Here is a 57,671-nt window from a genome sequence, read left to right as displayed (position 1 = left end):
TCCGACGCATCGTCGGCATGGCGAAGGTCGCGGAGATCACCACGATCAAGGATGAAGCGGTGCGCGCAAGCGTGGAAGTGCGCTGCCTGCGCCTGGCCGAAGCACTTCTCGTGCAGCGGGGCGAACTGGCTTCGATCGAAGCGGTTACCGCGCTGGCCGCTCAGGTGCTCGCGCAGACGGTGGACGTCTGAGCGCGCCCGCGTAACTGAAACAATCCGCCGCCCGCGCGGCATGGTCTGATTTAGCGGTATCGACGGAGATCCTATGGCTTTGCAGCCACTCATTTCGAATTTACCGCCCACCATCGAGTGGCGCGACGACACGCTTTATCTGCTCGACCAGACGCGTCTGCCGCAGGCGTGCGTCGTCGAGGCGGTCGACAGTGTCGAAGCGGTGTGGCGAGCGATACATGAGTTGCGCGTGCGGGGCGCGCCTGCAATCGGCGTCGCGGCGGCGTACGGTCTGTGCGTGGCGATGCGGCAGGAGCGGCAGGCATCGCGCGATGCGTTCCTCGAGCGGCTCGAACATCACGCCGCCTATCTGGACAGCGCGCGGCCGACGGCCGTGAATTTGCGCTGGGCGCTCGATCGGATGCGCGCGCACGCGCGTGGCGTTGCGGCCCAGACGGGCGCGGAGGTCTACGCCGCGCTCGTTGCCGAGGCGATGCGCATTCATCGCGAGGACATCGAACTGTGCGCGCGGATCGGCGAACAGGGGCGCGCGCTGATTGCAAGCGGCAGCGGGGTACTCACGCATTGCAATGCCGGTGCGCTCGCGACGACGGGTATCGGCACCGCGACCGCGCCGCTATATTGCGCGCATCGCGATGGTGAATCCTTTCGCGTCTACGCGGACGAGACGCGCCCGCTGCTGCAAGGCGCGCGGCTCACCGCGTACGAACTGCAGCAGGCGGGGCTCGACGTCACGCTGATCACCGATAACATGGCGCCCACGCTGATGGCGCAGGGACTGATCGATCTCGTGATCGTCGGGACCGACCGCGTCGCCGCGAACGGCGACGTCGCCAACAAGATCGGCACGCTCGGCGTGGCGATCGCGGCGAAGCACTTCGGCATTCCGTTCTACGTGGCGTGTCCTTCGTCCACGCTGGATCTTCGCACTGCATCCGGTGCGGACATCGTGATCGAAGAGCGCGGCGCCGACGAAGTGGCGCAACTCGCGGGCCGGCGTATCGCCCCCGAGGGCATCCAGGTGCGCAATCCGGCGTTCGACGTGACACCGCATGCGCTCGTCACGGGCATCGTGACGGAGCAGGGCATCGTGCGCGCGCCGTTCGACGTCAATCTGGCGGCGCTCTTCGCGAACGGAGAGGGCGCATGAGCGACACGAACGAGGGAGCCAGCCAGCATCGTGCGGGCGAAGCGGCGGCGCGTGCACGCGACGCGCGGGCCGAAGCCGAATTGCGTCAGCAGATCGTCGATACCGTTCGCGAGATGGAGCGCCTCGGCATCAATCAGGGGACCTCGGGCAACGTCAGTGCGCGCTGGCGTGACGGCCTCCTGATCACGCCGAGCGGTGTGCCGTGTGCGGCGCTCACGCGTGAGCGTATCGTCTGGATGGCGCTCGATGTGCGCGAAGACGATCCGCTCTTCGAAGCGCACGGCCCGTCTTCGGAGTGGCGCTTTCATCGGGACATCCTGCGCGCGCGGCCCGATGTAAGCGCGGTCGTCCATACGCATTCGAATGCGGCGACGGCGCTGGCCATCCACGGTCGCGGCATTGCTGCGCATCACTACATGGTGGCCGCGGCGGGCGGTAATTCGATTCGCTGCGCGCCATATGCGACCTTCGGCAGCCAGGCGCTCTCCGATCATGTGCTCGTTGCGCTGCGCGACCGGCTCGCGTGCCTGCTCGCGCATCACGGTGTGATTGCACTGGGGCGCGATCTTGCACGGGCCCTGTGGCTCGCGAACGAAGTCGAGGTGCTGGCGAAGCAATACCTGCTCGCGTGCCAGCTTGGCGAGCCACCGCTGCTCTCGGACGCGCAGATGGACGAGGTCGTTGAGAAGTTCAAGGGCTACGGTCTGCGCAAATGAAGCATCGGCCTGGATCGACGAGATGCTGAACCTCGCAGTGCGCAGCGGCATGCGCGAACTCTCCGTGCGCTCGCTTCTTCACCGTGCCGCGCTCGGCGACGAGGCGAGTGGCGCTGCGGCACGGCTGATCGCCTGCGAAATCGACCATCCCGCATTGCCGACGCTACGCGTGACCGCTTGCCCCGTCAGCTCACGTGTTCGATAGCGGCCAAGGCTCGCGCCTCCGAACCCTCAAACGCGCGTAGGGGCGATCACGGTACGCGGCCGCAGCGTCGCCATGATCAGGTACATGCCGCCGCCGATCACTACGCCGAAGAACCAGCCATAGGTATTCCACCAGGCCGGCAGCAGGTTGGTGAAGTTGGGCAGGAAGGTCGAAAACACGCTGCCGACCGCCGCCGCGGCCAGCGCGTTGACGTTCCAGCCGCCTTCGTAGCGATACTCGCCGTGCTCCTGGTAGAGCGCCGCGACGTTGATGCTGCCCTTGGCCACCAGATAGTAGTCCACGAGGATAATCCCCAGCAGCGGACCCATCGTGGCGCCGATGGCGTTGACGAAGTGCGCGGCGTTGCCTTCCCACGGCGCAAACGGGTAAAGCACCAGCGCGATGGCTGCAGCGATGAAACCGCCCTTCTTGAAGCTGATCTGCCTGGGGAACGTGTTGGAGATGTCGAACGCCGCCGAGACGAAATTGGCCACCACGTTGATGCCTAGCGTGGCGACTGCGAAGGTCGCCGCCGCGATGAGTGCCAGTATCCAGCTGTCGAACTTGGCTGAGATCTGCTCGGGGTGCAGCAGCACTTCGCCGTACACCTTGAAGGCCGCGATGGTGGTGACGCCGGCGACCAGCGAGAACGCAATCAGGTTGACCGGCAGGCCCCAAAGATTTCCTTTCCTGACTGCGTCGCGGTTCTTCGCGTAGCGCGAGAAGTCGCAAAAGTTCAGGTACAGCGCGGCGAAGTAGGTGATCCAGGTCGCGCCGACGGCCATCAGCGCCCAGAACGAGCCGGGCTCGCCGCTGACGCCGGCGTCCCGGGTCTTCTCGAGCAGCACGTCCCTCGGAATGCCATGCTCGAACGTGAAGCCGCCGGCCTTGACGCACAGGCCGACCGCCAGGATCAGCATCGCAATCCACACCGCCGGACCGGCCAGATCCTGGAATTTGCGCACCGTGTCCATGCCCTTCTGAATGATGAGCAGTTGCAGCGCCCAGACGATGAAGTAGCAGATCACCTCCAACGCCGAGTGGCCGAGAAAGTGCGTGCCCTTGTGGAACTCCATCAGGCCGTTGCTGCGGATCAACAGCGCGACTATCGCGCTCGAAGCCGCTGCCGTCTGCGCGCCATACCAGAAGCAGGCCACCACGGCGCGCACCAGCGCCGCCAGGTTGGCGCCCCACACGCCGAAAGAGGCGCGCGCCAGCACCGGGTATGGCACCCCGGTCTTCTCGCCGGCGTAGCCGATCAGATTCATCAGCGCGAAGATCACCAGTGAGCCGAGCCCGATCGCCAGCACGAAGTTGGTAAAGCTGCCGCACAGCAGGAACAGGCTGGCGGCGAGGTAGTAGCCCCAGAGGCTGTGCACGTCCGAGGTCCAGACGTTGAAAATGCTAAAGGCACCCCAGTTGCGCACCCTGGCGGGTGCGAGATCTTCGTTGTAGAGACCGGGGGAAGGGTTGCGGATTTCCATCTGTCATCTCCTTTGAGTTCCTGGAACTGAGGAAACACCGCCAGACGACCTTGGGCGGCGATGCCCGCGTCTGAAGCAAGCTCGCATGCAAGAACTGTATGTACTTTGCGGCACAGTTTTGAATGGGTTAACCCTGGTCGAGATGCCTGCCAGCGCAAGCCAACCTCCAGATGCTCCTTCATCGGCTGATATTTCATCAAAGCGTGATGGGAAGTCAGGGACTGGTTGAAGGAATAAATCCGACCTGTCAGCCGTTTATAACGTCGTACTCAGTACAAGCGGAGAGACGTGAAGGGGGGATCTGAACAAACCAGACGATACGAGGGACGGTCAGGCACGGGTCCCGAGCGACCCGGCCGGCAGGCAGCAAGGCGGGGCATACATCATGATCGGGCACAGGCTTTGCAAGATTGCCTTGGCACTAATAGCAGTGGCGGCGATGGCTGCCGACGGTCCGGCACTGGCCGGCGGTCGTGGTGGCGGTGGGGGCATGCACGGCGGCTTTCACGGTCAGGATGGCTTCTTCCACCATGACGGTTTTCACGATGGGCACGGGCATGGGCATGGGCACGTGACCTTCGTGGTAGGCGGCGGCTGGCCTGGCTGGTGGGGATATCCATACTACGGCTGGCCATACCCGGATTTCTACCCCGGCTACTACGCGCCCGTGGTGCAATACATCGAGCAAGGCGACGGGTTGGACAGTGCGGATGCGAACGCGTGGTGGTACCGCTGCGACGAGCCCAGCGGCTATTACCCGTACATCAAGGACTGTCCGGGCGGCTGGCAAACGGTGCTGGCCCAGCCGTCGTCGTAACGCGGAGGTACTGATGCCGCGTTCTGTTCCCCTCCTGATGGTTGCCGCGCTCGTCGTGGGCGCCTGTACGGCGATACCATCGGGCCCCGGCGTGATGGTGCTCCCGGGCAGTCACAAAACGTTCGACCAGTTTCTCGGTGATGACCACGACTGCCGCCAGTTTGCGCTCGGCCAGGTCGGCGGGGTGAGCTCGCAGCAAACCTCCAACACGGCGGCGGTGAGCAGTTCGGCGGTCGGACCCAGTCATCCGAACGGCTCAGGATACGGCGCACAGTACCAATACGACGCCGCCTACATTCAGTGCATGTACGCGCGCGGACACCGCGTCCCGGTGTATGGCCAGATGCTTGCGGCGCCGCCCGCGACGCCACCTGCCAACTACAATCCCTACTTCCCGCCGCCGGCACCGCAAGGGCACACCCCCTGAGCGTTCTGGCGAATCTCCAAAGCGATTGACGCAAGGGACCGTTGCAAGATCCTGAGTGGAACCAAGGCCCGCATGTCCGAGCGACGGTGCGTGCGAACGACGCATCATGGCCGCACTCCGACCCGTGGATTGATTCTTTGCACCCGCTCAGTGCGCTTCGAGGTGGACAGTCGGTCGAGCAGCACCGCGTGCGATCCGGCTGTCAGGACGACTGCGCCAGCGGCTGCACCCGTCCCGCGGCGCGGCCACACAGTACACGAGCGCTCGCACCACGGTCATTCGAGGAACACGTACTGCGCGAGATAGGGGCTGCGCCCTTCCTCTCCCTCGTGCACGCAGGCTTGCGCGGGGGCCGCGCCGCCGTGCGTGGCAAGCCGTTGGACGTAGCGCACCGTGTTCAGGAGGCCCGGACCGCCCGCGCTGGTGGCCGAGAGGAGCAGCATCGGGATCGCCGCGGCATCGTCGGGATTGGCGGCGTGCTGCAGCAGCTTGCCAGTGATCCGGCTGCCGTCCGGCGCTTCCCACGACGGTCCTGCACCGTGCCTGACGACGAGCTGGCCGGAGGCGTCGTAGAGTTCGGCTTGCGGCGCCTGGAAGGTCCACGCCAGTTGATTGGCGGCGTCGCGCTTGCAGACGTAGATCTGCACGCCCGATGCCTCGAGCGAGGCCACCACGTGGGTCGCGCCGGCAGGATGCAGCACGTCCGGCGCCGGCGCCTGGGCTTGGGCTTGGGCTTGGGCAGAGGAAAGCACCACGATACTGGCCAGCGCCGTCGCGATCGCGATGGCGCACCGCGTCGCCAGGCCGACGCGGCGGCCGCCTCTGCGGATCGATTGGGTCATGCGCGTCATCCCCCGATGAAGGTGTCAGCTTGCCAGTTGATCATACCGGGAAACCGCGGCGAGACTCGGGCGCCGCCGCGCCGTCACTTCGGTTCGTGCACAACAGGTCCGAGGAGCGCAACCCGTACATGCGCCGCACCGTGAGCTTGGATACGCCGCTCGAGGCCACGCAACGGGCCCGACTCGCGGAGATCTGCGAAAAGACGCCCGTCACGCTCTTCATCAAGCGGGACACGCGCATTGACACCACTATGATAGAGCGGTGAAGTCGTCCGCCTGGGCCTCACGACTGCTCGTATTCCTGGAAAAGTAGTCGGGCACATCGGGGCCCCGAAAGTACACCGAGTGCTCAAGGGCGCAGACATGCGATAACCCGCCACAGTCCGCGGCGATCTGGAGACGAAGATGTTCGAGAGATACGAGCAACTGACAAAACAACTGGGTGTTGAGCATCCGGTGCTGCTGGCGCCGATGGATCTGGTGGCAGGCGGCCGGCTCGCCGCGGCTGTCACGAAGGCAGGCGGCTTCGGTATTATCGGCGGCGGCTACGGCAATGAGGCATGGTTGCGGGAGCAGTTCGCCGCGGCACAGGGTACGCGCGTCGGCGTGGGCTTCATCACATGGAGCCTGTCGCGGCAGCCGCATCTGATCGACGTGTGTCTCGAGTACTCGCCGGCAGCGATCATGTTCTCGTTTGGAGATGCAAGCGGGCATGTCGCCAAGACCAAGGAGGCTGGCGTTCTCGCAATCTGTCAGGTTCAAACCGCCGCGATGGCCCGTGAGGCGGTGGATTACGGCGCCGACATCATCGTTGCGCAGGGCGCTGAAGCGGGAGGCCACGGCATAGCGTGCGGGACGATCTCGCTCGTTCCGACTATCGTCGATGCGGTCGCGGGCAAGGTTCCGGTCGTTGCGGCGGGCGGCATCGCGGACGGCCGGGGCTTTGCCGCCGCTCTCGCGCTCGGTGCATCCGGCATCGAAATGGGGACTCGCTTCTATGCGAGCGAGGAAGCGATCGGCGCTGACGACGCCAAGCGGCGCATCGTCAATTGCAATGGCGGTGAGGAAACGATACGCGGCATCCTCTTCGACATGGCCCGCAACAACGTATGGCCGGCGCCCTATACCGGCCGTGTGCTGCGCAATGCGTTTTCGGATAAATGGTTCGGGCGCGAGCGCGAGCTACTGCAGCAATTGCATGTCGAGCAAGTCCGTTACCAGGAAGCGCGCGCCAACCACGACTATGACACGGCGGCCGTGATCGCGGGCGAAGCTGCCGGCCTGATCCACGACGTGCTGCCGGCCAGGACGATCGTCATGAATGTCGTCAGGGAAATGGAGGAGATACTGGGCTATTGCCCGTACAAGCCGGCTTCTGCGTCCATGCCTTGACGCTTCAATCTTGCCACGCACCTAAAGTTATTGCCCTTGCCCGTCACGCGCAGCCCGTGGCCATCGCGCGCATCGGTCCGGCGACAGGGTTCATTCTCTGCATTCTCGTGCGGTAGAGGTGGGCGATTTTGCTTTCGTTGGTTAGCCGTGTCACACCGAATCGCCGCCATAGGAATAGAATTATTTATCAGCGTCTGTTCTGTTCGCCATTGCTGTTGGCCTTGGTCGCTTCAGACGTCGGTACGCTGGTATAACGACCGCCTCGGAGGCGCCGTGTTTCGCCGGACCTTGACTCGCACGTTGCTCCATGCTGCCGTGGTAGCTGGACTTCTGGGTGGCTGTCCGTGCCTCCCGCCTGCTGCGATCGCCGCCGATGCCGCGCAACCCAAGCCCGTCGAGGGGAGGTCGGTTGCGCCGGCCAATGCCACGACGCCAATTGATTCCCCCACCATGGTCGAGCGATACGGGCCGGCTGTCGTCCATATCCGCGCAACGGCGCCAGAGAAGCAAACATCGGCACCCCCCCCCGAGGATATCGGCCCCCACGACCCGATTGCCGGGTTTTTCAGCGGCGTTGCGCCGCCATCGCCGGAGCCGCAACGCAATAATCCACGCGTGACAACGGGCACCGGCTCCGGTTTCATCATCAGCCCGGACGGCCTCATTCTGACCACGGCTCATGTGGTGGATCAGGCGGATGAAGTCACGGTCAGCCTGACCGACCGGCGGGAGTTCAAAGGCAAGGTGCTCGTCGTCGACACTGACAGTGACGTTGCGGTTCTTCAGATCGATGCTGCGAAGCTGCCGACCGTCAAGCTTGGTGACTCGTCGCGCGTGCGTGTCGGTGAACCGGTGTTGACGATCGGCTCACCCGACCGTTTCCAGAACACCGTTACTACCGGCATTGTTAGCGCCACTTCCCGAGCGTTGCCGGACGGCAGCAATTTTCCCTTTTTCGAGACCGAGGTCGCCGCCAACCCAGACAATTCGGGCGGCCCTCTGTTCAACCGGGCGGGCGAGGTGATCGGCATTGACGTGCAGGTGTATCCGGACGTAGGGCGGTACCCAAGCCTCACGTTTGCAATTCCGATCAAGCTGGCGAACAAGGTGCGAGCGCAGTTGCAAACCCAGAGCAATGGCCCGGGGGGCATTCCTGGCGTAGACGTCCAGGACGTCGGACCTGGGTTGGCGGTGGCGATTGGGCTGCCGCGACCGGCTGGGGCGCTAGTCAACGCCGTCGCGCCCGGTACGCCGGCCGCCGCGAGTGGCCTGAAGCCTGGCGACGTGATCACGAAGATTGGCGACAGGACCATCGATCGATCGGCCGAACTGACCCAGTATGCCGCCGGCCTGCAACCCGGAACGAAGACGACGCTCACGCTGATCCGCAGTCGAAAGCCGATGACGACTGAGATCATCGTAGGCTCGGCCGGCGAACCCCAAAGCGCCGTGCAAACCCCTGCCGCAGCGTCGAATCCCGGCCCGGCCCAGAGTGCAAGCACGGCGTCGGATCGCCTTGGCTTGACGATGCATCCGCTGACCGACGACGAGAAGCGGGCGAGTGATCTTCCGGAAGGGATGATGGTGGACGCGGTGACTGGACCCGCGGCGAGTGCAGGCATTCACACTGGCGATATCGTCCTGTCGCTCGATGGCGAGCTGATCGAATCCGGGGAGCAGGCGGGCGCGGTGGAAGCAAAGGCGAAGAAAGGGATTTCGGTGCTGATCCAGCGCCAGAATGCTCGCCGGTTCGTCTCCGTCCCGCTGAAGTGAGCGTCGCTGCGTGATGTACATGGTGAGGACCCGGTTAGCATGCGACGACGGTCAGAAGCACGTGCTTGCGCCAGCCGCGCGCACGCCTCGCCGCCTGCAGGCGAACGCTATCCTGGAGGTCGTTCGGCCCTCGATTGCCGTCGCGACGTGGCCTCGACCTGACATCTCTCCAGATTCTTATTGCTTGTTCGCAGTCTAGGGTTCGCTCCGCGCATGCCACAAGAAATCCAGGCACCTCATCTCGTCACGTAGATAGCGGTATTGCGACCGTCCGTGGGCGAAGTGCGGCCACTTCGATCCCTGCGGGGGGTTCGGTTGTACGCAGACCGAATCTGGCCGCGTGTCCGACGCTGACACGGCTCTATTTGACAAGGAATGGATATGAAAAACTCGGGCGTAGAGAATCTGGCGTCAGGTTCGCCGCGTCTGAGCGCGCACGAGATGGCGGCATTGATGCGGCTCGGCCATGCGCCGGTCAAGATCGAGGTGGAAGTGGAGGCTCTTGACATGACTGCGCTTCACGACGCGGGACTCGCGCAACGGATCGAGCACGAACCGGGCTGGCAGGAGTTTTCGATTGCGAATGAGGGCAGGGATGTAGTGCGGGTGCTGGTGTATCGACCGCTCCTGTCGCCCCACATTGACATCATGATGTCAATACCATTATATGGTGACGGATGCGCAAGACCAGACGAACCCCTGCGGGCGAGACCCTGACCAGTTTCCTCACTGACCTGTTCAGGTTGAACAGTTTGCTTTTGACTTCGGGCGACCGGCTGGTTGCGCCACTCGGTCTGACGAGCGCGCGCCGGCAAATCCTCGGCGCAATCCTTAGCGCCGAACGCCCACAGCCGGTTGCGTGGCTCGCGAGAGACCTGGGCGGTAACCGCCAAAACGTGCAATGAATCGTCAACGACCTTGAAAAGGACGGGCTAGTCGCATTTGAGGCCAACCCGCATCACCGCCGCGCGCAGCTTGTCGTTTTAACCGACAGCGGAAGGCAGACGTTCGACGCGGCCATGAGGCTGCAAGCGCCCTGGGTCGACAGCCTTTCGGACGGCATCCAGCTAATGGACCTGGAGGCGACCCGCCGCGTCGTGACGGCGCTGCGAAACAAACTGCAGGGACATGACGAACCTGGACCGCGAGCTTGACGGTAGAAGACCGTGCAGCAAGGGTTGACGACGGCCCTCGCGATCGATCGTGCTGATCCCCGGCAAAAGAAGCGGCGCATAATGCACACATCCCTTTGTCAGGGCGATGGAGGTAGACGTGACAACTTTTGCTATCGACGCCGTTCGCATCAACCCGACGAATGACCGATTTACCCATGTCCGTTGGGCGCCCGTCGATCCGTCGACGCGTGAATGGCTGTCTCCCCCTGCGATTGTGGAGGTGGTCGAAGTCGTCTCCGCAATCCGTCGCGGAGATGTTGTTTGGTCCCTTTTTACGCTTGGTGGCACCCGGTATCTCGGGCCAAAAATTGTGTCTGTATCTCACACCGACGGACACGCCGGGATCGATACGGATGTCCCTGGCGATCATGTCGAAAAATGCATTGACGATTTGCCGCGCCTTTGACCTCGGCAAGCGGAAATTCCCGGGGGGCGTGAAAGGTATGGATCGGGTCGGTAAGACTCTTCGATGAACAGGGAGAGCTGACATTCGCCGACGCGAGTTTGTAAAAGTCAGCGAAGCGATGCGCAACAGCCGCACCACTTTGATCGGTAAGCGTCGGCTCAGGCCGACGCTCCACCGGTAGCCTTTCCCCTGACGAAAGTCCGGTTCACTCTTCAAAGCGCCATTGATGCTTCGATATGCCGGAAGTCGGCTCTGGGGCGAGTGCTGCAGCGGCAACCCGCGATCCCGGTGACGCTTACTTCTCGTTCGCGGCTTTTTGCGGACTGTCAGTTGCCCCCGATGCGCCAATCGGCGGCAAAGCATCGTTGATCGATGACAGGGGCTGTGGCTCGGCTGGCGCCGCAGCCATAGTCGTGGCCGTAGCCGTAGCCGTAGCCGTAAAGGCAGTCGTCGCCTCAGCCGGACGCGCAGCCGCAGCCGGAGGCGTGGCTACGGCAGGGTCCGGTTGGACCGCGTTCGCTTTAAGGTAATGTTCGACGAGCGCGAAGTAACGCTGATAGAAGACCCCGGCTGGAATCGTCTCACTCGCGACCTTGACCATCGAGTCATCACTCGAACCGATCGGAAGCGACAAGGATCCGAACACGCTCAGGCCGACGCTCGCCGAAGTATTGCTCTTTTTCAGCGCGTAGCGATCCTGCACCGCATTCACATATGCGGTGCTGTGGACGCTCTTCGGGTCGTCAGCGGTGCAGACGACGTGGACTTCAATCACCGCATGCGAGTCGTTGTTGGGCTGGAAATTCTTCGATCCGTCGACCGAATCCGACTTCGATGAACTGGCGATATACCCTTGGCTCAACAACGCGCGGCGGGCGGCTTCGCAGGTGGAATCCGCCGTTGCCTCGAACCGTTGCATATAAGGGCTGTCGGCCGAGTCGAACTGCTCCTGCTGGTAAAGCGGTTTCGGCGTCGAGCACGCAGACAGTGCGCCCGCAAGTGCAAGAACGACAGCCGCGGGGATAAGGCGAGACTGGGTATGCATGATGAACGAGTGGACCAGCGCGAGAAGAGATAGGGTCGGATAAAAACTCAGGACACCGATTCTCTCGCATAGCATGAGGGACACATCATGCCACCGGTCAGAAAGTGAATAGGCCGCGCCATTATAGTTTTCTTTCCCTACAGGAACCTTCGACCTCGTCGCCGGCCGTATCGATGTACCCGATCCGTGACGTCCACTGCGTGTCGCGAGGCGAGCCCGACCGAGGCTTCTCATGCGGTGCGCCGATCTTGCCTACCCGCCACGAAAGCCCTGACCATGTTCCCCGTCGGTCTCGTTTGATCTCCAGTCGCGATGCCCAGCGTGCCTCGCGGCGGCCACCGACTTTTGGCCAATTTGCACTGCATTTTTGTCGACACGCGGAAAAGTAACCTCGTTGCTCACGGTCGTGGCCGATGATTCCTGTCAGTCGAAACGTGAGTGACGAGGACCTATGAAGACCAAAGCGTTGCACGTTTCCTGTCCAGTAGCCCTGCCGAAGCGAGAAAGAATGCTCCCGAGCCCTCGAGCGCCTTGAAGCCATCGTAGATAGCGATAACGACAGTCAGCAGCACGCTTTTCATCCTTCGCGAACCCGCATAACACCTCCGAGCAAACAATCACACATCCGCATCCCCCGTTGAAGGCCTATCCAAGCAGACGTGCGGCAGTTCGGACGACCTCCTCGACGAACACATTGATCGCAGGATGGTTCCGTTCGCCGCGCCGAAACGCGACATAGATCTTTCGGCGCACTTCCGGCTTCAGCTTGACCCAGGCGACGCCGGCTGGCGGACGCACCAGTCTGAGACCGGGGACGATCGACACGGAACAACCCGACGCCACCATCGCGCCGACCATTTCAAAGCCGCGACACTTGGCGTTGATCTGCGGTTCGTATCCGGCGCGCCGGCACAGGTTGGTGATGAAGTCGCCAAACACGCTCGACGTCGAATCGATCGCCCAGGCTTCATGCCTCAGCTCGGCCACGCTCAGCGACGGCTTGCCGGCCAGCGGATGAGCGCTCGAGAGCGCCACCGACAGCACATCTTCGGCGAGCGGTACGACACCGACGCTCTCCTGCTTACTGCCGACGACGATCGACAGGTCGTCGATCAGGGCAATGTCCGCTCGCCAGGAACGCAGCGCCGCGAGTCCATCCACCGGCTCCAGCTCTTCCAGGATGATGTCGAGGCGCGGGAAGACCCGCCGCAATGCCTTGACCGTGTCCGGCAGCACCGCCGAGGCGACCGACGGAAACGCGGCGACCCGCAATTCGCCCGCGATTTCGCGGCGCAGCACGGCCAGCTCGGAACGCGCTTCGTCGAGCACGACCATCACCCGTTCCGCGTAGCCCACCAGCGCCTGCCCCGCGGCAGTGAGCCGGACACCGCGTCCGACCCGCTCCGTCAGCTTGACGCCTGCCTCCTCCTCGAGCTGGGCGATCTGCTGCGAGACGGCCGATGGCGTCAGGAACATCGCCTGCGCGGCAGCCGCGATCGTGCCACACCTCGACAGTTCGAGCAGCGCCCGCAGGCGACCCACTTCCATGGTGCTTACCCTCCGTTCGACGGCGCTCAATTCGACAGAATAGCTAATGTAATACGCAAAAAAAGATAAATATACGTGAATAAATTCAGGTCCTACGATGGGTTCCATTGCAGAGCACGTGAGCACTAAAGCGCAACCACGGTACACGCGTACGCTCGCGCTGCTGCCGCAAGAACCGGGCAGTCGCACCGCCGCCCACACAGACCTGTCGATAAGGAAGTCATCATGCTGGAAGCTCGCCCCTGGGTTCCGCGCGATCCCGAGAACTACATTCAAGCGCTGGTGAAACGCTTTGCTTCCCAGAATCCCGAGCAGAACGAAAGGGATCTGCTCGCATTCGTCGAAGAGAATCGCGTGATCCACGAGCGCGACTGCTTCAACCTCAATCCGGCGACGAATGCCATCAACCCGAAAGCGGAAGCGTTGCTGGCGGCCGGCGTTGGTTCGCGCCCGTCGTTGGGGTATCCGGGCGACAAATACGAAATGGGTCTGGAGGGTGTCGAAAAGATCGAAGTGCTCGCCGCCGAACTCGTGGCCCAGGTATTTGGCGCGCGCTTTGCGGAGATCCGCGTTGCATCCGGCGCGTTTGCGAATCTCTACACCTACGTTGCGGCGGCGAAACCGGGCGATACCGTGTTCGTGCCGCCGGCCACGGTTGGCGGGCACTTCAGTCACCACGCCAACGGGGCTGCCGGCATGTACGGCGTCAAGCCATACCTGATGGCATTCGACGCGAAGCGTTATACGGTCGATCTCAATGCACTGCGTGAGGACGCGCTGAGGCTGCGGCCCAAGGTCATCACGCTGGGTCAGAGCCTCAACCTCTTTCCTCATCCGGTCGAGGAGGTGCGCGCGATTGCGGATGAGGTCGGGGCGGTGCTGCTCTACGATGCGGCGCACCTGTGCGGTCTGATCGCGGGTCACGCGTGGCAGCAGCCGCTCACGCAGGGTGCGCATGTGATGACCATGAGCACGTACAAGAGCCTCGCGGGCGCGGCCGGCGGATTGATCGTGACCAACGACGCGGAGATGGCGCGCAAGCTCGACGCCATTGCCTATCCCGGCATGACAGCCAATTTCGACGCAGGCAAGTCGGCGTCGATCGCGATGACCATGCTCGACTGGCAAGCGTTCGGTCGTCCGTATGCTGCCGGGATGGTGAAGGCGGCCAAGGCCCTCGCGACCGCGCTGATGGAAGAAGGTTTGCCCGTGTTTGCCCGTGACCGGGGCATGACGACGTCGCACCAGTTCGCGATCGAGGCGCACGAGTTCGGCGGAGGCCAGACGATGGCGAAGCTTCTGAGGCGAGCCAACGTTCTCGCGTGTGGCATCGGTCTGCCGCTGCCGGAAGTTGACGGTGACGTCAACGGGCTGCGCATGGGCACGCCGGAACTGGTTCGCTGGGGAATGGTTGCCGACCACATGCCGCGGCTCGCCGGCTTCATCGCCGATGTTCTGCTGCGCCGAAAGTCGCCGGAAGAGGTGGCACCCGCTGTGAGCGAGTATCGCCGGCAGTTCTCGCAACTGCACTATCTGCGCTGAAACGGAGACCTGAAATGGCATTCGCTCCGGCATCCGCGTCACACCCATGATTCCGATGCCGATAAGTATCTTGCGAGACATCAATCGAAGCTTGGAGGAACTGCAATGAAACTCTTGAAATCGGTCATCGTGGTGGGCGGCGCGGTCGCCGCGCTCGCATCGGAAGTCGCCCATGCACAGGATGACACCGTGAAACTGGGCTTTGCCGGTCCGCTGACAGGCCAGAATGCAAACCTGGGCAAGGACGTCGAACGAGGCGCGCGCATGGCGGTGGACGATCTGAATGCGAATCCGCCCGTTATCGCAGGCAGGAAGGTCAAGATCGAACTGCAGGTCGAAGATGACGCCGGAGACCCCCGGCAGGCCACCCAGGTGGCGCAGCGTCTTGTCGACGGCGGCGTGAGGGGCGTCGTGGGTCACTTCAATTCGGGGGCGACGATCCCCGCGTCGAAAATCTACTTCGACAACCACATTCCCGAAATCTCCCAGTCGTCCACCAACCCCAAGTACACCCAGCAAGGCTTCGATACCGCATTCCGTCTGGTCGCCAACGACGGTCAGTTAGGCGCGGTGCTCGGCAAATATGCCGTCCAGAAATGGAACGCGAAGACGGTCGCGGTGATCGATGACCGTACTGCGTATGGCGAGGGTATCGCGGACGAATTCCTGAAGTCGGCTCAGGCGTCCGGTGCGAAGCTCGTCTCCCGTCAGTACACGACTGACAAGGCCACGGACTTCCGCGGTGTGCTGACGGCGGTCAAGGGAGAAAATCCGGACGTGGTGTTCTATGGCGGGATGGACGCGCAAGGCGGCCCGATGATCAAGCAGATGCAGCAGCTCGGCATGCAGTCGAAGTTCATGGGCGGTGACGGCATCTGTACCGGCGAATTACCGAGCCTGGCGGGTGCCGCGTTGCAGGGGCGGCAGGTCATCTGTGCAGAGGCGGGCGGGATCACGCCGGAATACTCCGCAGGCATGGACGACTTCAAGAAACGGTTCAAGGCGAAATACGGTCAGGACGTCGTCATCTATGCACCGTACGCGTATGACGCAGTCATGATCCTCGTGGACGCGATGAAGCGGGCGGGTTCGTCCGATCCGGCAAAGTATCTGCCCTATCTGAAGAAGACGGACTACAAGGGCGTCATCGGCGAGACCCGTTTTGATTCCAGGGGCGACCTGCAGAACGCGACACTCACGCTCTATACGTTCAACGACGGCAAACGCGAAAGTCTCGGCGTGCAACACTGAGCCGTGACTGCCGCATCGCATGCCATGCTGTGCCGCCCGACGCCGTATACTCGATCATTGGGACGTTCAGTTCGCCATCCAGAGTCCATTCTGAAAATTGGATTCATGGCGCCGTCCCTGCTCGATGAACGATCTGGATGCCATAGCCGACATGCGAAACGCGTCATACCTCAAAAGCCGCCTGCTGATCGTCGCAATGTTCGCGTTGCCCGCGTTCGTGTTCACTAGCGGCTGCAAGTCGACGACGACACCGGCACGGACACCTACACCTACACCGACACCGTCCGTGACCGCACCGGCGGCCGTCGTCCCCACTGACGACGCTACGCTCGCCGGCCGGGTGAAGCAGGCGCTGGTCGCGGACCCGGCGCTCCGAACGTTGCCGGTGAGTGTGGCAACGTATCGGGGCGTCGTGCAGCTGACGGGAGACGTGGACTCAGAGGCACAGATTCTGAAAGCGCTTGCGGTGGTCCACGGTGTGCCCGGGGTGCGCTCAGTGAACAACGATCTGCACGTCAGGTCGCAATGACGCGCGTTCGGAAGCCGCAAGGCTGACGAGGCTAACCGGACAAGGTCTGGAATGGGCTCAAAACTTGTGGCGTAACCCGATGCGCACAACCGCCTGTTTGTCGTCCGACGATGCCGAGGGCCCGTTGATTGCCGCCACCGCCGGCTTGCCTGTCGAGTCCGTACCGCTCGCCTTCTGATAGACGCCGATCAGATAGACGTCCGTGCGTTTGGACAACAGGTAGTCGACGCCCGTGCCGAACTGATGATAGGCCGCGCCCGTTTTCCCTTCGATCGAACTGCCTTTCGTGTAGTTGTAGGCCAAGCCCCACAGCAGCGCCGGAGTGAACTGATAACGAAAGTTCAGCTCGCCGTTGTTGAAGCTTTTCGACCCGCTCAATCCTAGCGGGTTCGGCCCGGAGGACAGATCGCCCAGATCGTCGAAGCGCGTGTTCGAATACACCGCGCCGACGGTTGCCGAACCGATCGTATAGGCGGCCGCCGCGCCGACTACGCTCATCGAGCGGGCCGAAGCATAGCCGGAATAGACGGGCGACAGCATGTTGTTGCCGGGCACGCCGTTGACGGTCGGCGCCGGACTGCCGGGGCTGCCGAAGAACGAGGTGTTCGGATTCTCGACCGACAGATAGCCCGCGCCCAGCGACACGGCGCCCGTCACGTAGCCCGCCGAAACCGACCAGATCCGGTTGCGCGCGAAGTTGCCAGCAATGCCGCCAAGGCTGAACATGCCCGCCACGGTCAGGCCGCCATAGCTGTTGCTGGTGAACTTGATGGCGTTGTTGGTGGAATTCGTGTTGTTGAAATTGTCGAGATCGCCGGGGTGTGCGGCCATATAGCCGCCCCATTGACCGCCCGCGATCATCGGCCCGAGGATGTCGACGTTGGTGTCGTATTGCCGGCCGAGCGTCACCGTGCCGAACGGCGTCGACATGCCGACGAACGCCTTCTTGCCGAACAGCAAGCCGCCCTGGGCCGCCTTGCCCGTACTGGCATCGAAACCGTTTTCCAGCACGAAGATCGTCTTCATGCCACCCCCCAGATCTTCGGAACCACGCAGGCCCCAGCGGCTTTGCTGCATCACGCCACTGAGCAGGCGCACGGCGCTGTGTCCCGAGACGGTGCCGTTCGCCGCCGTCGTGGCGGCATTGCTGAAATAGCTGATGCCCTCGTCGACGATGCCGTACAGCGTAACCGAGCTTTGTGCGTGAACACACGCGGGCATGGCGGCCGCGACGCAAACCGCGAAAAACGCTTTATTCATGTTGTTTGACGTTCAGGTTGAGGTTGCAGTTGCAGTGACATGGGGGCGCGCCGCGTCTCGCGAGCACGCACAGGGGCCGGCGGCCCGCGCTGGGCCACCGGAAAACACGGCAGGGGAACGGGGGGCGCCTAGCTGAGCGCGTCGATCACTGGAGGGCGGGGCAGGCTGTGCGCCGCCGCCTGCTCATAGGCATGACCGAGTTGCAGCACGCCCCAGTCGTCGCGATAGCGGCCCGCGATCTGCAGACCGATGGGCAACCCCGACGCACTGATGCCGCATGGCACGGCGAGCACGGGTGACTCGGTGGAGGACAGGTACCAACAGATGCGCATCCAGTCGATATACGACGTATAGGCTTGCCCCATGAACGACGCCGGCCAGCGCAAGTCGGCGTCGAATGGAAGCATCTGCGTGGCGGGCAGCACATAGAACGGATGCTCGTTCATGAAGTTGCGCATCCGCTGGAACAGCGCGGTCTTGCGCACGAACATCTGGCCGAGATCCGCGGCGCTGAGCGAGCGGTGCAGTCGGCATTCGTCCTCGATCTCGGGCTTCAGGAGTGCTTGAGCGTCGACGTCGAGTTGCTGGACCAGCGTGCCGATCATCCACGCGCGTTCCATCCGGAACACCTCTTCCGCATCGGAGAGATCGGGGTCGGCGAAAACGACTTCGCAGCCGAGTGACTCGAACATGTGAGCCTGCGCCTGTACGGTGCGCTGGATTTCCGGATCGACGGGCAAGCCTGCCAGTCCAGTCGAAAACGCGATCCGCGTGCCGCGAAAATCGCGCTGCAGCGGACGAGCGAACAGCGCGCCCGGTTCGCTGAGTTCGGTGGCGACCTCACCGCCTGGACCGGCGATCGCGCTCAGCAACAGCGCGGTGTCCGCAACGTTGCGGGCCATCGGGCCATCGACGCCGAGCGTGCCCCAGCCGTTGATATCGGGCGCGCGCGGCACCCGGCCCGGCGAAGGACGCAACCCGACCACGGCATTCCACGCAGCCGGATTGCGCAGCGAGCCGCCCATGTCGCTGCCGCACGCGAGCGGGTTCATGCCGCAGGCAACCGACGCCGCCGCGCCACCGCTGCTGCCGCCCGCGGATTTGTCGAGATTCCACGGGTTGCGCGTCACGCCGAACACTTCATTGAAGGTGTGCGAACCGGCGCCGAACTCCGGTGTGTTCGACTTGCCGATCATCAGCGCGCCCGCCGCATCGCAGCGCCGCACGATCAGTGCGTCCTGGGTCGGTACGTGATGCTCGAAGACTTTCGAGCCGAAGGTGGTGCGCACGCCGCGCGTCGCCGTCAGGTCCTTCTGCGACACCGGCAGACCGTGCAGGGGGCCTTGCCATTCGCCGCGCGCCCAGCGCTCGTCGAGGTGTCGGGCGCGTTGCCTGAGCACGTCGGCGTCGCCGATCGTCACGAGTGCGTTCACGCGCGGATTGACCGCTTCGATGCGTGCAAGGTGCGCGTCGAGTATTTCCGTCGCGCTGACTTCGCGTTTGCGTTGCAGGTCGAGCAGCGTCAGCGCGGACGCGTCGCACAGCGAGTCGGTGACGGCGGGATTCGTATCGAGTTGCAATGGGTCGGACATGATAGGGCTCTTCGGTTGATTCGTTGGTCCATTGATTCAGGCAGCGCGTGAAGGCTGTACTGCGTGCCGCTAGATTTCCTCACGGGTGCGATCGGTGATGAACGCAAGCGCGATCAGAGAGACCACGCCGCACACGATCACGTACCAGGCGGGGACGGACGCATTGCCCGTCGCGCCGATCAGCCACGTGACGACGAACTGCGCGAAGCCGCCGAAGATCGATACACCTGCCGCGTAAGAAATCGACAGTCCCGTGGCACGCGTGCTGCGAGGGAACATTTCCGGAAGAAGCGGGCCGGTTGCGCCGGCATTGATCGAGTGCAACGCGGCGAGCGCGCAGCCGACGAGGTACAGCGTGCCGACCGACGGCACGTGAGCGATCGCGTAGAAGCCCGGCAAAATCAGCAGCGTCAACAGCAGCCGCGAGATGAACATGACGCGTTTGCGTCCGAAGCGGTCGGACCATAACCCTCCGATCGGCGAGACGACGAGCATCACCGCGCCGGAGAGAATGCCGCACCACATCGCCGCATCCATCGGCAGATGGAGCACCTTGATCGCATACGTCGACATGTAGTACAGCACGATGAAATGCGCGGACGTGCCGCCGATCACGAGCATGAACGCGAGCAGCAACAGCTTGCCGTCGCGTGCGAAGACGGTTTTCAGAACGCCGCCTGCCGGCTGCGCCGCGCCGTGCGAGGGGTGCCCGTCGTCGTCGATGCGCGCTCGCAGATACAGACCGAGCGGCGCAATCAGCACGCCCGCAAGAAACGGCACGCGCCAGCCCCAGCTTTCGAGCGACGCGGTATCGAGAAAGTGCGACAGCAGAAACCCCACCAGCGAACCGACGAGTGCCGCCGCGCCCTGGCTCGCGAACTGCCAGCTGGTGATGAAGCCGCGCCGCTCCACCGAGGCACGCTCGGCGAGCAAGGTCGTCGCGACGCCGACTTCGCCGCCCGCGGAAAAGCCCTGCAACAGCCGTGCGATCAGAATGACGATGGGCGCGGCGAGGCCGATCTGCGCGTACGTCGGTGCGAGGCCGATCAGACCCGTGCCGACCGCCATCGTCAGCAACGTGATGTTCATCGCGACGACGCGCCCGAAACGGTCCGCCAGAATGCCGAACATCACGCCGCCAACGGGACGCGCGATGAAGCCGACACCAAACGTGCCGACGGACAGCAACAGTTGCTGCTGCGACGAAGCGAGCGGGAAGAACAGCTTGCCGAGCAGCACGGCAAAGAAGCTGTAGACGGTCAGATCGAAGAACTCAAAGGCATTGCCGATCGTCGTCGCGACGATCAGACCGCGCGTGGACATCGTAGTGGAGTGCGCGCTGGCCTGCGAGCCGGCGACTGGGCTGAGTGACGGTGACTTCATGAACGGCATCCCTATCGTGAGTGGATGGAGCTTTCGCCGAAACGACGTCGGCGGCATCAGGCGGTCAGTGCCGCCTTCATCGCGACAGGAAAAGTCTAGAGAGCCAAAATAGCGACGCGGATTTGCTTTTTCTTATCGCGATAACAGCGGGTTATCGCCCCATACGCAGCCGGCTTTGCACGCGGATACGGGCTAAGCCTCATGGCCGTGCTTTCTTCCGCCGTGTACTATCGGCGCAAAACGTGTTGCCCATGCGCACCGACCCATCGTTGCATCAGATGTATCGCGGCAACCTTCCCACTCCACACTCCCGGTCCTGTCTCTTGAAACCCAATCAGTTACGCGCGCTCGTTGCCATCGCCGAACACGGTAGCCTGCGTGCCGCGGCACGGACGGTCTGTCTGTCGCAACCGGCCCTCACGAAGGCCATCCGCGAACTCGAGCAGGATCTCGGCGTGCCGCTCGTCGCGCGCAATGCTCGCGGCGCGCAGCTCACCCAGTTCGGTCAGGCGATCTATGCGCGCGCGAAGCTGATACTCGCGGAGATGCAGCATGCGCGCGAAGACGTGATCCAGTTGTCGGGCTTCGAGGGTGGCAAGGTGTCGTGCGCGGTCACGCCGCTCGTGGCTCTCAAGTACTTGCCGCGCGCGATCCACACGTTCCGGCTGCGCATGGCGGACACGCGGCTCTCGGTGCAGGAGGGCTTTCTCAGCTCCGCGCTGGCGGGGTTGCGCGACGGCACGCTGGACTTCGCGATCGCGATCGTCGACGACACCAAGATCACCAGCGAGTTTCAATTCAGACCGCTACTCGAAGCAGAACTGATCATCTCGGCGCGCAAGGGACACCCGCTTGCAAACGCGCAATCCATCGCCGATCTGGAAGGTGCCGAATGGATGCTGAACACCACGCCGGAAAGCATCGGACGCGTGCTGCAGGACTATTTCGTCAGCGTGGGCGCGGCGGCGCCGCGCGTCGTGGTCGAATGCAGTTCGTTTAGCGGGAGCTTCTCTTTGTCGTCACATAGCGATTTTCTGTCGTGCTGCCCGAAGAGCTTTGTCGAATCCGAATGGTTCAGACAGCAGGTGATCGCGCTGCCGGTGCGCGAGCCGCTGCCGCGCGTTGCGGTCGGCATCATTTCGCGGCGCGACGCGTTGAATACGGCCGCCTGCGACTATCTGATCGACTGCTTTTGCGAGGCGGTCGCGAGCGCGCCGTTGTTCGACTACGAAGCGACAGGCGCAGGCTGAGAGCGGCGGCACGACGAAGTTGGAACTTGCGCCGGTTGCTTTTATCGCCTGACTTCTTCTGCCCATCACGTTCTTGCGCAGTGCCCCCTGTTTTGCCGATTTGTGCTCACTGCCCGAATATTGCACGCAGACAATGGGTCATCGGCAACCGGCTGGAATGCGGCGACGCAACGTCGACCGACCAGTAAGTCCCGGCTGCGATGTCACTTCAGAGGCACATGATGCATGCAGATGAAACGGCTACCTACTACACGGCCACGAAGAAGTACGAACTGAGCTTCCCGTCTCTCGAGGACGATATCCAGGCCGAAGTCGTGATCATCGGCGGTGGGTTTTCCGGCATCCATACGGCTTTGGAGCTTGCAGAACAGGGCGTGACGGATGTCGTCGTGCTCGAAGCGCGTTACCTGGGCTTCGGCGGCACCGGCCGCAACGGAGGGCAGGTGATGGCCGGTATCGGTCACGACCTCGATGCGATCAAGAAGGACGTCGGCGACGACGGGCTGCAGGCGATTTTCGCGCTCAGCGATCTCGGCCCGCAGATCATGCGCGAGCGGATTGCCAAATACAACATCGACGCCGACTTCTGCAGCGGCTATGGCTATATGGCCTACAACGGCCGTCAGGCGAAGACGCTGCGCAACTGGGAAAAAGACTTCAAGTCGCTGCGCTCGCCGCATGAGATTCGCTACGTCGAGGGCAAGGAAGTGCAGGACATCGTCGGCTCGGAAGTCTATCAGGCCGGCTTGTTGCACATGGGCGGCGGCCACGTGCACTCGCTGAATCTGCTGCTCGGCGAAGCGAAGGCGGTCAGCGAAATTTACGGCACCAAGATCTTCGAATACAGCCCCGCGCTCGAAGTGCGCTACGGCGACCGGATCACCGTGCGCACCGCCAAGGGCAGCGTGACGGCGCGCAAGCTGGTCTGGGCGTGCGACGGCTTCAACAACGGCATCGAACCGGAGTTGCATCGCAGCACGATCAACGTGTATGCGTACAACTCGATGACCGAGCCGCTGAGCGATGAATTGATCCGCCGTATCAGTCCGATTCACGGCGCGTATTCCGACATCCGGCCGGTGATCAATTACTACCGCGTGACCAACGAGAACCGGCTGCTGTTCGGCTCGTCGACATCGCTGGTCGAGCACATCCCGAGCGATCTGAAAGCGTGGAACCGCCGCCTGATGCTCGAGGTGTTTCCGTATTTGAAAGACGTGAAGATCGACCTCGCGTGGGGCGGTCCGATGGCTTCGACACTCAATCTGTTTCCGCAGATCGGCACGCTGCCGGGCCGGCCGAACGCGTTTTTCGTGCAGGGGTATTCGGGCTTCGGCGTCACGCCGAGTCAGATCATCTGCAAGATTCTCGGCGAAGGCATTCTCGGCGGATCCGAGCGGTATCGGCTCGTCAGCTCGATCCCTCGGGCGACGATCGAAGGAAAGGATCGCTACCGCGCGCTGCTGGTCACGCTCGGCAAGGTCATGCATCAGACGTCCGGCTACTGGCACGGCCGTCGCTGATCGTTTCAATTTACTTCAATGGAGAATCACAACATGGGTCTGATCGAAATCAGGAAGGGCGTCGCCATTTCCGAACTCGATTCGTGGGGCAGCCTCGCGGGTATCGGCGGGGAAATCCTCGAGGGCGGCGACGTGCAGGCATTCGGCAAATTCACCCACGGCAGCCCGACCGAGCCGATCTCGGCGGCGTACTTCGGCACGTCCAAGGGTAAGTTCCGGCTGGTTTATCCGTTCAGCGAGCAGGCCACGCTGGTCAGCGGGGAAGTCAGAATTACCGATGAGTCGACGGGTGAAACGCGTCATTTCAAATCCGGCGATTCGTGGTTCGTCAAGAAGGGCACCCCGACCGTGTGGGAAGTCATCGGCGACAGCTTCACGAAGCACTACCTCGCTTTCGTCTGACCTGGGCGCCATGCGCGTGCAGGTGTTCAATAGACCGGCTGGCGAGTCCACTGACTCAATGCGTGCGAAAAAGCGCCTGCAACGAGGTGCCCTCGACAATGGATGACGCTCACGCCATCGCCGCTTACGCCGAGCTTGCGCAGCGAGCCGATGGTGGCGAGCTGTTGCTGTTCTCGGTTGCGGCCGTCCAGGTGGAACCCGCCGGCGCTGCTGGCTGGTTCCGTCGCCGGCCCTGCGCGGTCGCGGCCGTGATCTCGCGCGAGGAAGACGTGTCGGACATTCTTCTGAGGCTGCCGGACTGCTGGAATATCGTCGATGCGGCCTGTTGCGTGGGGCTGCATGACGAGCCCGACATCGTCTCGGTCGACCCCCGCTTCAAGAACGGCTTCGTCAACGCGAACTGCGCGATCGTCGCGCACGACGATGGGCGCCGCTTCGCGCTGCTGATGCAGATCAACGCCGCTGAAGCCGTGCTGCTGCCGCACCGGCCGTTCGGCGAGCGGCTGTCGTTCGAGCAGTGCATTGGTTGCGCCGCGGCCACGGACACGCTCGCCCGCTAGCGCTGTCTCGGGCATTTCGGCTCGGGGTTTGCCCGTAATCCCGGCGACGATGCCGATTTGCGCTAACGCGGAAAAACCGGCCTGCTTACAGTCCTCTAATTAGCTCACCCGCCGCCCGCGCACAGACTCGCAGTGGTGTTTCGGTGAGCGTGCCGCGCGGACCCGCGTGCTGGCTGCGGACGGGCCGCCACCCCTTAGCCACGAGAGAGATTCAATGAATACCGTTGCGAATGTCGTCGTTAGCGAAGCCGTCAACCAATTCCTGGCCCGTGACCTGGGTCTTTTCATCGACGGTAGTGCGCAGCCGGCGCACTCGCCGCGCCGGCTCGATGTGTTCAATCCCGCGACCGGCGAAGTTCTCACTACCGTGCCGGACGCCGATGCGCAGGACGTCGATCGCGCGGTATCCAGCGCGCGACAGGCATTCGACCTGCGGGTATGGAGCGGTCTGCGTCCGGCGGATCGCGAGCGCATTCTGCTGCGTCTGGCGGACGTGATTGAACGACACGCGGAAGAACTCGCGCAGCTCGAAACATTGAACCAGGGCAAATCGATCAACATCGCGCGCGCGATCGAAGTCGGCGCCAGCATCGAATACGTGCGTTACATGGCAGGCTGGACCACCAAGATCACCGGCGAGACGCTCGACGTGTCGATTCCGTTTCCGCCGGGCGCTCGCTATAGCGCCTTCACGCGCAAGGAGCCGGTGGGCGTCGTCGCGGGCATCGTGCCGTGGAATTTCCCGCTGATGATCGCGATCTGGAAGCTGATTCCGGCGCTCGCGGCCGGCTGCACGATCGTCATCAAGCCATCCCCGGAGACACCGCTGACAGCGCTGCGGCTCGCCGAGCTGGCGATCGAAGCGGGTGTCCCGACGGGCGTGTTCAACGTGGTCACCGGCGCACGCGAATGCGGCGCGGCGCTCGCCGCGCATCCGGGCATCAGCAAGATCTCGTTCACCGGCTCGACGCCAACCGGCAAGCTGGTCGGCGCGGCCGCGGTGCAGAACATGACGCGCTTCTCGCTTGAACTGGGCGGTAAGAATCCGGCCATCATGCTGGCCGATGTCGACGTCGATCAGGCGGTGCAGGGCGCGCTCGCGGGCGGGTTCCTGAACCAGGGGCAGGTCTGCGCGGCGGTCTCGCGCATCTACGTGCATCGCAGCAAGTACCGGCAGATCGCCGACGGTCTCGCCGACATCGCCAACGCGATGACGCTGGGTCCGGGCCTCGATCCGTCCGCGCAGATCAACCCGCTGGTGTCGAGTCATCATCGCGCGCGCGTCGAGCAGCATATCGCGCAGGCGAAGCATGCCGGGCTGCGTTTTCTGGCGGGCGGCACGCCGGTGGAAGGCGCGGGTTACTATGTGCGCCCGACGGTCATCGGCGACGTTCCGCACGACGCGGCGATCATCCGCGACGAAGTGTTCGGTCCGGTCCTTGCTCTCGTTCCCTTCGACGATCCCGCCGAAGCACTGCGGCTCGCCAACGATTCGCCTTACGGCCTTGCGGCGAGCCTGTGGACCAACGATCTGCGCGCCACGATGAACCTCGTGCGGGACATCGATGCGGGAACGGTCTGGGTCAACTCGCACGTGCCGCTCGATCCCGGCATGCCGTTCGGCGGCATGAAGCAGTCGGGCATGGGGCGTGAATTCGGCAAGCACGCGATCGACGCGTTCACCGAAACCAAGTCCGTATGCATTGCCCATTGACGGCGCGCCGGCTCGCCACTGGTGTCGTTCCCCCGTTGCGGAAGGCCATTGCGCCAAACAAAGCCGGCGCTGCTATCCTTGGGTCAATGGCGTATGGCGGCGCTCCGGGACGAATTGACAGGTCCCGGAGCGCCGCTGCAGGGAGACATAGATGGAGTTCAGGGTCAGCGCGCTCGACGACGTGCACGACCATTCACTTGCGGTGAGTGGGTGGGAACAGGTGTACCACCAGATAACGCCGGGACGATTCGAAAGCACACTCGTGCAGGCGAGCGACGACAATTTCCAGTTCTTTCGTGAATCGACCAACCGGCGGATCGCGCAGGCCGGCGTATCGCCGGAAGGCTTTTCGTCGATCGCGGTGCCGTTGTACGGTTTATCGACCGGGACTTTCCAGGGGCAGCATATCGCCGGCTTCCCGCTGATGCTGCTGGGGCCGGGCGAAGAGTTTCATCTCCACACGCCCGAGTCGATGCACTACATCGGCGTGAGTCTGCCTTCCGGGCTGATGGAGCAACTCGTCAGCGATACCGTCGACGAAAGCGCGGTCAGTAAGCTGACGCAAAGCGTCTTGCAGGTGCCCGAGTCAGCCGCCGCCGTCCTTCAGTTGCACCTCGTGCCTTTTCTCGACGCGATGCAAGCCACGGAGGACCGGCTCTCTTCAGTCGAGTCGGATCGCCGGTTTCAACACGAAGTGATGAGCGTGCTGCTCGCGCTCGTCGAAGCCGCGACCGGCAATTCGCGCGATCTCACGCACGCCACGTATAGCGACATCGTCCGCCGCTGCGAACGTTTTTTGCACGAGTACGCGGAGGAACCGGTCACCGTGCTCGATCTGTGCGCGATGTTGCGTTGCAGCCGTCGTACGTTGCAGACGAGCTTCCAGCGCGTCGCCAACGTCACGCCGGTCGAGTATCTGCGCTCGTACCGCCTCAATGCCGTGCGTCGGCTATTGCGCTCGAGCAACGCCGCCGAGCTGCTGATCGGCGATGCAGCGGCGCGATGGGGCTTTACTCACCTCAGCTACTTCGCGCGCGAGTATCGCGATCTGTTCGGCGAGCTGCCTTCGCAGACGCCGCGCAAGAGCTGAGCGGACTCTCTTCCACAACGCACTTCCGCATCGGCAACGTCTATGTCGCTCGCGGAATATTCCAGACAGCTTTCAAACGCGCGCGAATTTCTTTCGCCAATCAGGCCGCGCGCTGTCGTTTTCCCGATGCCTGTGTCTCATTGCCAATTTGTGCTCCCGGTAGATCTTTTTGAATCCCTACATTGCAATCATCCGCTGCAATTCGTTAGCGGATGCAACGTCCGCGCCGCGCGCGGATGTGCAATCGGGTCGTACGCGGCTCGACGTGATCAGTCAAATCAATTGGAGTGAGACCCATGAGCGTCGCGTTGGAAACCAAGCCGTCGAGCGAGTTGCGCCAAGGCGCGCTCGGCCTAGGCTTTATCGTTTTCTTTGTCATCTCCGCGGCCGGACCGCTCGTCGCGATTGCCGGGGGCTTCCCAATCGGCATCATGCTCGGCAACGGCGCGGGTACCCCGTCGCTAATCATCGCGACCGTGGCGATCCTGCTGATGTTCGCCGCGGGGTACACCGCGATGTCGCGTCACATCACCAACGCGGGCGGCTTCTATGCATTCACCGCGCGCGGGCTCGGCGGCACAGCGGGCGGCGCGGCGGCGCTGATCGCGCTGCTCGGTTACAACGCGATGCAGATCGGCCTGTACGGGATGTTTGGTGCCGTGTGCTCGGGATTTCTCGGTACGCATTTCGGCATCGATGCGCCGTGGTGGGTGTACGCGTTCGCTGCCATGTTGAGCATCGCGGTGCTCGGCTACCGGCAGATCGATCTGTCCGCGAAGGTGCTGTCGCTGCTGGTGTTCGGCGAATACATCGTGGTCCTGATTCTGGACGTCGCGATCCTGAAGGCCGGCGGCGCACACGGCATCGATTTCGTTTCATTCAAGCCACGCACATTTCTGAGCGGCACGCCGGCGATCGGTTTTCTGTTCTGCTTCGCGAGCTTCATCGGCTTCGAAGCCACGACGATTTACAGCGAGGAAGCAAAGGACCCGAAGCGCACCGTGCCGCTCGCCACGTACATTTCGGTGCTTCTGATCGGCGGCTTTTACGCGTTTTCGTTGTGGTGCATCGTGATCGGCGCGGGCAGCGCGGACATCGTCAAGACGCTGAGCGCGCTCTCGGATCCGACGACGTTCATGTACTCGCTGTCCGACCACTACGCGAATAGCACGCTGACCGCGGCTTTGAGCGTGCTGTTCATCACGAGCGTGTATGCGGGTCTGCTCGCGTTTCACAACTCGGCCTCGCGATACTTCTACGCGAGCGGACGCGAGGGCCTGCTGCCGGCGTCACTGGGCCGCACGCACGCGTCGCATAGCAGCCCGCATATCGGCTCGCTGTGGCAATCGGCAATCGCGGCAGTCGTGGTTCTGGTGTTCGTCGTGATGCATGCCGATCCTGTGCTGACGTTGTTCTCGTGGCTCACCAACGTCGCCACGCTTTGCATCATTGCGTTGATGGCGCTGTCTTCCGCTGCTGTGATCGCATTCTTCGCAAGCCTGAAAAGCCGCGAGGAAGGCGCGCTGCGCGTGGTGTTCTTTCCGCTGGTCTCGGGCCTCGCGCTTCTCGCCGTGCTCGTGCTGGCCATCGTCAACTTCCCTCTGCTGACGGGCGCTGGTCCGGTGCTTTCGTACGGGCTGACCGCGCTGCTGCCGGTGTTCGCGGTGGCCGGCGTCGTGACTGCGCTGCGGCTGAGGGCGCGTGACCGGCATGTGTTCGACAGGCTGGGCAGCTCGCGTCTGTAAATCACCTCTGTCATTGCGTCGGCGAGTTGCACGGGCGGGCGAAACATCCCGTCACGGGCGCAATGGCTGGGCGCCTTCAATCAGGGCAAGCGGCCGCGGTCCCTGTCGATCACATCAGGAGAAACACATGCACAGCATCAAACTGGGCGCGAAGCCGCCTGCGCTCGAGCCATGGGGCACGATTGCGGATCTCGGGGCGACGATCGTCGAAGGGGACGTGTTCGTCTTTGGGCTCACGCATCACGGCGACGCACACACGCCTGTCAGCGCAGGCTATTTCGCCTGTACGAAGGGCAAGTTCGACATGACGTACCCGTTCGACGAGCATGCGACGGTGATCGACGGCGAGTGCAGGTTGACCCGTCGCGATACGGGCCAGTCGGTTCACTACAAGGCGGGCGATAGCTGGTTTATCGAAAAGGGCGCGCCGATCTCCTGGCAGATCCTGAGCGATACGTTCACCAAGCACTACCTGGCGCTCGCCTAGCACGCACAGCGCGCACGGCACCCAACACTGGGCTCCTGCCAGCCGCAGGCGCGCGGCCCGTTGTCCCTTCTTTCCTATGTCAGCCCGGTGGCCGCAACGCGGTCCGCCGCTGACGACGCACGTCCTTAACTCCTGAAAGCCACCATGAAAAAGCACATTCCGCTGTCTACATTGTCATGCGCAATGCTGGTCGCGCTGGGCGCCCAGCAAGCCAGCGCGCAGAGTAGCGTCACGCTGTACGGAACCGTCGATGCCGGCGTCATCTATACCACCAACGAGCAGGTAACGGATGCGAGCGGCGCGGTCCACAGCGGCCATAACGTGCAGATCGGCGGCGGTAACCTCGTGCCGTCGCGCTGGGGCTTGATGGGCGTCGAGGACCTCGGTGGCGGCCTGAAGACGATGTTCACGCTGGAGAATCAGTTTCTGATCGGCAATGGCGCGATGCTGCAAAGCGGCTCGCTGTTCGACCGCCAGGCGTGGGTCGGTGTGCGCGATGATCGGTTTGGCACACTGAGCTTCGGGCGGCAATATGATTCATATTCGGATTTTCTTGGCGCCTATGTATCGAGCACATCGTGGGCGACCATGTACGGATCGCATTTCGGCGACGTCGACAATCTGAACGAAGCGTTCAACATGAACAACGCGGTCAAATTCACGAGCGCGGATTTCGGCGGCTTCACGTTCGGCGGCACTTTCAGCTTCGGCGGCCAGGCGGGCGACTTCAGCGAGCGGCGCGGCTATGCGCTCGCCGCCGCCTATAACCACGGCCCGGTTTCGCTCAGCGCCGGATACATGACGCTGAATGATCCGTTGAACGCGGCGCTCGGCGGCGCGAACGGCTATATCGGCGATTTCGCATGCAGCAATGCCGCGGCGATGTATTGCAAACTGCAGGGTGCCCGCGCGATCAAAGCGTTCGGCGCCGGCGGTTCGGTAGCATTGGGCAAAGCGACTGTCGCGCTCGTCTACACGCATACACGCCTCGAGGACAGTGCGTACTTCGCGAGTGCCGCGCGTCCCGAAGGCGCGACCGCGTCGTTCGATATAGCCGAGCTCAATACCGTGTACAACCTGACGCCCGAGTGGGCGTTAGGCGCGGCCTATATCTTCAACAACGTGCGGATCGGCGGAGGCAGCTCGTCGCGCTTTCACCAACTGAATCTCGGCACGACATACTCGCTGTCGAAGCGAACTGCGTTGTACGCAGTCGGCATCGCGCAGAAGGCGTCGGGTGCGGGGCTCGGGGTGGATCCGGCGACGGGCGGGGCTGCCAATTACGCGCAGATTCCGAATCTGGTGAATAGCAACTCGAATCGGCAACTTGCGATCATGGCGGGCGTTCGCGCGAACTTCTGAGCGGCTGACCGGTACGCTGCGGGAGCTTCGAATTTCCCAAGATATGAGTTTCTTGTTCAAATATTCTTAAAACATCGCGGGTTTCATATAATCGCCGGCGCCTCGCATGGGGCGTCCGAGCGCGCCCATTGCTGGTGCCCAGTGAGGTATTCGACTTTTGATCGAAACCCGGGCCTCGGGGCGAGCATCACGTAAGTGTCGTCAGATGGCGGCTTTTGAACGCGCGTTTCTCCCGCCCGGGCAGGACGCTGCGACGACACTCGCGCACGCGGGTACGTGTGCGCTGGCGTGGCGGGAGCGGGGAGTTGGCGTGGCGGGAGCGGGGAGTTGGCGGTTCGTCGCCTGGGGCTGCCCGAATCGAACAAATAACTCTAACGAAGGAGATTTGACATGCGTTACCCGAAGAGCGGGCGCTTGAAGCGCACGCAGATCCTGGCCATAGCTTTTCTGACGCTGGCCGGTACTGTCAACTATTTCGATCGCAGCACGCTGTCGATCGCCAACCATTCGATCAGCCAGGAACTCGGCCTGTCCGCGTCGCAGATGGGTTTGCTGTTGTCCGGGTTCTCGCTGGCCTATGCGTTCGCACAGTTGCCGGTGGGGGCGTTGCTCGACCGCTTTGGTTCGCGAGTCGTGCTCGGCCTTGGAATTTTGCTCTGGTCCACCGCGCAATTTGCAGGCGGCTTCATTCAAACCTTGAACCAGTTTTTCTATTCGCGGCTTGTCCTTGGCGTTTGCGAAGCGCCGCTGTTTCCGGCCGGCGTCAAGGTCATCAGCGAATGGTTCGCCGCTCGCGAGCGTGGCGGCCCGACCGGCATTTACCAGTCGTCGAGCGCGATCGGCCCGATGCTTGGACCGCCGATCCTGACCGCGTTGATGCTGTCGTTCGGCTGGCGCCAGATGTTCGTCGTGATGGGCGCCATCGGGATCGTCATTGCGCTCGGCTGGATCGCTTTTTATCGCAACCGGGCCGAAGTCGAACTGACGGATGAGGAGGCCGCACACCTCGACGAGGGCGAGAATGCTCCATTCACGTCGCATGCGGTGCGTCTGTCCGAATGGGCTAGTCTGTTCCGCCAGCGTAACACCTGGGGAATGGTGCTGGGCTTTATGGGCGTGATCTATATGATCTGGCTGTATGTGACCTGGCTGCCCGCGTATCTCGAGCACGAGCGCCATCTGAGTATCGCCCGCACCGGCTGGGTGGTCGCCATTCCGTATGTGTTCGGCGTGCTGGGCATGTGTTCGAGCGGCTTTTTCGCGGACTTTATCGCGCGGCGAGGCATTTCACCGGTGAACAGCCGCAAGTGGCCGGTCTGCATTGGCCTGGTTGGCGCGGCGTCGTTTACAGTGCCGGCCGCCTATACACCCTCTACCACGATGGCCGTGATGTATCTGTGCCTGGCGATGTTTTTCCTGAATCTCGCCAGCGGCGGTGCGTGGGCGCTCGTGGGCGTTGCTGCTCCGCGCCGCCTGGTGGCATCGCTCGGAGGCATGCAGAATTTCGGCGGCTATCTCGGCGGCTCGCTCGCGCCGATTCTCACGGGCGTGATCGTCGACCGGACGCATTCGTTCGTCGATGCATTCCTGATCAGTGCGGCGATCGCACTCGTGGCTGCGCTCGTTTATCTATTCGTGGTCAAGGAAACGCGTACGGCGCAGCTTGTCCAGGAAATGGAGCATGCGGCGTAATGTAACGCTGACGCGGGTCTTGATCGGCCGGCCTCCCGGCGAGTCGCAATGCGAGCGCTGACTTGACCCAGATGAGGTGGGTGGGCACGAACGAGTTAGGGGCGTCCATTCGACGAATGGGCGCCCCTTTTAGCTAGTGCTGTTTCTGCGTCGATGCGAGATTGCCGTTTGTCGGATGGGTCGCACGGATATCGGCGATCGCTTCGCGCACATCGATCTTGCGCGGGATGTCCCAGTTCAAGCGCCGTTTGCCGGTCGAGCGCGTCGAACAGCGGCCCCTGGCAATGGTCTCAAGTACCAGCAAACGGAACTAGCGGCGCTCGCCATGCGCCTGTGGACTTTCCCCCTGATCCGGTTCGCCCGGAAAAGGGAGAAGACCGGATAATGCGCATGCCCTCTGCATATAGTTCGGTCCTTCCCGCGACGTAAAGCGAGCAGCGGGAGAGACGCGTTGGCTATCTCACACAAAAAATATGCAATCAGCATTAATCATCTAAAAAACAGATGCTATTTGCAGGGCCGCACGCTATTGTTCCAACTGTCAACATGTCGGCTGCATCCACAAAAATGCGCTTCAAGCCAAATCAGTTGCAGATCTGGCGTGTTTGACGTTGGTACGGTGGGGAATCAGCGCAGATGTGCGGGCGAACCAAAGTTGACTTTTCAACAAGGATCCCGCTGCGCGGTGCTTCGAACGCCGGCTGACCGAGGCGTTATCGGTTCTCGCTTCAACACAGGGGAAATCATATGCTACTGGACACGTTTCAGGTACGAAATCAGTTGCCGTTCATACCGCCTTCGTTTGGGTCACAAGAGATTGTTCTGCGGCACCTGGAAGCCGCCTCTGACGTTGGCGCCGTGCAACGTTTGCGCGAAGAGATCGATCTATCTGTACACGCGCAACTGAATCCCTTTTTTCATAGTGACGAAAAAAAAGAGACGACATTGGACTTTCAGTGGCGTTCGAACAGGACGGTCAACTAATCGGCACAATTCGCTTTGTGCCCATGACGCATGACTTGACGCTGACAGAAAAGCTGCACAAAAGCGTCAAAATAGATCCATCACTGCTTGAAGACAGCTGGGAAGTGGGGCGCCTCGTACTTGACCCCGCGTTCAGACATGGCCAGGATCAGTTAAAGAAATGCATGATGCTGGCGCTGGGTTTTGTCTATGAAAACACTTCTGGCAAGAATTTCCACGCCTCCTGTTCACATGTGCTGAGCCGGCTTTACCGCAGATTCGGGTTTTCGGCGCTCGCCACGAACGTGCCGCTGGCTGGAGCAGACAAGACGTATACGCTCATTCACGCTGCAATCGAGGATGTCTCGAGAGCCCTGATGGGTGGTTTTTCCGCTTGACGTTGTATGGATTGAGAAACGAGAAAGACATAATAAAGGAAGAAAAGCGATGCAAAATGAATTCATTAACTCACTGCGTCAAACGGTCGATCAGCATTGGGAACAGATCAGGGGCGGCCGGTTCTGGAATCGCGTCATGGAGAAACCGGTCACCAAGGAGTTGTATCGCGATTTAATGATCGAGATTCACCATTACACGAAGCATAATTCGATGAACCAGGCCGTCACGGCTTTCGTCAACGCGCCTGAGGGCCTGCTGAGGTTTGCGTATCAGCACGCGGCAGAAGAACTCGGGCACGAGCGCATGGCCGCTCACGATCTCGAAAGTATTGGCCTGCTTGACAGGGAGCAGCTGGGACGCGCGCCCCTTCCTGCAACCGAGGCGTTGATAGGATATTTGTACTTCGTGGCGCTCAGGTACGGCCCCATCGCACGGCTTGGCTACAGTTTCTGGGCTGAAAGCGTGTACCACCATATCGGCGATGTTCTCGGAAAGTTTCGCAGCGACCTCTCTCTGTCCGAGAGAAATATGTCCTTCTTTGTTGCTCATTCCACGATCGACAAGAAACACATCGTTCAAGTGGAAGAATGTATCGACCGGTACGCAAAGACACCTGCGGACCAGGCGCTGGTTCGATCAACCGCGGAGACGACGCTGTTCCTGACCGGGCAGATGCTGGAGCAGGTCGCGCAGCGACACTTATAAGCGAGCGGGGGAGCGCCGGCCGAGCAAAGCGTCTCCCCAATCCGCATTTATCTCAGGTCCTCAAGACTGCTTCCCGGCCATCTTCCCGGGTGCACGCCCCATGAACTATCTACGCAAGCTATTTGGCAGTTACGAGGACTACTGTAATTACAGGAAAGGAATTCTTAGATATGCCGGATTAGTGGGCGCTATCGGGTACCCGCTTTTCTATCTGATCTATAGATTTGTTCTTCCGCAACCGTACGACAATCTGGGCATGAGGTTGATTGCGTCGGCTTCGTGTGCGGCAGTGGTGATACGTGAGTACTGGCCCGCCCGACTGAGGAAATACTACTTCGCCTGGTCGTACGCGGTGGTGCTTTACTGTCTACCGTTCTTCCATGTGTTCATGACACTGAAGAATCACGGCAATCTCGTATTCATCGCAGATAGTTTCATGGCGGTCTTCTTTCTCGTATTGCTGACCGACTGGCGCAATACGGTCACCATGTTGTGCCTTGGGACAGGCTTGGGAGTGGCGCTTTACCTGGCGACAACGGATCAGACTTATTTGCCTTTGGATTATGTTGCCAGATTGCCGACAGTCATTCTGGTGGTAATCGGCGGAAGTCTCTTCAAGTTTTCCGAAAAACAATTGCAGGAAGCCAAGTTGCGCGGCGCGACCGCACTGGCAGGGTCGATCGCGCACGAAATGCGTACCCCTTTGAGTCGTATTCAGTACAGTCTTGACGGGGCAAGCCGGGCGCTGCCTGAGCCTACGACGAACCCTGACGTCCAGCCGTTGACGCGAAAGCAGATCAATGATCTCTATGCTTTTCTGTCTCAGGGCCAACTCGCCGTCGAGCGCGGCTTGCAGGTCATTGCGATGACATTGGACGAGGTGAACGCCAAGTCCATCGATACCAGCAGATTTGCGCCGATTCACGCATTCGATGCGGTACAGAAAGCGCTGGCTGAATATGCGTACGAAACGGAAGAAGAGCGCGCGATCGTGTCGCTTTCGGTCGTCGAGGACTTCGTGTTCCGCGGCGACGAGACGCTTTTTATTTTCGTCCTGTTCAACCTCTTGAAGAATGCCCTTTATTACCACCGCCTCCATCGTGGAATGAAGGTCGTCGTGACTGTGCAGGCGGGTCATGTCATTGTCAGTGATACCGGACCGGGCATCCCGCAATCAGTATTGCCGCGTCTGTTCGACTCGTTCCAGACATCGGGCAAAGCGGGTGGTACGGGCCTGGGGCTCGCTTACTGCAAACGGGTCATCGCGGCGTTCAATGGAGATATTTCTTGCGATTCGGTCGAAGGCGAGGGGAGCCGGTTTACCCTCCGATTCCCGCAAACCGCATCAGCCGAGGAGGACGAGCGTGCTCAAGTATCAACACGAGACTCTCTCGCGATCTTTGCGGGTAAGCGGCTACTGATCGTCGACGACGACTCCACGCAGCGCATGGCGATACGCCGGCAACTGACTGGTCTCGGGATGGAGATCGACGAGGCGCACGACGGTCAATATGCGATCGACCGCATGCGGGCGACCCGCTACGACCTCGTGGTGATGGATTTGAGGATGCCCGTGCTCGACGGGTATGCTGCAACGCGATTGATTCGTAGCGGGGTGGTCGCAGGCCACCAGTCGGTACCGGTCCTCGCCTGTACCAGCGAACCGTCGCATCTCGTGCGCATGAAGATCGAGAGATCGGGCATGTCCGGAATGATCTCCAAGCCGTGCAAACACGCTGATCTTGTCCGCGCGTTGCGATCATGTCTTGACCGCTCGAGTGTTGCTGACGACGTGTTGGCGGGCAAGACGGCTATCCTCGCGGATGACGACGAGGTCGGTCGGCGCATTGCACGAGGCTGGCTGGAGAAGTACGGCATCAAGGTGATCGAGGCGAATCACGGCCAGGAGGTGCTTGATATGATCGCCGGCGGGCAGCGATGCGACGTCATATTGCTGGACCTGAACATGCCGGGCCTCAGTGGTTTGGAAACCACCCGGGCGATCCGTTCCTATTCAAGTGATATGTCCGCAATACCGGTCATCGCACTGACGGGGTACTCGGATGCGGTCACGGTGGAATCTGCGTTCAACGCAGGAATGAACGATGTCATGACAAAGCCGGTCCGGGGCGCGGTCCTTTTCGAGAAGCTGAGTCAGCATGTTTGTTCTGGCATGACCGATCTGCGGTGGCCCGTTGCGACGCCGGACGCTGCGGACGACGCAGACGGAAAAGTCCACGCCCCGGCAGTTCAAAGTGAAAATCTCCTCGACATCGATCGCCTTCAGGAGTTGAAACGCGACGGCTTGCTCGTCGAGTTGGTGGGCGACTATCTTCTGACGCTTGATCCTCTAATCGCCCGGCTCGACGCAAGCCTTGTGTCGAACGACCTGGGCGACGCCCATGAAGCGTTGCATTCGCTGCTTGGCGTAAGCGCAAACATTGGTGGAGCGGCGCTGCACCGACTGGTAAGGCGGCTCTATGTGCCGGTAGCGAACGAACACCGGTGGCCATCGGACGAAAACTGGTTGTGTGAACTCAGGAACGTGATGGCGGATACCGTTCGGCTGCTGCACCGCGAATGCCCGGCTCTGGGGTCGTGACGTAGTCGGCTATTCGATAGAAGCGGGTAGCGTCGCACAAGCCTGCGAGGCCTTATTTTCCTTGCGGGAATTCCATATTTCGAATATATTCGAAATATGGAACAGACAGACATCATCCGCGCGTTGGCGGCGCTCGCCCACGACCTGCGCCTGAGCGTGTTCCGGATGCTGGTTGTCGCCGGGCCGGCCGGATTGACACCCGGCGCCATGGCGACACAGCTGGATGTGCCCAACGCGACGCTCTCCTTTCATCTGAAGGAGCTGATGCTCGCCGGGCTGGTCACGCAGGAGCGCGACGGGCGCAGCCTGATCTACCGGGCTGCCTACGAGCAGATGAACGCGGTCCTCGGCTTTCTGACCGAGAACTGCTGCCAGGGGCAGGCCTGCCTCACGCCGGGCGCAAATTCATGCCAATGCTGACGGAGAGCCATCATGAAGCGGTTCCACATTCATGTTCGCGTGAACGACATCGCAACTAGTGTCGCGTTCTATTCGAAGTTGTTCGGCGCAGAGCCGACACGCACCGAAACGGACTACGCGAAATGGATGCTGGACGATCCTCGCGTGAACTTCGCGATCTCGACACGCGGCACGAAGGTCGGTGTCGACCACCTCGGTTTGCAGGTGGATGACACGGCGGAGCTGGCCGAACTCGCGCAGCGTGCGCAGGCCGCGGACATGACGTTGCTCGACCAGGGCGAAACGACCTGCTGCTATGCGCGCAGCGACAAGCACTGGATTGTCGATCCGCAAGGGATTGCCTGGGAGCATTTCCATACCCTCGAGAGCGCCCCGGTCTACGGCGAAAGCCGGCAGGAAGTGCCGGCGCCGGGCGCGGCGGCCTGCTGCGGGCCGAGCGGCAAGTCCGTTGCCATTCCCGTGAAACCGGCCGGTTCGGCCTGCTGCTGATCGCGCAACGCGTCCGATAACACCATGCCCACCAACGTCCTGATTCTCTGCACGCACAATTCCGCGCGCAGCGTGCTTTCCGAAGCCATGCTGAACCACTGGGCGCGCAAGCTCGGCAAGGACGTACGCGCGTTCAGCGCCGGCAGCGCCCCGAGCGGCCGCATCAATCCGTTCGCGCTCGAAGCACTGGCGAACGCGGGTATCGATACGGAAGGCTATCGCAGCAAGAGCTGGGATGAGTTCGCGCGGAATGGCACGCCGCAAATGCGCATCGTCATTACGGTGTGCGACAGCGCGGCCGCTGAACAGTGCCCGCTCTGGCCAGGAAGCCCGGTCAAGGTCCACTGGGGCTACGCCGATCCGTCGAACGCGCCGGGCGGTGATGAAGGCAAGCGCCAGGCATTCGAGCTCACCCGCCAGGCCATCGGTTATCGCATGCTGCAACTGCTTGAATTGCCCCTGGAGCGGCTCGGGAATGCCGAGCTTCAACAGGCACTCGACGCCATTCTGCAAAGCTGAAACCTTTTTTGTCCAGTCGTCCCATGAATACCCCCAACGTCGCGGCTTCGCGCAAGACCGCTTCGAAACCGGCCATCAGCTTCTTCGAGCGATACCTGACTATCTGGGTCGCGTTGTGCATTGTCGCAGGCATCCTGCTCGGCCAGGTTCTGCCAGGCGTATTCCAGGCAATTGGCCGGATGGAATACGCACACGTCAATCTGCCGGTCGGTCTGCTGATCTGGGTGATGATCATCCCGATGCTCATCAAGGTCGACTTTGGCTCGCTGCATGAAGTGCGTCAGCACATCAAGGGCATTGGCGTCACGCTCGTCGTCAACTGGCTGGTCAAGCCTTTCACGATGGCGTTCCTCGCGTGGCTCTTCATCAAGCAGCTGTTCGCGCCGATGCTGCCAGCGGCGCAGCTCGACAGCTATGTGGCCGGGCTGATCCTGTTGGCCGCCGCGCCCTGCACGGCGATGGTGTTCGTCTGGAGCCGCCTGACCGGTGGCGACCCGCTGTTCACGCTCTCGCAGGTGGCACTCAACGACAGCATCATGGTGGTCGCGTTTGCGCCGCTCGTCGGCCTGCTGCTCGGCATCTCGGCGATCACGGTGCCATGGGCCACGCTGCTCACCTCGGTCGTGCTTTACATCGTGATTCCCGTGATCCTCGCGCAGATTCTGCGCAAGGTGCTGCTCGCCGCTGGAGCGGCGGCGTTTGATGCTGCAATGGCCAGGATCGGCCCCTGGTCGATCACCGCGCTGCTCGCGACGCTGGTGCTGCTGTTCGCGTTCCAGGGTGAAGCGATCCTGAAGCAGCCGCTCGTCATCGTACTGCTCGCCGTGCCGATCCTGATCCAGGTGTTCTTTAACTCGGCGCTGGCGTACTGGCTCAATCGCGCGGTCGGCGAAAAGCACAACATTGCCTGCCCGTCTGCGCTGATCGGTGCGTCGAACTTCTTCGAACTGGCCGTCGCCACTGCAATCGGCCTGTTCGGTTTCAACTCGGGCGCCGCGCTCGCGACGGTCGTGGGCGTGCTGATCGAGGTGCCGGTCATGTTGCTCGTCGTGCGGATCGTCAACCGTTCGAAGAACTGGTACGAGTGCGCGTGACGGTTACGGAAAGAACCATACATCGACGGGAAGGGTAAGCGTGTCTGATCTGCCGACTGAGCTCACGACTGAACTGCCGCAGGTTGATCCCGCACTGTTCCGCATTCCGGACATTCACCGCCTTCAGGCCACGAAAACCTCGCGCCATCCGCCGCGCATTCTGCTGCTCTATGGTTCTCTGCGTGAGCGATCGTTCAGCCGCTTGCTGAGCGAAGAAGCGGCCCGCCTGCTCACGGCGATGGGCGCCGAAGCGCGCACGTTCAACCCGAGCGGCCTGCCGCTGCCCGACGATGCGCCGGACACTCACCCGAAGGTGGCCGAACTGCGGGAGCTGGTCGTGTGGTCGGAAGGCATGGTCTGGTGCTCGCCGGAGCGCCATGGCGCAATGACCGGCATCATGAAATCGCAGATCGACTGGATTCCGCTCTCGGTCGGCGCGCTGCGGCCAACGCAGGGCAAGACACTCGCGGTGATGCAGGTGAGCGGCGGCTCGCAGTCGTTCAATGCGGTCAATCAGATGCGGGTGCTCGGACGCTGGATGCGCATGCTGACCGTCCCGAATCAATCGTCGGTGGCCAAGGCATTCATGGAGTTCGATGAAGCCGGCCGCATGAAGCCGTCGGCTTACTTCGATCGCGTGGTGGATGTAATGGAGGAACTGGTGAAGTTCACGCTGCTGACCCGCGATATCGGTCCGTACCTGGTCGATCGTTACAGCGAACGCAAGGAAAGCGCCGAGGAACTGATGAAGCGCGTGAACCAGGCCAGTATCTGAGCCGTGCGGGACGTGATGTGGGTCGAGGGCTATGGCGCGATCAGCGGACTGCTGTCGACGCGCGCCACGGTCGCCTTCGGCCAGGTCATGATGGTTGCGCGTCGTCGCGATGGCGCCGGAGTAGCGACAACCAGGTAACATTCTTTTTTGAGCTTTAGCGAAAGACCTCTCATCAACTCATGGAAACCCGCATCTACACTGCGAAGCGCGCCCGAATGTCCGTGGCGTTCGAAGTCCTGGTGGTATTCCTGAAGCTGGGTCTGACCAGTTTTGGAGGGCCCGTCGCACACATAGGCTACTTCCGCAGGGAATTCGTCGAACGGCGCCGATGGCTCGACGATGAGACGTTCACCGATCTCGTCGGACTGTGCCAGTTTCTGCCGGGCCCGGCCACCAGTCAGGTGGGCTTTTCGGTTGGCTTGCTGCGTGGGGGCTGGTTGGGTGGCCTCGCGGCATGGATCGGTTTCACGCTGCCTTCGGTCCTGCTGCTGCTCGCATTCGCAGTCCTCTCGCCCCGACTGAACAGCCCGATGGGCTCGGGGTTCATCCACGGTCTCAAGCTCGTCGCCGTGGCGGTGGTCGCCCAGGCGGTGTGGGACATGGCGCGGCGCCTCTGTCCGGATCGGCGGCGTGCGGCGATCGCGCTCGTCGCCATCGTCATGTCCGCGCTTCTCGCGACCGTGTTCGCGCAGCTTGCGGTTATCGTCTGCGGCGCCGTGCTGGGTCTTGCGCTGTGCCGCGAGAGTGGCGCCGCAAACGGCATCGCCGCCCCGGCGCACATGCCGTTTTCTCCGGTAAGTCGCACGGTCGCGATCTTCGCGCTCGGCCTGTTCCTCGCACTTCTGTTTGCGCTGCCGGTGCTGGCGCGGCTCGACACCACGCACGCGCTGGCGGTCTTCAACGCGTTCTATCACTCTGGTGCGCTCGTGTTCGGCGGAGGACACGTGATCCTCCCTTTGTTGCAACAGCAGACGGTTGCGCCGGGCTGGGTGACGCCAAACGATTTCCTCGCCGGCTATGGCGCCGCACAGGCAATCCCGGGGCCGCTCTCAACGTTCGCCGCCTATCTCGGGTGGATCGCGAGCGGTGTGCCGAACCGCTTGCCGGGTGCGCTGATCGCCACCGCGGGCGTGTTCCTGCCGGGGCTGCTGCTGGCGATCGCCGTGTTGCCGTACTGGCAGTCGCTGCGCGCGCATCCGTCGATGGCCGCGGCCCTCACTGGCGTGAACGCCGCGGTTGTCGGATTGCTGGCCACTGCACTCTATTCACCGGTCTGGATCAGTGCGGTTCGTTCGGTACCTGACTTTGCGGTGGCCTGCGTCGCATTTGTCCTGCTTGTGCGCTGGAAGACTCCGCCCGTCCTCGTGGTCGCGCTGTGCGCGCTGGCAGGGCTTGCCAGCGCAGTGATCCGATGAGTACGCTCGCGGGCGATATCAGCGCTAGAGTGCGAGTGCCTGTTCGATCGGGGTCGTCGATGAAATGTCCGTTAGCCGCTGTAGTCGCGGCAGCAACCGCTTTCCTGCTCGAGGCGGCAGGTTTTGCGTCGTCGGCTCGCGCCGAAAGCACGCCACACCAGAAGGACATCGCGCAACACGGCGCTGAGGTGATGCCGTTTTCGCTTGCGGCCACCACTCACATCTTTACGAAGACCTCAGACGGCGGGATCCAGCAGGTCGTCGCGAGGGGGCATGACTCGAAGCAGGTCGCGCTGATCCAGAGACATCTTGCCGCGATCGCCCGGCAGTTCTCGATGGGCGATTTCGAAGCGCCTGAGACGATCCACGGCAAGGACATGCCGGGGCTCGCCACGCTGCGTACAGCACAGCCGGGCTCACTGAAGATCCACTATCGCGACTTGCCCGATGGGGGCGAAATCGCATACCGGTCGGCCGAACCTCGCGTCGTCGCCGCGTTGCACGAATGGTTCGATGCACAGTTGTCCGATCATGGCCACGACGCGATGGCAGGGCACGATTCCGGCATGATGCAGCATCATCGGATGGATGCCTCGACAGCGGAATAGACCGTGCATATGGCGCACGGCGAATCCCTGACCCTGCAGACTGCAGGGCCCGACGATTCTGTGGCGGAAGCCGCCGAATAGGCTCTCAGCGCGGTTTCACCCGCAGGTGCGGAATCCCACGAATATGTCGTTTCGGTGGGGCAGATAGAAGTTTCGGTAGCGGGGATTGCACATCCTGTCGTGTGTGGCGAATGACGCGCCCCGCACGCTCCTGTGCGCATGAAACCAGGGGGCGGAATAGTCATGGTACGGGTCAGGCGAAAAGCCCGGGTACGGCTCGAAAGTATTGGCCATCCATTCCCAGACGGACTCGCCCCAATCGATCAGTCCATTGCACGCGGCGTATTCCCACTCGGCCTCTTTAGGCAGGCGTCGACCTTGCCACCGGCAAAAGGCTTCCGCTTCGTATGCGTTGATGTGGCAGATGGGCAGAGAAACCGGCAGTGGCTCCCATCGTCCGAACCAGCGATGCTGCCACTCTCTGGACCCGTTGCTCGATTCACGCCAACGCCGCGGTGCCTTCAGCCCCGTGCGCTTCAACCACGCCAGCCCCTCGCCTGACCACCAGCGCTCGTCGACATACCCGTTCGCCGCGACGAATTCCGCGAACTGAGCATTGCTCACACATTGACGGTCGATTCGCACCGGCCCGATCGTCACGAGGTGCCGCCATTTTTCGTTGTCGAACACGAATCCTTCGTCCCGCGCCCCTCCTGTCATGAACGTCTCGTCGCCAATCGCGATGTGGCTCGCGCCGGCACGACGCTCGAGGGGCGACAGCACGAGCGGCGCGTGCACTGGATAGTCCAGCGTCTGTCGCATATAGGTCAGCGCCTCGGCATGCATATCCTCATGGTACAAGGCAAGTCGGAAATAATAGAGGGCCTGGTCGGTATCTTCGGCCGCGGCGAGCCGGGCGCGCACGAGTTCCAGCACGGCACGGGCGTAGTCGATAATCTGTGCAAGCGGTGGCAGGTCCAGAAGCCAGAGATCGTCGTGGGGCACACGCCCCGAGTCGAACCAGCGGTCGGCATGCTCGAGCAGGGAAGGGCGCGTGGGTATGAAGCGGCCCTGCGCGTCGGGTTGTGGATCGCGCAGTATCCAGTGTTCCGTGAACCAGGCAATATGCGCATATTCCCACGCCGGCGGATTGATGCCGGAGTCGCAGGGGACCTGCATCTGCGCGGGCGTGAGGTCCGCGAGGATCGCCCATGTGCGCCGATGCGCGTCGACGAATGCCGCATCCAGCTGGGATTTGTCCAGTCTGCGCGATGTCACTCTGTCAGTTCGTAACGCCATGCGTCCTCCAATGACCAGAATTTTCATCGTCAGCCCGGCACTTCGAAGCACCAACAACGGCAACTGGCAGACCGCTCATCGATGGTCCACGTTTCTGCATGCAGACTACCGCGTTTCGCTGGGCGCGGAGTGGAGTCCAGCTGATCGGCCGCAGGAGCTGCCCGCATGTCTGATTGCATTGCATGCGCGACGCTCGGCACCGAGTATTGCCAGATTCGCGGATGCCTGCCCCGGACGTCCGCTAGTGGTCGTCCTGACGGGCACCGATCTGTACCGCGATATTCGCAGCGACGAAACTGCCCGTCACTCGCTCGATCTTGCCTCACATCTGGTCGTGTTGCAGGAGGAAGGCCTGGCGGAATTGACGGCTGCGCATCGCGCGAAATGCCGTGTCATCTACCAGTCCGCGCCGGCGCGCACATCCGATGTGTCCCAAACGCGCCGACGGCGAACGTTCGATGTCGTGCTGGTCGGCCACATGCGCGCGGAGAAGGACCCGTGCACGCCGATGCGCTCGTTGGACCATCTGCCCGACGATTCGCGAGTCCGGCTGATCCATATCGGCCGCGCGCTGGATGACGAGTATCGGCACGCTGCGCAGGCATTGCAAGCGCGGGTATGGCGGACCGTGCAGCGGTACGTATGGTTCGATGGGCTGCCGCATGGCGATACGTTGCGGCGCATTGCCAACGCCCAGGCATTGATCGTTTCAAGCGCGATGGAAGGGGGCGCCAACGTGATCATTGAAGCGGTGAATGCGGGTGTGCCGGTGCTCGCCAGCCACATTCCCGGCAATATTGGCATGCTGGGCCGCGACTACGACGGCTACTTTCCGCTGGGAGATGACGAGGCGCTGGCCCGGTTGCTCGACAGGGCGAGCCGGGATCGGGCTTTTCTGACCGCGCTGCAGCAGCAGTGCGCCCGTCGGGCGCCATTGTTTGCGCCCGCGTTGGAAGAAGCGCAAGTAATACGACTGGTAACGGAGGCCTTGGCTCAAAGATCTCCCGTCAGCTAAAGCGCGCTGTGGCCCACCGCAGTCGCGGCCTTGGTCGAGCCGTCGCATCTGCAATCGTTCTTCCTGGTTCGTGCTACCTGTCGCGACGCGGTGGCTGGACTCTGCGGCTCGACAGCAACTGGCCGGATCACATGCCTTCACCGCTCCATCATCGTGGTGTCGATGCGGGTGCCACGCTTGATGAAGAGCGTGACGGGCGTCTTCTCGCAGATCTCCGCGAGACGGGTCCGTTGCGCGGCGTCGAGGGGCGCATCCACGACGACGGCGCGGCGAACATACTGATTGCCATCATGGTCCACATGTAGAGTGGTAGTCACGTCGATGGTGCCGTCGGGCCAGCCCTTGCGCTGCATGTACATGCGCAGCGTCGCGGACGTGCACGCGGCGAGGCCCGCAAGTACGAATTCGAAAGGGGCAGGGCCGCGATCCTGACCGCCTTCGTGCGGCCCCTCGTCGCCGGCGAGCGCATGCCTGCCAGCTTCGAGGGAGACGAGATAGTTGGGGGCATCGGCGGCAAGTCGCGCGGAGGCGGTGGCAAGTGGCATGGTATCTCCTCGTGACTGTACGCTCGCCGCGGCAGTGGCGGATTGCGACGGAGCGCGTTCGGTTTCGCCGGCGGCTTGGGGGACCCGGCGCTGGCTGGAGCGATTGTGCCATCACCCGCGAGGCGGCGCTCAGCGCAGCCCTTACGACCCAGCGCTGCTTCGCGTCGTACTTCGGCTGCCGGCTTGATCGGAGCGTTGCGAGCAGCGGACCCGCATCAAGCTGGTCTCAGTTCAACCGGCTTGCGAACTACTGCAGTGCAATCTGGCCACCGGCAGTTTGATCCGCGAAATCGCTGCTCGAATGCTGCGGAAGTCGCAGATACCGCGTGTGTCCGAACAGATACGGCATACCCAGAACCAGTACCGGTGAGTGGAATATCGCGTCGCCCGATCTGGCCAGATTGGCGCCCTGCAGGTTGAACGTCACCGGCATGGTGTCATCGTCAGGCACGCCAACCTGGATCGTTTGGTTGGCCGTGCCGTTGATGTTCAGACTCGACGAAACGATGTTGGCTGGTGCGCCGGTATCGAACATCACCGAAGCGCGGACTCCGTTGATCGAAGCCGCTAGCATCTGCTGCGAATAGCCGGGGATGAATCTCACACCCGTCACCGGATTGTTAGTCTCGGTACCCAGGCCAAACGTCAGCGTGCCCGACGTACTGGCATTCGGGAACGAGAGGATATACCCGTTGTTGTCGTGAGCAAAACGGACGACAGGATTAGCCGCTTTGAGAGAATTGGTCAGGTCCTGGTTCCGTACGCAGGAATTGCCGGTGCACACCGACAGCGTGTCGCCATCGGACAGCTCGTTCCCGATACCCAGAATGCCGTTGTACAGCGTTGGAAGTACGCCGTAAGCATTGCACGTCGCCGAACCGCCGGCATAAGCGTTGTTGATGACATGCACCGGCACGCTGGCGGCTGTTTCGCCGGAGATCTTCACATCGGCGGTAACCATTGGACCCCACCCGGATCCGACAACGTATGTCACGCAGTCCGCGAGCGCGAAACCGTTGTAGATTTCCTGAGGAAGATTCAGCGAGGAGGGCAGAGCGGACTGCCACAGACGCAGACCGACAGACCCTGTGTCGATTTCGACATTGTCGATGTTCGCACAGTTGCTAGTGCCTGGCTCGCACACCGTAACCGTCATCGTCGGCGTGTTGTTCGAGCCAAACGTCATGTTGACGACGTTTGCCGCCGGTCGGGACGATTGCTGCTGCGGTGGAGAACTATTCCGGGTGCTTCCGCCGTCACTACTGTCGCCACCACTACCCCCGCCACCGCATGCTGAGAGCCCGACGATCAGGCTGATCGCGATGATTTTCACGATTGCGGTCACTGTCATACTTTCCTCGAAACAGTTGATTGGCCATCCATCCGACCATCGAGGTAGAGAGTTTTTGAGCGGTCTCCTGATTCACCGCGATTCGTTCCTTACCACATCGAAAGCACCGATTGTTCGCATTCAGTGTTGCCAAATATGCGCGCGCCGCAGGACTGGAATCTGTGCGCTGGCGAGCGCTTCCCAGACGGTGGCAGCATCGGGTGGTCATGCGGCGGCTTTCCTGCGTGAGCGGTTCAGTTCAGCGCTCCAAACCGGTCAGCCACCAATAGCGCTCGAGCGCCTGGTGACGACCGGAATAGCTTTGGTTCATAACTGAATTGATCTCATGGCTCACTGCTGGACGCCTGGTCGCAGTTAGCGCGCGGAACACGGCCTCGAACGTGTGCGGCTGTGCGCACTGGTGCAGGCGATCGGGGAGAGATTAAGGCCGACGGGGTATTCCGGCGACTTCAATCTCTCCGCATGCGAACAACTAACGCCAGCAGGCGGGCACGCATCTCTTCGGCCGGCAAGTGCGTAGGCCAGCCGTGACCAGGCAGCAGCCAGTCGAAGCGATACGCTGCCAGCTTGCCAAGGGATTCGGTGAGCTCAGACCATGAATACCAGCACGCGTCCCTGAACGCGACGAGGTCCCGCGCGCGCGGGCTCCAGGCAAGCGAATCACCGGAGAACAACACGCTGTCATCGAGCAGGTACACGACGCTACCGCGCGTGTGTCCGGGCACAGGGATCGCGCGCACACCGGCCGCAATATCCGGCGCCGCTCCATCGTCGAGCACGTCCGTCGCATAGGGTGCAGCCGACATGTCTTCGCGGTGAATCCAGACCCGCGCGCTGAAATGACGGGCGTATTTATCAGCGTCCGCGACGTCGTCACGATGCGACAGAAGTATGTGCGCGATGCCACCGTTGTCATCAAACCATTTCACCAGTTCCGCCGCATAGCGCGGTGAGTCGATCAGCAGATTGCCGTCCGGACGCTTCGCAAAGTAAGAGTGGGCGCCAAATGACGACCGCGCGTTAAATCCGCAGCGCCACACCGCCGACGTGATCGGCTCTGGAAAGATCGCGGCGCTCGGACGAGGCTGCTTCGTTTCACTGCGTACCGACGCCGTAGGACAGACGAGCACCGCGCGCCAGGCGGCGAGGTGCTCTTCGGGCGTAACGGGCTGCCGCACGAAGACGCTCTTCTCGTTTCGTTCGACGATCAGCCCAGGCGCGACGTGCCGCGATGCGCCGCAATTGATGCACGCCGTGTCGATGTACCACTCGCCAGGCACGGAGTCGGCGTTGCGGGTTGGCTTCATTCGATGCTCCTGATCCGGAAAGCCGCGGACGTGCCCGCGGGAAGGCCAACGTGGATCCCTTCCGGTTCTGTTACTCAATCGGGAGGGCGTCGGGCGGTTGCGTGCGGAAGGTCACCGCAGGCGTCACCCCGCCGACGATCGTTGGCATTTCGCGGTACTCGGACCAATGGTTGCGCGACAACCAGATAGCAGCTCCTCGTATCGCCCTCGCATTGCTCTGGTTCATCAGTAACTATATGTCAGATGCGCGCCGTACCGCGAATCTGACAGAGTCGCGGCTTGCGTACAAATGAAGCCTCGGATCGGTGAAACGTACGAAAACGTCTCAAAGTCGCTCCGCTACATCGAGGAAGCCGCGAAATTTACGCACGGAAATCGGAGTGGGAATCTTCGATCAGGCGCAACGCGGCTTGCCACGCAACATCGACGATGCCGGTGGAAGAATCCATTTCAAACTGCCGCGCCGTGTGTTCGCATACGTCGGCACTGGGGACATTGAGTGGTGCACCGCCAGACAATGCTTGAATTTGAGCCTGGCAGGCACGCTCGAGCATGTAGATCTCGTGAAATGCTTCGGCGGCGGACGCCCCGCCGGCGATCAACCCATGGTTGCGCAGGATCATCGCTTTGTACGCCCCCAGGTCGTTGACCAGGCGTTCGCGCTCGTCGAGATCGAGGGCAATGCCTTCGTAGGCGTGATATGCCAACCGGTTATAAAACTTGAGCGCATGCTGAGAGATCGGAAGAAGACCGGATTGTTGAGCGGAGACGGCGATGCCTGCTGCCGTATGTGTATGAATGACGAAATGCAGGTCGGGACGTGCCATGTGGATCGCGGAATGGATCGTAAATCCCGCGGCATTAACGTGAAATTGCTCGGCATCTGCTTCCGCACGCTCATCGACGACATTGCCGAAGCAGTCAATCTTGACGAGATCCGATGCGCGCATTTCGTGGAACAGGACGCCGTACCGATTGATCAGGAAAACGGGCGCCTCGCCAGGCAAGCGCGCCGAGATGTGTGTATCGATCAGATCGGTCATACGGAAATGCGCGAGCAGCCGGTAGAGCGCTGCGAGGTCATTGCGAATCTGCCGTTCGTGCGCATTCCAGCAGAAGTCGGATGGTTTGAATTGGCTCATGTTCATGGATGTCTTGGCATCACCGTGGTTGACTGGATCTTCGACAGAGACAGCAAACGCGCTGCTCGAGGCAAACGTGCGAAGCAGCATCGGGGGCCTGACGGGCGGTACTACGGCCGACGCCAGTGGACGAGTCGATCAACGCTAGAGAACGTCGAGTGCTCGAATCGCCGACGTCTGACTATCCCTGTCTTCCGATGCCCAACGAACCTGCATCTTGCCGCGCACGGAGCACACGAAAAAGTGCTGGCCGCAAACTTTTGGTTCAGGTATTTCTAAACTTTCGACGTCGTTCGCTTTAAGGCAAGTGCACCGGACCGGCAGGTGCATGCCCGCGATTACCAGATGGAGGTACGGTTGGCTTCAGTCACACCCGACATGCGGTTGCTCCGCGTATTCACTAGCGTCGTTCGTCATCAGGGCTTTGCCAGTGCCCAGCAAGAACTGAACCTGTCGACGTCCGCGATCAGCACATATATGAGTCAGCTCGAGGAACTGGTTGGCGTCGTGCTGTGTCATCGAGGTCGAGGCGGCTTTAGTCTAACTGCGAAGGGCGCTGAATTCCATCTCGAGGCTCAAAGACTGCTCGGTGAAGTGGAGGGATTCGAACGCTATGCGGCGGGGCTGAAGGGCGAGATGCGAGGAAATTTGAGGATCGGTGTTCTGGATGGTCTGGTCACGGACAGCGCCCTCCCGCTAGACGGCGCAATCGGTGCCTTCGTTCGCGCGCATCCCGCCGTGAACCTGAACATGCATCTTCAAACGCCCTACGAACTGCAATTGAGTGTCTTGAGCAACCGGTTAGATGTCGCAGTCGGCGCATTTCAGTTGAGGATGAACGGGTTGCTCTACCAACCCCTATATCGTGAGCAGCACTGGCTCTATTGCGGCGACAAGCATCCGCTTTTCGACCAGCAGCGGATGTCAGAGCAGGATGTCGCCGGCCAGCGTATGGTGGGGCGGTCCTACTGGAACCTAGCCGAGCATGCCCGGCATGGGCTCAAGGGAACGGAATCGACCGTCGACAGCATGGAAGGGCAGTTGATTCTGATTTTGTCCGGCGCATACATCGGGTTTCTGCCCGAACACTTCGCGCAGCCCTGGGTGAATGCCGGACGGTTGCGAGCCATCTCGCCCGCCACGTTTGGATTTCACGCGCCATTCACCCTCGTCCTGCGACGAGGGCGCGCCAAGGAGCCGCTGGTGCAGGCGTTTCGCGAAATACTCAAGCGCCAGATTGGCGCCCGAGATTGAACTCAGCGAGCCGCGCTAGATGGCAGGCGAAACCATGTCCGCCTGGTTTGCACCGAATCGTGACTCGATACCGATGAAGCGCCTCACGCGTTCGGCCTCCGGACTGATACGAATCAGTTCCGGCGACGCGGCGAGCCGGACGATCCCAGCTTCCATAAACACCACGCGATCGGAGACCGACATCGCGAAATTCATTTCGTGCGTGACGATCACCATCGTCATACCGTCCTTCGCAAGGTCGGAGATGACAGCCAGCACGTCTCCTACAAGCTCCGGATCGAGCGCAGAGGTGGGCTCGTCGAACAGCATGATGTCCGGCTCCATTGCCAAAGCTCGGGCTATGGCCACACGCTGTTGTTGTCCTCCCGAGAGTTGGTGCGGGTACTTGTGCGCATGGGCGAGCATGCCGACCTTGTCCAGAAGTGCCATCGCTCGCTGCTCGAGATCCTCATTCGCACCACGATGGTGGTAACGCGGCGCCATCACGACGTTGTCGAGAATCGTGCGATGCGGGAACAGGTTGAAGCTCTGGAACACCATCCCGATACGGTTGCGCCCGGCTCTCTGGAGCGGGCTGTCGGGCCGCGCGCCGGCCTTGATATAGGCATCGCCAAACAGATCGATTTCGCCGGCGTCGATGCGCTCGAGCGCGTTGATCGTGCATATCAGCGACGTCTTTCCCGAACCGGACGGCCCGATGATCGAAATGACCTCCCCGATCCCCACTTCGAGATCGATGCCCTTCAACACCTCATGGTTACCGTAGCGTTTGTGGATGTTCGCGAGCCGAAGTGCCTTCGTCGCATTCTTTGCGATCGATTTTGCAGGCGCCGGTGGAGTCGACAGAGGTCGATCGCGTAGCGATGCGAGTTCGACGTCCGAAAGGGTGCCGGCCCGGCGCCGCGTCAGGTCGAGCCATCGCTCAGCGTGATGCAGCATCCAGCCGAACACGGTCACGATCATGACGTAATAGATTGCGATTGCGAGCAACGTCTCCAACACGAGAAAGTTCTGCGCGTAAAGTCGCTGCCCGACCATCAGCAATTCCGTCAGCGAAATGACCGACACGAGTGAAGTCAGTTTGACGCAAGTGATGAATTCGTTGACCAGGGTCGGCAGAGCAATACGAAACGCTTGCGGGATGACCACAAGCCGCTGCAGGCCGAGCGCCCGAATGCCCAGCGCGGTGCCTGCTTCGTATTGTCCGCGCGCAACCGAGAGCAGTCCGCCACGGTGAATCTCGGCCATATACGCAGCTTCGGTCACGACGAGCGAAATGAAACCGGCCGAAAACGGATTGGAAAGCACCATCCCGGAGGCGGGGAATATCTGCGGCAAGTTGAAGACGAAGACGATCACGACCAGCAGCGGCACGCTGCGGAAGAACCAGATATACAGGTTGGCCGGCGTAGTCAGCCACCGCTTGCCCGAGAGCTTCGCGAGCGCCAGCGGAAAGCCGAGCAGCATGCCGGCCACCCATGACAGTGCGCTGAGCTCTACGACGGTCAGGCTGGCCTGCCAGAAGGCAGGCAGCGAAAACAGCGACAGGAAATAGGCAAAATCGAAGTGCATGAGAGTCTCACTCCACGTTTATACGCAGTAGTTCGCTGATAGTCAGGATGATTTGGCAGGAGGCAGCAGGTTGTATTTCTTGATGATCTTGCTGTATTCGCCGCTGCGTTCGAGTTGCTCCAGCGCCTTGTTCAATGTGCCGTAGAGCGCCGGATCGTCCTTTCTCACGTAAATGCCGAGCGTTTGCGGCTCGATCAGTTCGGTCGACGTCACGACCACGCGGCCGGACGATTTGTCGGCGAGCATATGCGCCGCGACGGCAATCTCCATCTGGGCTTGCACGTTGTTCGACAGTAGGGCCTGGAGCGCCTCGGGAGCGGACGGGAACTCGCTGATACTGATTTCTCCCTTGCCCTTGGCCTTGCAATAGTCGTCCGAGACTTTATGCAATGTCGGAGCCCACGATGCACCTTGTTCGACCGCGACACGCAAGCCACAGAGATCGGTCATCGCCTTCGGCTTCACGCTTGCGGATGCGCCGGCCAGAATCGCGGCGCCCGTCTGTGCATACGGAATCGCACGCGCCTGCGCTACCCGTTCAGGCGTAACGTACATACCCGAAATCACTGCGTCGTAGTGCCTGGCATTGAGGCCGAGAATGAGGCCCGAAAAGCGCGTGTCGACAAAACTGGCGGTTGATCCGAGCTGCTTCGCCAGCGCGCGGGCCAGTTCCGGATCCGCACCGACGATTTCGCTGCCGGCATACGATTCGAAGGGCGGATAGCTGATCTCCATGCCGATCTTCAACTGTCCGGAAGCAAGCGGTTCTGCCGTGGTTTGGGCGTTGGCGGCTGGATGCACGGAGGCGACAGCCGCGAAGGTGAGCAGGAGGCGGGCTGTAGTCGACTTTGCGGTCATGGTCTTCCTCTACTGGATTGGTGAAAGTGATCAATGGTGCGCGTCGAGGACAACGCCGGTCGCAAGCGATTCGGCGTCGAACCATCCGATCGCCCATGTGAGCGGTAGGGCCTGCCCGAAGCACGCTCTGACCGCCGAACGACAATGCGTTTGGCGACTGAAGGAGGTAGCGCACTGAGGTCACATCGAGCGCGTTTCGGAGCGGACAAAGGCGGGATCCGGTTGGCGCAGACCGATAGTGCATGTCTGCGCAACCCCGAAAAATAGCGGACATTAAACTGTTAGTTTGGCGATTTCTAAACTATCGCCGAACAGCAGTCGCGAGTTGTTGCGTCGTTTTTCAAAGGGCTTTTCTGAGGCGGGGCCAGGTAATGGAGTCGTTGTGTCTCCAATGCCTCATCTCCTCGCCTGGAAATAGTGCTGACGCACCATCGCAGTGCGACATCGTGTCAAAACAGGTCGCGTCGGCAGCGATAGGCACCGGTGTACCAGGGCGGTCTCTGTTGCAGCAAGACCGCAAACTCAAGGATCGTCCCGCATGGCATGCCCCTTGCATGTCGCAAGAGCAAGGGGTCAAAGGCGATCCCTCTTCATGGCAGTTCATCGCATCACCTGATCACCCGCTTTGGACAACGGCGTCCCCCGGAACCAGTCATCCGACTGGCTCCGCGGGACGCTTTTTTTTCTGGAACGACGATGGCAGACAAAGCAACCCGGATAGACCTCTTCAGCCTGCGCACGCCCGCGATGCGCGCTTTCCATCTGACGTGGATGGCGTTCTTCGTCTGTTTCTTTGCATGGTTCGCATGCGCGCCGTTGATGCCACTGATCAAGCGTGAATTCGGGCTTTCCGCTGACCAGGTCGCCAACATCAACATCGCTGCGGTCGCCGTCACGATCCTGGTGCGCCTAATCATCGGTCCGATGTGCGACCGCTATGGACCGCGCAAGGTCTACTCGGCACTGTTGTTCATGGGTGCGTTTCCCGTGCTCGGCGCCGCGTTGTCCACGGGCTATGAGAGCTTTCTGCTGTGCCGCCTGCTCATCGGAGCGGTGGGCGCCAGCTTCGTCATCACCCAGTACCACACGTCGATGATGTTCGCGCCGAATGTGGTCGGCACCGCCAATGCCGCGACCGCCGGCTGGGGCAATACCGGGGCCGGCGCCGCGCAGGCGCTCGTGCCGCTGCTGCTGGCCGCAGTCATCATGCTCGGCGTCGGCGAATCGTCGGCATGGCGGCTCGCGCTGCTGGTTCCAGCGCTCGCGATGCCGGTCATGGCCGCGTTCTACTGGCGCTTCACGCAGGACTGCCCGCAAGGCAACTTCGCGGAACTGCGTGCAAGCGGCATTGCCATCGACGGCGGCAAGAAGGGCGGCTGGGCGAGCTTTCGCGCGGCGTGTGCGAACTACCGCGTGTGGATGCTGTTCATCACCTACGCGGCGTGCTTCGGCGTCGAGGTCTTCATTCACAACATCGCCGCGATCTATTACGTCGATCACTTCCAGCTGTCGCTGAAGGCGGCGGGTATCGCCGCGGGTAGCTTTGGCCTGCTCGCGCTGTTTGCCCGCGCGTTGGGCGGCTGGCTGTCGGACAAGGCCGCTGCGCATCGCGGCCTCGGTATTCGCGCTAACTTGCTATGCGTGCTGATGATCGGCGAAGGGCTGGGCCTGGTGTGCTTCGCGCACGCCGACAGCATCGCACCGGCCCTGGTCGCGATGCTGGTGTTTGGCCTGTTCACGCACATGGCCTGCGGAGCGACCTATGCGCTCGTGCCGTTCATCGATCGCAAGGCGTTGGGCGGTGTGGCCGGCATCATCGGCGCTGGAGGCAATGTCGGCGCGGTGGCTGCCGGCTTTCTAATGAAAAGCGTCGGCAGTATCCAGCAGACGCTGGCGATGCTCGGCGTGCTGGTTACGTTGTCCGCGCTCTGTGCGCTGGCGGTTCGCTTCAGCAGCGAGCACAAGGAGCGCGAAGCGGCGCTGCGCGAGCGCGCTCTGGCCGCCGCCAGTAGTCAAGGCGTCGCAAGTTAAGGGACTTCCAGTCGGACCCGCGCCGATGCCTCACGGCCTACGCGCGTCGTATTCGAAAGCGGGACAGGTCGCAGCCTGCTGCACGGAGAAGGTGCTGCGCCGCACCATCATTGCGCGTCGCTGCATCAGAATGCTTCAGTCCGCGTCGAGCGCAAGCGCCGCGCAACATGCCGCTCCACCCATGTGGCGCGGCCACGGCGGCGAGTTGGTCTCTGATGGCATGGTGCTTGCGTAACAAAGGTGGCGGATCAACGGCGATCTGCCCAGCATGCAGCAAATAGTTTCTCCCCAGATCACAGGTTTTTTGGACAACGGCGTCCCCGAATTCAGTCGCACTAGCGATTGCATCCGCGGGACGCCTTTTTATTTGCCGGACACGTCATGCCGCGAACCGCATTGGAAATGGATGAAGCCCCCGTCACGAACGTTGTGGTCGTGGGCCACGGAATGGTCGGCCACAAGCTTCTCGAATGCCTCGTAGACGATGCGCGCTCCGCGCTGCACGTCACGGTGCTGTGCGAAGAACCGCGTCCCGCGTATGACCGCGTGCACCTGTCCGAGTTCTTTTCCGGCAAGTCGGCAGTGGACCTGTCGCTCGTCGAGCCCGGCTTCTTCGAGCGTGAGAACGTGCTGCTCAAGCTCAGCACGAAGGCGGTGTCGATCGACCGGCAAGCCCGCACGGTGAACCTGTCGAGCGGCGAGACCCTGTCTTACGACAAACTCGTACTCGCCACCGGTTCCTCGCCTTTCGTTCCGCCGATGACAGGCAGTGATCGTCAGGACTGTTTTGTCTATCGCACCATCGAAGATCTCGAAGCGATGCAGGCCTGCGGCGCGCGGGCGAAGTCGGGTGTGGTGGTGGGCGGCGGCCTGCTCGGACTCGAGTGCGCGAAGGCGCTGCACGACATGGGACTGGCCGCGCATGTCGTCGAGTTTGCACCGCGGCTGATGGCGGTGCAGGTTGACGAAGGGGGCGGACGGATTCTGCGCGGCAAGATCGAGGAACTGGGCGTACAGGTCCACACCGGCAAGCATACGCTCGCGATCGTCGATGGCGAGTCGGGCACGCACCGCATGCAGTTCGCCGACGGCACCCATCTCGACACCGACATGATCGTGTTCTCCGCGGGCATCCGTCCGCGCGACGAGATCGCGCGCGCCTGCGGCCTCGAACTCGGTCCGCGCGGCGGCATCGCGATCGATGCGAACTGCCGCACCAGCGATCCCGACATCTACGCAATCGGCGAATGCGCAGCATGGAACGGCATGGTGTACGGGCTGGTCGCGCCCGGCTATGACATGGCGCGTGTTGCCGCGAAGCATCTGCTCGGCGACGACGCGGGCTTCGCCGGCGCGGACATGAGCACCAAGCTCAAGCTGATGGGCGTTGACGTCGCCAGCATCGGCGATGCGCACGGCAAGACGCCAGGCAGCCGCACCTACCAGTTCAGCGACGAACGCAAACAGGTCTACAAGAAGCTGGTGGTGTCGGAGTGCGGCAAGCAGCTTCTCGGCGCCGTCATGGTGGGCGATGCGACCGAATACGGCACGCTGCTGCAGATGATGCTCAACAGCATCGAGCTACCCGAAGCACCCGAATTCCTGATCCTGCCGCAAAGCGACGGCAACGCGAAGCCAGGACTCGGCGTCGAAGCGCTTCCCGAGGCTGCGCAGATCTGCTCGTGCAACAACGTCTCCAAAGGCGAAATCTGCGCGGCGGTGCGCGCGGGTGCTACCGACATCGGCGCGGTGAAGAGCGCGAGCTGCGCCGGCACATCCTGCGGCGGCTGCGTGCCGCTCGTCACGCAGGTGATGAAGGCCGAGATGAAGAAGCAGGGCCTCGCGGTCAATAACCACCTGTGCGAGCACTTTCCGTACTCGCGCCAGGAGCTGTATCACATCGTGCGCGTCGAGGGTGTGAAGAGCTTCGGCGCCCTGCTGGCCAGGCACGGCCATGGCCTGGGTTGCGACATCTGCAAGCCGGCCGTCGCGGGCATCCTGGCGTCGTGCTGGAACGAGTTCGTGCTGAAGAAGGAACATGCGGGTTTGCAGGACTCGAACGACTACTACCTCGCCAACATCCAGCGCGACGGCACGTATTCGGTCGTGCCGCGCATGCCGGGCGGCGAGGTCACGCCGGAGGGCCTCATCGCCGTCGGCCAGGTGGCGAAGAAATACGGCCTCTATACGAAGATCACGGGCGGCCAGCGGGTCGATCTGTTCGGTGCGCGTGTCGATCAACTGCCCCTGATCTGGGAGGAATTGATCGCGGCGGGATTCGAATCGGGCCACGCGTACGGCAAGTCGCTGCGCACCGTGAAATCGTGCGTCGGCTCGACGTGGTGCCGCTACGGCGTCGGAGATTCGGTGGGGCTCGCCGTTGAGATGGAAAACCGCTACAAGGGCCTGCGCTCGCCGCACAAGCTCAAGTTCGGTGTGTCGGGCTGCACCCGCGAATGCGCGGAAGCGCAGGGCAAGGACATCGGCATCATCGCCACCGAAAAAGGCTGGAACCTCTATGTGTGCGGCAATGGCGGGATGAAACCACGCCATGCGGAACTGCTCGCGTCGGATCTGGACCGCGAGACGCTGGTGCGCTACATCGACCGCTTCCTGATGTTCTACGTGCGCACGGCCGACCGTCTGCAACGCACCAGCGTATGGCGCGAGAACCTCGAGGGGTGCCCCTATGTGGTTCGTCAAGCGTTAGGGGCGGATTTCGGTTGATAGAAGGTGCCGTCGCGCAGCATTGCGA

50 protein-coding genes and 2 pseudogenes (1 of these 52 running past the window's edge) are annotated in these 57,671 nt (G+C 62.0%); 38 read left to right on the top strand and 14 right to left on the bottom strand.

Features of this window, described 5'->3' with window-relative positions:
- From mtnK to EVC45_RS29315, 4 genes are all read left to right on the top strand, one after another.
- On the top strand, nucleotides 1–191 hold the 3' portion of the coding sequence (gene mtnK, locus EVC45_RS29330; RefSeq protein ID WP_129961681.1) for an S-methyl-5-thioribose kinase. The gene continues 1,075 nt to the left of window position 1, outside the view; 191 of the gene's 1,266 nt are visible here — the last part of the coding sequence; its start codon lies beyond the left edge, outside the window; the stop codon is at nucleotides 189–191.
- 73 nt (nucleotides 192–264) lie between these two features.
- Nucleotides 265–1,341, top strand: coding sequence for an S-methyl-5-thioribose-1-phosphate isomerase (gene mtnA / locus EVC45_RS29325; protein WP_129961680.1), 1,077 nt, complete (start codon nucleotides 265–267; stop codon nucleotides 1,339–1,341).
- 113 nt (nucleotides 1,342–1,454) lie between these two features.
- The gene (locus EVC45_RS29320; RefSeq protein WP_248295305.1) at nucleotides 1,455–2,057 is read left to right on the top strand and encodes a class II aldolase/adducin family protein; all 603 of its coding nucleotides are present in this window, start codon (nucleotides 1,455–1,457) and stop codon (nucleotides 2,055–2,057) included.
- 22 nt (nucleotides 2,058–2,079) lie between these two features.
- Nucleotides 2,080–2,262: a hypothetical protein gene (locus EVC45_RS29315; protein WP_211193494.1), complete on the top strand. Its 183-nt coding sequence runs from the start codon at nucleotides 2,080–2,082 to the stop codon at nucleotides 2,260–2,262.
- A 26-nt stretch (nucleotides 2,263–2,288) separates the two neighbouring features.
- Here the strand turns inward: EVC45_RS29315 and EVC45_RS29310 are convergent, their stop codons facing one another.
- The gene (locus tag EVC45_RS29310; protein WP_129961678.1) at nucleotides 2,289–3,746 is read right to left on the bottom strand and encodes an NCS1 family nucleobase:cation symporter-1; all 1,458 of its coding nucleotides are present in this window, start codon (nucleotides 3,744–3,746) and stop codon (nucleotides 2,289–2,291) included.
- 385 nt (nucleotides 3,747–4,131) lie between these two features.
- Between EVC45_RS29310 and EVC45_RS29305 the strand changes: the two genes are divergently transcribed.
- A complete protein-coding gene (locus tag EVC45_RS29305; RefSeq protein ID WP_129961677.1) occupies nucleotides 4,132–4,563 on the top strand; it encodes a hypothetical protein in 432 nt (143 codons plus the stop codon).
- A 10-nt stretch (nucleotides 4,564–4,573) separates the two neighbouring features.
- Entirely contained in the window at nucleotides 4,574–4,990 is a 417-nt protein-coding gene (locus tag EVC45_RS29300; RefSeq protein WP_129961709.1) for a glycine zipper family protein, read from the top strand.
- Nucleotides 4,991–5,265: 275 nt separating this feature from the next.
- Here the strand turns inward: EVC45_RS29300 and EVC45_RS29295 are convergent, their stop codons facing one another.
- Nucleotides 5,266–5,832, bottom strand: a complete 567-nt coding sequence (locus EVC45_RS29295; RefSeq protein WP_129961676.1) for a DUF3455 domain-containing protein — start codon at nucleotides 5,830–5,832, stop codon at nucleotides 5,266–5,268.
- Nucleotides 5,833–5,957: 125 nt separating this feature from the next.
- Between EVC45_RS29295 and EVC45_RS47000 the strand changes: the two are divergent.
- The 5 genes and pseudogenes from EVC45_RS47000 to EVC45_RS29260 form a co-directional block, all read left to right on the top strand.
- Nucleotides 5,958–6,098, top strand: a pseudogene (locus EVC45_RS47000) (OsmC family peroxiredoxin); the annotation flags it as partial.
- 139 nt (nucleotides 6,099–6,237) lie between these two features.
- The gene (locus EVC45_RS29285) at nucleotides 6,238–7,224 is read left to right on the top strand and encodes a nitronate monooxygenase family protein (protein WP_129961675.1); all 987 of its coding nucleotides are present in this window, start codon (nucleotides 6,238–6,240) and stop codon (nucleotides 7,222–7,224) included.
- 273 nt (nucleotides 7,225–7,497) lie between these two features.
- Nucleotides 7,498–8,997, top strand: a complete 1,500-nt coding sequence (locus tag EVC45_RS29280; RefSeq protein WP_129961674.1) for a trypsin-like peptidase domain-containing protein — start codon at nucleotides 7,498–7,500, stop codon at nucleotides 8,995–8,997.
- 375 nt (nucleotides 8,998–9,372) lie between these two features.
- Nucleotides 9,373–9,714: a hypothetical protein gene (locus tag EVC45_RS29270; protein ID WP_248295301.1), complete on the top strand. Its 342-nt coding sequence runs from the start codon at nucleotides 9,373–9,375 to the stop codon at nucleotides 9,712–9,714.
- A gap of 555 nt (nucleotides 9,715–10,269) precedes the next feature.
- Nucleotides 10,270–10,578 (top strand): hypothetical protein, encoded by a 309-nt coding sequence (locus EVC45_RS29260; RefSeq protein ID WP_129961672.1) that lies wholly within the window; start codon nucleotides 10,270–10,272, stop codon nucleotides 10,576–10,578.
- 295 nt (nucleotides 10,579–10,873) lie between these two features.
- Here the strand turns inward: EVC45_RS29260 and EVC45_RS29255 are convergent, their stop codons facing one another.
- Together EVC45_RS29255 and EVC45_RS29250 are read right to left on the bottom strand one after the other, a co-directional pair.
- Nucleotides 10,874–11,698: a DUF2242 domain-containing protein gene (locus EVC45_RS29255; protein ID WP_248295304.1), complete on the bottom strand. Its 825-nt coding sequence runs from the start codon at nucleotides 11,696–11,698 to the stop codon at nucleotides 10,874–10,876.
- 570 nt (nucleotides 11,699–12,268) lie between these two features.
- Complete coding sequence (locus EVC45_RS29250) at nucleotides 12,269–13,279, bottom strand: LysR family transcriptional regulator (protein WP_248295300.1); 1,011 nt, start codon at nucleotides 13,277–13,279, stop codon at nucleotides 12,269–12,271.
- A gap of 117 nt (nucleotides 13,280–13,396) precedes the next feature.
- Here EVC45_RS29250 and glyA point away from each other — a divergent pair, with 117 nt between their 5' ends.
- The 3 genes from glyA (at nucleotide 13,397) to EVC45_RS29235 (ending at nucleotide 16,493) form a co-directional block, all read left to right on the top strand.
- On the top strand, nucleotides 13,397–14,713 hold the full coding sequence (gene glyA / locus EVC45_RS29245) for a serine hydroxymethyltransferase (RefSeq protein ID WP_211193493.1): 1,317 nt from the start codon (nucleotides 13,397–13,399) through the stop codon (nucleotides 14,711–14,713).
- 105 nt (nucleotides 14,714–14,818) lie between these two features.
- Nucleotides 14,819–15,964: a branched-chain amino acid ABC transporter substrate-binding protein gene (locus EVC45_RS29240; protein ID WP_129961670.1), complete on the top strand. Its 1,146-nt coding sequence runs from the start codon at nucleotides 14,819–14,821 to the stop codon at nucleotides 15,962–15,964.
- 151 nt (nucleotides 15,965–16,115) lie between these two features.
- Nucleotides 16,116–16,493, top strand: a complete 378-nt coding sequence (locus EVC45_RS29235; RefSeq protein WP_129961669.1) for a BON domain-containing protein — start codon at nucleotides 16,116–16,118, stop codon at nucleotides 16,491–16,493.
- Between the two features lie 57 nt (nucleotides 16,494–16,550).
- Here EVC45_RS29235 and EVC45_RS29230 read toward each other — a convergent pair whose 3' ends face one another.
- The 3 genes from EVC45_RS29230 to EVC45_RS29220 all read right to left on the bottom strand — a co-directional run bounded on the left by EVC45_RS29230 (nucleotide 16,551) and on the right by EVC45_RS29220 (nucleotide 20,728).
- Nucleotides 16,551–17,753: a porin gene (locus EVC45_RS29230; protein WP_129961668.1), complete on the bottom strand. Its 1,203-nt coding sequence runs from the start codon at nucleotides 17,751–17,753 to the stop codon at nucleotides 16,551–16,553.
- Nucleotides 17,754–17,881: 128 nt separating this feature from the next.
- Nucleotides 17,882–19,345 carry an amidase gene (locus EVC45_RS29225; RefSeq protein ID WP_129961667.1) on the bottom strand — a complete coding sequence of 488 codons (1,464 nt, stop codon included), beginning with the start codon at nucleotides 19,343–19,345 and terminating at the stop codon, nucleotides 17,882–17,884.
- 69 nt (nucleotides 19,346–19,414) lie between these two features.
- Complete coding sequence (locus tag EVC45_RS29220) at nucleotides 19,415–20,728, bottom strand: MFS transporter (protein ID WP_129961666.1); 1,314 nt, start codon at nucleotides 20,726–20,728, stop codon at nucleotides 19,415–19,417.
- A 323-nt stretch (nucleotides 20,729–21,051) separates the two neighbouring features.
- Between EVC45_RS29220 and EVC45_RS29215 the strand changes: the two genes are divergently transcribed.
- The 20 genes from EVC45_RS29215 to EVC45_RS29120 all read left to right on the top strand — a co-directional run bounded on the left by EVC45_RS29215 (nucleotide 21,052) and on the right by EVC45_RS29120 (nucleotide 42,542).
- Complete coding sequence (locus tag EVC45_RS29215) at nucleotides 21,052–21,978, top strand: LysR substrate-binding domain-containing protein (protein WP_129961665.1); 927 nt, start codon at nucleotides 21,052–21,054, stop codon at nucleotides 21,976–21,978.
- Between the two features lie 221 nt (nucleotides 21,979–22,199).
- Nucleotides 22,200–23,501: an FAD-binding oxidoreductase gene (locus EVC45_RS29210; protein WP_129961706.1), complete on the top strand. Its 1,302-nt coding sequence runs from the start codon at nucleotides 22,200–22,202 to the stop codon at nucleotides 23,499–23,501.
- 33 nt (nucleotides 23,502–23,534) lie between these two features.
- A complete protein-coding gene (locus tag EVC45_RS29205; protein WP_129961664.1) occupies nucleotides 23,535–23,903 on the top strand; it encodes a cupin domain-containing protein in 369 nt (122 codons plus the stop codon).
- Between the two features lie 98 nt (nucleotides 23,904–24,001).
- Entirely contained in the window at nucleotides 24,002–24,463 is a 462-nt protein-coding gene (locus tag EVC45_RS29200; RefSeq protein ID WP_129961663.1) for a hypothetical protein, read from the top strand.
- Between the two features lie 214 nt (nucleotides 24,464–24,677).
- Nucleotides 24,678–26,177 (top strand): aldehyde dehydrogenase family protein, encoded by a 1,500-nt coding sequence (locus EVC45_RS29195; protein ID WP_129961662.1) that lies wholly within the window; start codon nucleotides 24,678–24,680, stop codon nucleotides 26,175–26,177.
- A gap of 151 nt (nucleotides 26,178–26,328) precedes the next feature.
- Nucleotides 26,329–27,267 (top strand): helix-turn-helix domain-containing protein, encoded by a 939-nt coding sequence (locus EVC45_RS29190; RefSeq protein WP_129961661.1) that lies wholly within the window; start codon nucleotides 26,329–26,331, stop codon nucleotides 27,265–27,267.
- Nucleotides 27,268–27,563: 296 nt separating this feature from the next.
- Nucleotides 27,564–29,012: an APC family permease gene (locus tag EVC45_RS29185; protein WP_129961660.1), complete on the top strand. Its 1,449-nt coding sequence runs from the start codon at nucleotides 27,564–27,566 to the stop codon at nucleotides 29,010–29,012.
- Nucleotides 29,013–29,139: 127 nt separating this feature from the next.
- On the top strand, nucleotides 29,140–29,499 hold the full coding sequence (locus tag EVC45_RS29180) for a cupin domain-containing protein (RefSeq protein ID WP_129961659.1): 360 nt from the start codon (nucleotides 29,140–29,142) through the stop codon (nucleotides 29,497–29,499).
- A 183-nt stretch (nucleotides 29,500–29,682) separates the two neighbouring features.
- Complete coding sequence (locus tag EVC45_RS29175) at nucleotides 29,683–30,861, top strand: porin (RefSeq protein ID WP_129961705.1); 1,179 nt, start codon at nucleotides 29,683–29,685, stop codon at nucleotides 30,859–30,861.
- Nucleotides 30,862–31,251: 390 nt separating this feature from the next.
- Nucleotides 31,252–32,553: an MFS transporter gene (locus EVC45_RS29170; protein WP_129961658.1), complete on the top strand. Its 1,302-nt coding sequence runs from the start codon at nucleotides 31,252–31,254 to the stop codon at nucleotides 32,551–32,553.
- 956 nt (nucleotides 32,554–33,509) lie between these two features.
- Complete coding sequence (locus EVC45_RS29165; RefSeq protein WP_129961657.1) at nucleotides 33,510–33,914, top strand: N-acetyltransferase; 405 nt, start codon at nucleotides 33,510–33,512, stop codon at nucleotides 33,912–33,914.
- 49 nt (nucleotides 33,915–33,963) lie between these two features.
- Nucleotides 33,964–34,620, top strand: coding sequence for an iron-containing redox enzyme family protein (locus EVC45_RS29160; RefSeq protein ID WP_129961656.1), 657 nt, complete (start codon nucleotides 33,964–33,966; stop codon nucleotides 34,618–34,620).
- Nucleotides 34,621–34,720: 100 nt separating this feature from the next.
- Nucleotides 34,721–37,222, top strand: coding sequence for a response regulator (locus EVC45_RS29155; RefSeq protein WP_129961655.1), 2,502 nt, complete (start codon nucleotides 34,721–34,723; stop codon nucleotides 37,220–37,222).
- A 96-nt stretch (nucleotides 37,223–37,318) separates the two neighbouring features.
- A complete protein-coding gene (locus EVC45_RS29150; RefSeq protein WP_129961654.1) occupies nucleotides 37,319–37,642 on the top strand; it encodes a helix-turn-helix transcriptional regulator in 324 nt (107 codons plus the stop codon).
- A 12-nt stretch (nucleotides 37,643–37,654) separates the two neighbouring features.
- On the top strand, nucleotides 37,655–38,131 hold the full coding sequence (locus EVC45_RS29145) for an ArsI/CadI family heavy metal resistance metalloenzyme (protein WP_129961653.1): 477 nt from the start codon (nucleotides 37,655–37,657) through the stop codon (nucleotides 38,129–38,131).
- Nucleotides 38,132–38,155: 24 nt separating this feature from the next.
- Nucleotides 38,156–38,650: an arsenate reductase ArsC gene (locus EVC45_RS29140; RefSeq protein ID WP_129961652.1), complete on the top strand. Its 495-nt coding sequence runs from the start codon at nucleotides 38,156–38,158 to the stop codon at nucleotides 38,648–38,650.
- A 23-nt stretch (nucleotides 38,651–38,673) separates the two neighbouring features.
- Nucleotides 38,674–39,744 carry an ACR3 family arsenite efflux transporter gene (arsB, locus tag EVC45_RS29135; RefSeq protein ID WP_129961651.1) on the top strand — a complete coding sequence of 357 codons (1,071 nt, stop codon included), beginning with the start codon at nucleotides 38,674–38,676 and terminating at the stop codon, nucleotides 39,742–39,744.
- 40 nt (nucleotides 39,745–39,784) lie between these two features.
- Nucleotides 39,785–40,519 carry an arsenical resistance protein ArsH gene (gene arsH, locus EVC45_RS29130; RefSeq protein ID WP_306770800.1) on the top strand — a complete coding sequence of 245 codons (735 nt, stop codon included), beginning with the start codon at nucleotides 39,785–39,787 and terminating at the stop codon, nucleotides 40,517–40,519.
- Between the two features lie 179 nt (nucleotides 40,520–40,698).
- Complete coding sequence (gene chrA / locus EVC45_RS29125; protein ID WP_129961650.1) at nucleotides 40,699–41,934, top strand: chromate efflux transporter; 1,236 nt, start codon at nucleotides 40,699–40,701, stop codon at nucleotides 41,932–41,934.
- 59 nt (nucleotides 41,935–41,993) lie between these two features.
- Nucleotides 41,994–42,542 carry an aspartate carbamoyltransferase gene (locus tag EVC45_RS29120; protein WP_129961649.1) on the top strand — a complete coding sequence of 183 codons (549 nt, stop codon included), beginning with the start codon at nucleotides 41,994–41,996 and terminating at the stop codon, nucleotides 42,540–42,542.
- Nucleotides 42,543–42,638: 96 nt separating this feature from the next.
- Here the strand turns inward: EVC45_RS29120 and senA are convergent, their stop codons facing one another.
- Nucleotides 42,639–43,868, bottom strand: a complete 1,230-nt coding sequence (gene senA / locus EVC45_RS29115; RefSeq protein ID WP_248295298.1) for a selenoneine synthase SenA — start codon at nucleotides 43,866–43,868, stop codon at nucleotides 42,639–42,641.
- On the opposite strand from senA, the gene senB reads away from it, so the two are divergent.
- Nucleotides 43,840–44,856, top strand: coding sequence for a selenoneine biosynthesis selenosugar synthase SenB (senB, locus tag EVC45_RS29110; protein ID WP_129961703.1), 1,017 nt, complete (start codon nucleotides 43,840–43,842; stop codon nucleotides 44,854–44,856). The two genes, senA and senB, sit on opposite strands and share 29 nt — an antisense overlap.
- A gap of 137 nt (nucleotides 44,857–44,993) precedes the next feature.
- Here senB and EVC45_RS29105 read toward each other — a convergent pair whose 3' ends face one another.
- The 4 genes from EVC45_RS29105 to EVC45_RS29090 all read right to left on the bottom strand — a co-directional run bounded on the left by EVC45_RS29105 (nucleotide 44,994) and on the right by EVC45_RS29090 (nucleotide 49,207).
- Nucleotides 44,994–45,401, bottom strand: a complete 408-nt coding sequence (locus EVC45_RS29105) for an OsmC family protein (RefSeq protein WP_129961647.1) — start codon at nucleotides 45,399–45,401, stop codon at nucleotides 44,994–44,996.
- A 247-nt stretch (nucleotides 45,402–45,648) separates the two neighbouring features.
- Nucleotides 45,649–46,752 (bottom strand): DUF3443 family protein, encoded by a 1,104-nt coding sequence (locus tag EVC45_RS29100; protein ID WP_129961646.1) that lies wholly within the window; start codon nucleotides 46,750–46,752, stop codon nucleotides 45,649–45,651.
- 449 nt (nucleotides 46,753–47,201) lie between these two features.
- A complete protein-coding gene (locus EVC45_RS29095) occupies nucleotides 47,202–48,059 on the bottom strand; it encodes an MBL fold metallo-hydrolase (protein ID WP_129961645.1) in 858 nt (285 codons plus the stop codon).
- A gap of 362 nt (nucleotides 48,060–48,421) precedes the next feature.
- On the bottom strand, nucleotides 48,422–49,207 hold the full coding sequence (locus EVC45_RS29090) for a class II aldolase/adducin family protein (RefSeq protein ID WP_373683085.1): 786 nt from the start codon (nucleotides 49,205–49,207) through the stop codon (nucleotides 48,422–48,424).
- Between the two features lie 351 nt (nucleotides 49,208–49,558).
- On the opposite strand from EVC45_RS29090, the gene EVC45_RS29085 reads away from it, so the two are divergent.
- Nucleotides 49,559–50,455: a LysR family transcriptional regulator gene (locus EVC45_RS29085; protein ID WP_129961644.1), complete on the top strand. Its 897-nt coding sequence runs from the start codon at nucleotides 49,559–49,561 to the stop codon at nucleotides 50,453–50,455.
- A 15-nt stretch (nucleotides 50,456–50,470) separates the two neighbouring features.
- Here EVC45_RS29085 and EVC45_RS47695 read toward each other — a convergent pair whose 3' ends face one another.
- Both EVC45_RS47695 and EVC45_RS29075 read right to left on the bottom strand, forming a co-directional pair.
- On the bottom strand, nucleotides 50,471–52,027 hold the full coding sequence (locus EVC45_RS47695; RefSeq protein ID WP_129961643.1) for an amino acid ABC transporter permease/ATP-binding protein: 1,557 nt from the start codon (nucleotides 52,025–52,027) through the stop codon (nucleotides 50,471–50,473).
- A 42-nt stretch (nucleotides 52,028–52,069) separates the two neighbouring features.
- Complete coding sequence (locus EVC45_RS29075; protein WP_129961642.1) at nucleotides 52,070–52,885, bottom strand: transporter substrate-binding domain-containing protein; 816 nt, start codon at nucleotides 52,883–52,885, stop codon at nucleotides 52,070–52,072.
- A 696-nt stretch (nucleotides 52,886–53,581) separates the two neighbouring features.
- On the opposite strand from EVC45_RS29075, the gene EVC45_RS29070 reads away from it, so the two are divergent.
- Entirely contained in the window at nucleotides 53,582–54,916 is a 1,335-nt protein-coding gene (locus tag EVC45_RS29070; protein WP_129961641.1) for an MFS transporter, read from the top strand.
- Nucleotides 54,917–55,318: 402 nt separating this feature from the next.
- Nucleotides 55,319–57,598: pseudogene (nirB, locus tag EVC45_RS29065) on the top strand (nitrite reductase large subunit NirB); the annotation flags it as partial.
- Between the last annotated feature and the right edge of the window lie 73 nt (nucleotides 57,599–57,671).

The organism is Paraburkholderia sp. UYCP14C, from assembly GCF_004197395.1.
GTDB lineage: Bacteria > Pseudomonadota > Gammaproteobacteria > Burkholderiales > Burkholderiaceae > Paraburkholderia.
The sequence above is the reverse complement of the archived record's forward strand: the minus strand, read 5'-3'. Positions and strand labels throughout refer to the sequence as shown.

Bases quoted from the DNA above. Each gene is read 5' to 3' on its own strand.
- mtnA (WP_129961680.1), top strand. From the start codon at position 265: ATGGCTTTGCAGCCACTCATTTCGAATTTACCGCCCACCATCGAGTGG.
- EVC45_RS29320 (WP_248295305.1), top strand. From the start codon at position 1,455: ATGGAGCGCCTCGGCATCAATCAGGGGACCTCGGGCAACGTCAGTGCG.
- EVC45_RS29315 (WP_211193494.1), top strand. From the start codon at position 2,080: ATGCTGAACCTCGCAGTGCGCAGCGGCATGCGCGAACTCTCCGTGCGC.
- EVC45_RS29310 (WP_129961678.1), bottom strand. From the start codon at position 3,746: ATGGAAATCCGCAACCCTTCCCCCGGTCTCTACAACGAAGATCTCGCA.
- EVC45_RS29305 (WP_129961677.1), top strand. From the start codon at position 4,132: ATGATCGGGCACAGGCTTTGCAAGATTGCCTTGGCACTAATAGCAGTG.
- EVC45_RS29295 (WP_129961676.1), bottom strand. From the start codon at position 5,832: ATGACCCAATCGATCCGCAGAGGCGGCCGCCGCGTCGGCCTGGCGACG.
- EVC45_RS29285 (WP_129961675.1), top strand. From the start codon at position 6,238: ATGTTCGAGAGATACGAGCAACTGACAAAACAACTGGGTGTTGAGCAT.
- EVC45_RS29270 (WP_248295301.1), top strand. From the start codon at position 9,373: ATGGATATGAAAAACTCGGGCGTAGAGAATCTGGCGTCAGGTTCGCCG.
- EVC45_RS29255 (WP_248295304.1), bottom strand. From the start codon at position 11,698: ATGCTATGCGAGAGAATCGGTGTCCTGAGTTTTTATCCGACCCTATCT.
- EVC45_RS29250 (WP_248295300.1), bottom strand. From the start codon at position 13,279: ATGGAACCCATCGTAGGACCTGAATTTATTCACGTATATTTATCTTTT.
- glyA (WP_211193493.1), top strand. From the start codon at position 13,397: ATGCTGGAAGCTCGCCCCTGGGTTCCGCGCGATCCCGAGAACTACATT.
- EVC45_RS29240 (WP_129961670.1), top strand. From the start codon at position 14,819: ATGAAACTCTTGAAATCGGTCATCGTGGTGGGCGGCGCGGTCGCCGCG.
- EVC45_RS29235 (WP_129961669.1), top strand. From the start codon at position 16,116: ATGCGAAACGCGTCATACCTCAAAAGCCGCCTGCTGATCGTCGCAATG.
- EVC45_RS29230 (WP_129961668.1), bottom strand. From the start codon at position 17,753: ATGAATAAAGCGTTTTTCGCGGTTTGCGTCGCGGCCGCCATGCCCGCG.
- EVC45_RS29225 (WP_129961667.1), bottom strand. From the start codon at position 19,345: ATGTCCGACCCATTGCAACTCGATACGAATCCCGCCGTCACCGACTCG.
- EVC45_RS29220 (WP_129961666.1), bottom strand. From the start codon at position 20,728: ATGAAGTCACCGTCACTCAGCCCAGTCGCCGGCTCGCAGGCCAGCGCG.
- EVC45_RS29210 (WP_129961706.1), top strand. From the start codon at position 22,200: ATGCATGCAGATGAAACGGCTACCTACTACACGGCCACGAAGAAGTAC.
- EVC45_RS29205 (WP_129961664.1), top strand. From the start codon at position 23,535: ATGGGTCTGATCGAAATCAGGAAGGGCGTCGCCATTTCCGAACTCGAT.
- EVC45_RS29200 (WP_129961663.1), top strand. From the start codon at position 24,002: ATGGATGACGCTCACGCCATCGCCGCTTACGCCGAGCTTGCGCAGCGA.
- EVC45_RS29195 (WP_129961662.1), top strand. From the start codon at position 24,678: ATGAATACCGTTGCGAATGTCGTCGTTAGCGAAGCCGTCAACCAATTC.
- EVC45_RS29190 (WP_129961661.1), top strand. From the start codon at position 26,329: ATGGAGTTCAGGGTCAGCGCGCTCGACGACGTGCACGACCATTCACTT.
- EVC45_RS29185 (WP_129961660.1), top strand. From the start codon at position 27,564: ATGAGCGTCGCGTTGGAAACCAAGCCGTCGAGCGAGTTGCGCCAAGGC.
- EVC45_RS29180 (WP_129961659.1), top strand. From the start codon at position 29,140: ATGCACAGCATCAAACTGGGCGCGAAGCCGCCTGCGCTCGAGCCATGG.
- EVC45_RS29175 (WP_129961705.1), top strand. From the start codon at position 29,683: ATGCTGGTCGCGCTGGGCGCCCAGCAAGCCAGCGCGCAGAGTAGCGTC.
- EVC45_RS29170 (WP_129961658.1), top strand. From the start codon at position 31,252: ATGCGTTACCCGAAGAGCGGGCGCTTGAAGCGCACGCAGATCCTGGCC.
- EVC45_RS29160 (WP_129961656.1), top strand. From the start codon at position 33,964: ATGCAAAATGAATTCATTAACTCACTGCGTCAAACGGTCGATCAGCAT.
- EVC45_RS29155 (WP_129961655.1), top strand. From the start codon at position 34,721: ATGAACTATCTACGCAAGCTATTTGGCAGTTACGAGGACTACTGTAAT.
- EVC45_RS29150 (WP_129961654.1), top strand. From the start codon at position 37,319: ATGGAACAGACAGACATCATCCGCGCGTTGGCGGCGCTCGCCCACGAC.
- EVC45_RS29145 (WP_129961653.1), top strand. From the start codon at position 37,655: ATGAAGCGGTTCCACATTCATGTTCGCGTGAACGACATCGCAACTAGT.
- EVC45_RS29140 (WP_129961652.1), top strand. From the start codon at position 38,156: ATGCCCACCAACGTCCTGATTCTCTGCACGCACAATTCCGCGCGCAGC.
- arsB (WP_129961651.1), top strand. From the start codon at position 38,674: ATGAATACCCCCAACGTCGCGGCTTCGCGCAAGACCGCTTCGAAACCG.
- chrA (WP_129961650.1), top strand. From the start codon at position 40,699: ATGGAAACCCGCATCTACACTGCGAAGCGCGCCCGAATGTCCGTGGCG.
- EVC45_RS29120 (WP_129961649.1), top strand. From the start codon at position 41,994: ATGAAATGTCCGTTAGCCGCTGTAGTCGCGGCAGCAACCGCTTTCCTG.
- senB (WP_129961703.1), top strand. From the start codon at position 43,840: ATGCGTCCTCCAATGACCAGAATTTTCATCGTCAGCCCGGCACTTCGA.
- senA (WP_248295298.1), bottom strand. From the start codon at position 43,868: ATGAAAATTCTGGTCATTGGAGGACGCATGGCGTTACGAACTGACAGA.
- EVC45_RS29105 (WP_129961647.1), bottom strand. From the start codon at position 45,401: ATGCCACTTGCCACCGCCTCCGCGCGACTTGCCGCCGATGCCCCCAAC.
- EVC45_RS29100 (WP_129961646.1), bottom strand. From the start codon at position 46,752: ATGACAGTGACCGCAATCGTGAAAATCATCGCGATCAGCCTGATCGTC.
- EVC45_RS29095 (WP_129961645.1), bottom strand. From the start codon at position 48,059: ATGAAGCCAACCCGCAACGCCGACTCCGTGCCTGGCGAGTGGTACATC.
- EVC45_RS29090 (WP_373683085.1), bottom strand. From the start codon at position 49,207: ATGAACATGAGCCAATTCAAACCATCCGACTTCTGCTGGAATGCGCAC.
- EVC45_RS47695 (WP_129961643.1), bottom strand. From the start codon at position 52,027: ATGCACTTCGATTTTGCCTATTTCCTGTCGCTGTTTTCGCTGCCTGCC.
- EVC45_RS29075 (WP_129961642.1), bottom strand. From the start codon at position 52,885: ATGACCGCAAAGTCGACTACAGCCCGCCTCCTGCTCACCTTCGCGGCT.
- EVC45_RS29070 (WP_129961641.1), top strand. From the start codon at position 53,582: ATGGCAGACAAAGCAACCCGGATAGACCTCTTCAGCCTGCGCACGCCC.